The sequence below is a fragment of the Paenibacillus sp. P46E genome, from assembly GCF_001909095.1.
GTDB classification, from domain to species: domain Bacteria; phylum Bacillota; class Bacilli; order Paenibacillales; family Paenibacillaceae; genus Paenibacillus_AQ; species Paenibacillus_AQ helianthi.
Genome location: NZ_LVYZ01000044.1, coordinates 1 through 57,671 on the forward strand (window position 1 = coordinate 1; position 57,671 = coordinate 57,671).

49 protein-coding genes, 1 tRNA gene and 2 pseudogenes (1 of these 52 running past the window's edge) are annotated in these 57,671 nt (G+C 51.3%); 11 read left to right on the forward strand and 41 right to left on the reverse strand.

Translation table 11 applies throughout. The features are described from left to right. Positions 1-231: 231 nt before the first annotated feature. Both A3849_RS15840 and A3849_RS15845 read right to left on the reverse strand, forming a co-directional pair. Positions 232-579 (reverse strand): annotated as a pseudogene (locus tag A3849_RS15840) (sigma-70 family RNA polymerase sigma factor); the annotation flags it as partial. Between the two features lie 140 nt (positions 580-719). Further along, positions 720-3,137: a transglutaminase domain-containing protein gene (locus A3849_RS15845; RefSeq protein ID WP_074112292.1), complete on the reverse strand. Its 2,418-nt coding sequence runs from the start codon at positions 3,135-3,137 to the stop codon at positions 720-722. A gap of 293 nt (positions 3,138-3,430) precedes the next feature. Here A3849_RS15845 and A3849_RS15850 point away from each other — a divergent pair, with 293 nt between their 5' ends. Further along, on the forward strand, positions 3,431-7,261 hold the full coding sequence (locus A3849_RS15850; RefSeq protein WP_074112293.1) for an S-layer homology domain-containing protein: 3,831 nt from the start codon (positions 3,431-3,433) through the stop codon (positions 7,259-7,261). Between the two features lie 352 nt (positions 7,262-7,613). Here A3849_RS15850 and A3849_RS15855 read toward each other — a convergent pair whose 3' ends face one another. Together A3849_RS15855 and A3849_RS15860 are read right to left on the reverse strand one after the other, a co-directional pair. Next, positions 7,614-8,195: a hypothetical protein gene (locus A3849_RS15855; protein ID WP_143191831.1), complete on the reverse strand. Its 582-nt coding sequence runs from the start codon at positions 8,193-8,195 to the stop codon at positions 7,614-7,616. 137 nt (positions 8,196-8,332) lie between these two features. After that, the gene (locus A3849_RS15860; RefSeq protein ID WP_074085790.1) at positions 8,333-8,962 is read right to left on the reverse strand and encodes a YfbR-like 5'-deoxynucleotidase; all 630 of its coding nucleotides are present in this window, start codon (positions 8,960-8,962) and stop codon (positions 8,333-8,335) included. Positions 8,963-9,270: 308 nt separating this feature from the next. On the opposite strand from A3849_RS15860, the gene A3849_RS15865 reads away from it, so the two are divergent. Together A3849_RS15865 and A3849_RS15870 are read left to right on the forward strand one after the other, a co-directional pair. Then, complete coding sequence (locus tag A3849_RS15865; protein WP_074112295.1) at positions 9,271-9,489, forward strand: PspC domain-containing protein; 219 nt, start codon at positions 9,271-9,273, stop codon at positions 9,487-9,489. A gap of 53 nt (positions 9,490-9,542) precedes the next feature. Then, a complete protein-coding gene (locus A3849_RS15870) occupies positions 9,543-10,226 on the forward strand; it encodes a PspA/IM30 family protein (protein ID WP_074112296.1) in 684 nt (227 codons plus the stop codon). 82 nt (positions 10,227-10,308) lie between these two features. On the opposite strand, the gene A3849_RS15875 is transcribed toward A3849_RS15870, so the two are convergent. The 12 genes from A3849_RS15875 to A3849_RS15930 form a co-directional block, all read right to left on the reverse strand. Further along, on the reverse strand, positions 10,309-11,532 hold the full coding sequence (locus A3849_RS15875; RefSeq protein WP_074112297.1) for a M20 metallopeptidase family protein: 1,224 nt from the start codon (positions 11,530-11,532) through the stop codon (positions 10,309-10,311). A gap of 21 nt (positions 11,533-11,553) precedes the next feature. Beyond that, positions 11,554-12,891 (reverse strand): LLM class flavin-dependent oxidoreductase, encoded by a 1,338-nt coding sequence (locus A3849_RS15880; protein WP_074112298.1) that lies wholly within the window; start codon positions 12,889-12,891, stop codon positions 11,554-11,556. Between the two features lie 104 nt (positions 12,892-12,995). Beyond that, positions 12,996-13,466 (reverse strand): DinB family protein, encoded by a 471-nt coding sequence (locus tag A3849_RS15885; RefSeq protein ID WP_074112299.1) that lies wholly within the window; start codon positions 13,464-13,466, stop codon positions 12,996-12,998. Then, complete coding sequence (gene solA, locus A3849_RS15890) at positions 13,463-14,644, reverse strand: N-methyl-L-tryptophan oxidase (RefSeq protein ID WP_074112300.1); 1,182 nt, start codon at positions 14,642-14,644, stop codon at positions 13,463-13,465. Before solA ends, A3849_RS15885 begins: the two co-directional genes overlap by 4 nt. Further along, on the reverse strand, positions 14,641-15,822 hold the full coding sequence (locus tag A3849_RS15895) for an amidohydrolase (RefSeq protein ID WP_074112301.1): 1,182 nt from the start codon (positions 15,820-15,822) through the stop codon (positions 14,641-14,643). Before A3849_RS15895 ends, solA begins: the two co-directional genes overlap by 4 nt. 14 nt (positions 15,823-15,836) lie before the next feature. Next, complete coding sequence (locus A3849_RS15900; protein ID WP_074112302.1) at positions 15,837-16,853, reverse strand: LLM class flavin-dependent oxidoreductase; 1,017 nt, start codon at positions 16,851-16,853, stop codon at positions 15,837-15,839. Positions 16,854-16,864: 11 nt separating this feature from the next. After that, the gene (locus A3849_RS15905) at positions 16,865-17,617 is read right to left on the reverse strand and encodes an amino acid ABC transporter ATP-binding protein (RefSeq protein WP_074112303.1); all 753 of its coding nucleotides are present in this window, start codon (positions 17,615-17,617) and stop codon (positions 16,865-16,867) included. Continuing rightward, a complete protein-coding gene (locus A3849_RS15910) occupies positions 17,614-18,324 on the reverse strand; it encodes an amino acid ABC transporter permease (protein ID WP_074112304.1) in 711 nt (236 codons plus the stop codon). Before A3849_RS15910 ends, A3849_RS15905 begins: the two co-directional genes overlap by 4 nt. Beyond that, on the reverse strand, positions 18,321-19,106 hold the full coding sequence (locus A3849_RS15915; protein ID WP_074112305.1) for an amino acid ABC transporter permease: 786 nt from the start codon (positions 19,104-19,106) through the stop codon (positions 18,321-18,323). Before A3849_RS15915 ends, A3849_RS15910 begins: the two co-directional genes overlap by 4 nt. A gap of 33 nt (positions 19,107-19,139) precedes the next feature. Next, the gene (locus tag A3849_RS15920) at positions 19,140-20,027 is read right to left on the reverse strand and encodes a transporter substrate-binding domain-containing protein (protein ID WP_074112306.1); all 888 of its coding nucleotides are present in this window, start codon (positions 20,025-20,027) and stop codon (positions 19,140-19,142) included. Between the two features lie 14 nt (positions 20,028-20,041). After that, positions 20,042-20,548, reverse strand: coding sequence for a GNAT family N-acetyltransferase (locus tag A3849_RS15925; RefSeq protein WP_074112307.1), 507 nt, complete (start codon positions 20,546-20,548; stop codon positions 20,042-20,044). Positions 20,549-20,662: 114 nt separating this feature from the next. After that, positions 20,663-21,562 (reverse strand): LysR family transcriptional regulator, encoded by a 900-nt coding sequence (locus tag A3849_RS15930; RefSeq protein WP_074112308.1) that lies wholly within the window; start codon positions 21,560-21,562, stop codon positions 20,663-20,665. Between the two features lie 248 nt (positions 21,563-21,810). Here A3849_RS15930 and A3849_RS15935 point away from each other — a divergent pair, with 248 nt between their 5' ends. Next, positions 21,811-22,347, forward strand: a complete 537-nt coding sequence (locus tag A3849_RS15935; protein WP_074112309.1) for a GNAT family N-acetyltransferase — start codon at positions 21,811-21,813, stop codon at positions 22,345-22,347. Between the two features lie 223 nt (positions 22,348-22,570). On the opposite strand, the gene A3849_RS33590 is transcribed toward A3849_RS15935, so the two are convergent. Next, a complete protein-coding gene (locus A3849_RS33590) occupies positions 22,571-23,245 on the reverse strand; it encodes a vWA domain-containing protein (RefSeq protein WP_256700799.1) in 675 nt (224 codons plus the stop codon). A gap of 108 nt (positions 23,246-23,353) precedes the next feature. Then, positions 23,354-23,869: pseudogene (locus A3849_RS33595) on the reverse strand (TerD family protein); the annotation flags it as partial. 146 nt (positions 23,870-24,015) lie between these two features. Between A3849_RS33595 and A3849_RS15945 the strand changes: the two are divergent. Continuing rightward, a complete protein-coding gene (locus A3849_RS15945) occupies positions 24,016-24,735 on the forward strand; it encodes a 3'-5' exonuclease (protein WP_074112311.1) in 720 nt (239 codons plus the stop codon). Between the two features lie 318 nt (positions 24,736-25,053). On the opposite strand, the gene A3849_RS15950 is transcribed toward A3849_RS15945, so the two are convergent. The 16 genes from A3849_RS15950 to ggt form a co-directional block, all read right to left on the reverse strand. After that, positions 25,054-26,010 (reverse strand): 3'-5' exoribonuclease YhaM family protein, encoded by a 957-nt coding sequence (locus tag A3849_RS15950; RefSeq protein WP_074112312.1) that lies wholly within the window; start codon positions 26,008-26,010, stop codon positions 25,054-25,056. A gap of 223 nt (positions 26,011-26,233) precedes the next feature. Then, complete coding sequence (locus A3849_RS15955) at positions 26,234-28,537, reverse strand: FMN-binding protein (protein WP_074112313.1); 2,304 nt, start codon at positions 28,535-28,537, stop codon at positions 26,234-26,236. A 557-nt stretch (positions 28,538-29,094) separates the two neighbouring features. Further along, the gene (locus tag A3849_RS15960; RefSeq protein WP_074112471.1) at positions 29,095-29,547 is read right to left on the reverse strand and encodes an IDEAL domain-containing protein; all 453 of its coding nucleotides are present in this window, start codon (positions 29,545-29,547) and stop codon (positions 29,095-29,097) included. 317 nt (positions 29,548-29,864) lie between these two features. Beyond that, the gene (locus A3849_RS15965) at positions 29,865-31,670 is read right to left on the reverse strand and encodes an adenine deaminase (RefSeq protein WP_074112314.1); all 1,806 of its coding nucleotides are present in this window, start codon (positions 31,668-31,670) and stop codon (positions 29,865-29,867) included. Between the two features lie 56 nt (positions 31,671-31,726). Further along, positions 31,727-32,959 (reverse strand): pyridoxal-phosphate-dependent aminotransferase family protein, encoded by a 1,233-nt coding sequence (locus A3849_RS15970; RefSeq protein WP_074112315.1) that lies wholly within the window; start codon positions 32,957-32,959, stop codon positions 31,727-31,729. 22 nt (positions 32,960-32,981) lie between these two features. Continuing rightward, complete coding sequence (locus A3849_RS15975) at positions 32,982-34,265, reverse strand: Zn-dependent hydrolase (protein WP_074112316.1); 1,284 nt, start codon at positions 34,263-34,265, stop codon at positions 32,982-32,984. Further along, positions 34,262-35,656 carry an allantoinase gene (locus tag A3849_RS15980; protein ID WP_074112317.1) on the reverse strand — a complete coding sequence of 465 codons (1,395 nt, stop codon included), beginning with the start codon at positions 35,654-35,656 and terminating at the stop codon, positions 34,262-34,264. Before A3849_RS15980 ends, A3849_RS15975 begins: the two co-directional genes overlap by 4 nt. Before the next feature lie 36 nt (positions 35,657-35,692). Then, positions 35,693-36,043 (reverse strand): hydroxyisourate hydrolase, encoded by a 351-nt coding sequence (uraH, locus tag A3849_RS15985; protein ID WP_074112318.1) that lies wholly within the window; start codon positions 36,041-36,043, stop codon positions 35,693-35,695. Between the two features lie 218 nt (positions 36,044-36,261). Beyond that, the gene (gene uraD, locus A3849_RS15990) at positions 36,262-36,795 is read right to left on the reverse strand and encodes a 2-oxo-4-hydroxy-4-carboxy-5-ureidoimidazoline decarboxylase (protein ID WP_256700795.1); all 534 of its coding nucleotides are present in this window, start codon (positions 36,793-36,795) and stop codon (positions 36,262-36,264) included. A 99-nt stretch (positions 36,796-36,894) separates the two neighbouring features. Beyond that, positions 36,895-37,824, reverse strand: a complete 930-nt coding sequence (locus A3849_RS15995; RefSeq protein ID WP_074112319.1) for an ABC transporter permease — start codon at positions 37,822-37,824, stop codon at positions 36,895-36,897. Between the two features lie 30 nt (positions 37,825-37,854). Next, entirely contained in the window at positions 37,855-38,937 is a 1,083-nt protein-coding gene (locus tag A3849_RS16000; protein ID WP_372237773.1) for an ABC transporter permease, read from the reverse strand. Between the two features lie 29 nt (positions 38,938-38,966). Further along, entirely contained in the window at positions 38,967-40,499 is a 1,533-nt protein-coding gene (locus tag A3849_RS16005) for an ABC transporter ATP-binding protein (RefSeq protein WP_074112321.1), read from the reverse strand. Positions 40,500-40,605: 106 nt separating this feature from the next. Then, positions 40,606-41,778, reverse strand: coding sequence for a BMP family ABC transporter substrate-binding protein (locus A3849_RS16010; protein ID WP_074112322.1), 1,173 nt, complete (start codon positions 41,776-41,778; stop codon positions 40,606-40,608). Positions 41,779-42,058: 280 nt separating this feature from the next. Next, positions 42,059-43,633 (reverse strand): PucR family transcriptional regulator, encoded by a 1,575-nt coding sequence (locus A3849_RS16015; protein ID WP_074112323.1) that lies wholly within the window; start codon positions 43,631-43,633, stop codon positions 42,059-42,061. 378 nt (positions 43,634-44,011) lie between these two features. Continuing rightward, entirely contained in the window at positions 44,012-45,193 is a 1,182-nt protein-coding gene (locus A3849_RS16020) for an amidase (RefSeq protein WP_083613534.1), read from the reverse strand. 436 nt (positions 45,194-45,629) lie between these two features. Beyond that, positions 45,630-47,207, reverse strand: a complete 1,578-nt coding sequence (ggt, locus tag A3849_RS16025; RefSeq protein WP_074112324.1) for a gamma-glutamyltransferase — start codon at positions 47,205-47,207, stop codon at positions 45,630-45,632. Positions 47,208-47,558: 351 nt separating this feature from the next. On the opposite strand from ggt, the gene chrB reads away from it, so the two are divergent. Together chrB and chrA are read left to right on the forward strand one after the other, a co-directional pair. Continuing rightward, positions 47,559-48,137, forward strand: a complete 579-nt coding sequence (chrB, locus tag A3849_RS16030) for a chromate efflux transporter ChrB (protein ID WP_306010713.1) — start codon at positions 47,559-47,561, stop codon at positions 48,135-48,137. Next, entirely contained in the window at positions 48,138-48,677 is a 540-nt protein-coding gene (chrA, locus tag A3849_RS16035; RefSeq protein WP_074112325.1) for a chromate efflux transporter ChrA, read from the forward strand. It begins immediately after the preceding gene. A 19-nt stretch (positions 48,678-48,696) separates the two neighbouring features. Here the strand turns inward: chrA and A3849_RS16040 are convergent, their stop codons facing one another. Next, complete coding sequence (locus A3849_RS16040) at positions 48,697-49,074, reverse strand: PH domain-containing protein (protein ID WP_074112326.1); 378 nt, start codon at positions 49,072-49,074, stop codon at positions 48,697-48,699. Between the two features lie 168 nt (positions 49,075-49,242). Here A3849_RS16040 and A3849_RS32935 point away from each other — a divergent pair, with 168 nt between their 5' ends. The 3 genes from A3849_RS32935 to A3849_RS16050 all read left to right on the forward strand — a co-directional run bounded on the left by A3849_RS32935 (position 49,243) and on the right by A3849_RS16050 (position 51,951). After that, positions 49,243-49,410: an RAxF-45 family protein gene (locus tag A3849_RS32935; RefSeq protein ID WP_178382716.1), complete on the forward strand. Its 168-nt coding sequence runs from the start codon at positions 49,243-49,245 to the stop codon at positions 49,408-49,410. A gap of 101 nt (positions 49,411-49,511) precedes the next feature. Then, on the forward strand, positions 49,512-51,515 hold the full coding sequence (gene abc-f, locus A3849_RS16045) for a ribosomal protection-like ABC-F family protein (RefSeq protein ID WP_074112327.1): 2,004 nt from the start codon (positions 49,512-49,514) through the stop codon (positions 51,513-51,515). A gap of 25 nt (positions 51,516-51,540) precedes the next feature. Then, entirely contained in the window at positions 51,541-51,951 is a 411-nt protein-coding gene (locus tag A3849_RS16050; protein WP_074112475.1) for an ASCH domain-containing protein, read from the forward strand. Between the two features lie 146 nt (positions 51,952-52,097). On the opposite strand, the gene A3849_RS32940 is transcribed toward A3849_RS16050, so the two are convergent. The 4 genes from A3849_RS32940 to A3849_RS16065 form a co-directional block, all read right to left on the reverse strand. After that, positions 52,098-52,250: a hypothetical protein gene (locus A3849_RS32940; protein WP_178382714.1), complete on the reverse strand. Its 153-nt coding sequence runs from the start codon at positions 52,248-52,250 to the stop codon at positions 52,098-52,100. Between the two features lie 201 nt (positions 52,251-52,451). Beyond that, entirely contained in the window at positions 52,452-53,069 is a 618-nt protein-coding gene (locus A3849_RS16055; protein ID WP_074112476.1) for an NUDIX hydrolase, read from the reverse strand. A 41-nt stretch (positions 53,070-53,110) separates the two neighbouring features. Continuing rightward, positions 53,111-54,064 carry a TRM11 family SAM-dependent methyltransferase gene (locus A3849_RS16060; protein WP_074112328.1) on the reverse strand — a complete coding sequence of 318 codons (954 nt, stop codon included), beginning with the start codon at positions 54,062-54,064 and terminating at the stop codon, positions 53,111-53,113. A gap of 46 nt (positions 54,065-54,110) precedes the next feature. Further along, positions 54,111-54,539: a winged helix-turn-helix transcriptional regulator gene (locus A3849_RS16065; protein WP_083613535.1), complete on the reverse strand. Its 429-nt coding sequence runs from the start codon at positions 54,537-54,539 to the stop codon at positions 54,111-54,113. 532 nt (positions 54,540-55,071) lie between these two features. Here A3849_RS16065 and A3849_RS16075 point away from each other — a divergent pair. Then, the gene (locus A3849_RS16075; protein WP_074112330.1) at positions 55,072-56,427 is read left to right on the forward strand and encodes a dipeptidase; all 1,356 of its coding nucleotides are present in this window, start codon (positions 55,072-55,074) and stop codon (positions 56,425-56,427) included. Positions 56,428-56,602: 175 nt separating this feature from the next. On the opposite strand, the gene A3849_RS16080 is transcribed toward A3849_RS16075, so the two are convergent. After that, a tRNA-Gly gene (locus A3849_RS16080) sits at positions 56,603-56,676 on the reverse strand. 73 nt (positions 56,677-56,749) lie between these two features. Beyond that, positions 56,750-57,671 carry the end of a putative bifunctional diguanylate cyclase/phosphodiesterase gene (locus tag A3849_RS16085; RefSeq protein ID WP_074112331.1) on the reverse strand. It continues 1,202 nt past the right edge of the window, so only the last 922 of its 2,124 coding nucleotides appear in the window; the start codon falls outside the window, past its right edge; its stop codon occupies positions 56,750-56,752.

The window sequence follows — 57,671 nt, forward strand, 5'->3', positions numbered from 1 at the left end:
AGTTATTTATAGTTAGATGTCTCCAAGACATCTCTATATGAGCTTCTTTAGACACTTACTTTTTCCTATCATTCCACGCCCACCCTTTAAAATAATCAACTGTAACTCGATAGCCACACTGATTAATTCCTTTCAAACTTTGTTCTTCATCATTGTTAATTACACGAAAAAGCCACATGCTGAGATGTGGCTAAACGATTGAAAGGTTGAAATCATGATGCACACTTATGACATCAGGATCTCGTTTTCAATACAGCGGGCAGCAAAGGTCGCGAGCTTTGTGCCCTTGTTAGGGCGGTAGCTCTCGATGGCTTTGATCAGCCCGATGGTGCCGATGGAGATGAGATCCTCCATGTCTTCGCCGGTGTTGTCGAATTTTTTTACTATGTGGGCGACTAGGCGCAAGTTGTGTTCAATTAACAAGTTACGTGCCTTGGCATCTCCCTCGGCCATCATCCCTAAGTATTTGCTTTCATCCTGCTCCGAGAGAGGCTGGGGAAAAGCATTATTCCTTACGTAGGATACCAGCAGTGTCAGTTCTTTGATCAGCAGCGCTATCGTGCTTATTATTCCTGGCAACTTGGCGACACCTCCCGCACATGTACAATGAAACCGATCAGTAGTGAGAGCAACGGGTTCATGGTCTTTTTATTGTATGTGGGTAGATGCCCAGAAGTGCATGTACGGTGAAATAGGTACGGGCTGTGAAGTGCTTTCAACTATAGACTACGCCAGATCAGAAAATAGTTCTTGTACCCATAGCCATAGTCTGCAGTGTCTGAACTGTTCTTCAGGATTTGTGCAGTGAGTTGCCCCAGCTCCGCTTCGGCGATTTCCGGATTCACCCGAACAGAGATTACCGGTTCATCCTGCTTCAGCAGCTTTTGCAACACAGCTTTGAACTCTGCAGCTGAATGGATTTCCAGTCCGTTTTTGACATAATAGTCGTTGGCTTCGGTTACTCCCTCGAACGAGTCCACCTCTTTATCCAGCCAGAACAGGTCATCCTGGACGTACTCTAACCCTGCTGCGGTGTCATCGTTGGCATTATAGAGCAGATAAGGAATTCCCGCATTGGTCAAGCCGTTGGTTGGATCAATATTGAACCATTCTGAACCGATCTTGGCCTTAATCCACGCATGCGGAGTTCCTTCCAGTGTTCCAGTTACGACAATCGTCTCGAGACCAGCCAGATCGGCGAGCATTTTGTACGCTGACGCGTAGCTCATACATACCCCCTTCTTTTTGACCATAATACCGTAGGTAGTAAACGCGTCATTGATTTTGGCATCGAACGGGCCTTTGCTGTCTTCTACGGTTGTGGATGCAGCATCATCATAGATGGTATTGTCATTTAAGTATTCATAAATCGCCTTGTTTTTTTGTTCGGCGCTCATTCCTTTATGAAAGATGGCGTGGGCAATACGCTCTGCCTCAGCAGAAATTTCTTTTTGTTTACGTTTGAGTTCTTGGAGAGAATCTTTATATTTGATGTGCAGGGTGACATTATTATAGTCATAATAGTAAGTGTCCACACCCAGAATCTGTGGATTCTGATAGATCACCTTCGTTACGTAATCCACCAAGACATCCTTGTTCTGCAGTTCAGGAAAAGCTAATAGCGAAATCTCCTCCTTGCCTTCCACCATATTGCGGGCCAGATACTCTTCAACCGCCGAATTCACATTCAGTCCAATCTTCCTTAGAATCTCCGGTTCAGGAACGGGCTGTTCATCGCCTGCTGCCACCTGCTGTTTCGTGTTCAGTCTTTGTCGGCTAACCAGATCAAGTCCTGTGCCCGTAGAGTCTTTCGCCTGACCTCCACCAATAATAGTCGGGACATCCGGAGAGACTGCCAGGGAGCTGGAATTCTGTGGCTTGGCCAGTCCCGTATTGGGTTCCTTATAGGAATGCGTTTTTACGAACGACTGGTATTCAGCATCTGTCGCACCAAAAATCAGGAAGTCCCCTTTAAGCTCCGTGCCTTGAATCCGGTACTCCACGATGCTGTCTTTCATAAGCTTGTTCTTATCCATAATATAGATAATATCGCGATCCGCTAAAGAATCATCCAGAAATTGAATGGACATCTTCTTGGGCAGCTCAGACAATGTATCATAGCTTTCATAGGAACCCCCCAGTGCAAGAGGCAACTTATCAGCCAACTCCCCAATACTGATCATATTTCCAAAGTTGGATTCCTGCTCTCCTTTATAAGCCGTTACAAAATACCCAAAAGGGCTTAGGAGATTCTGGAGTGAACTCCCATCCTTCCCATTCACATGGGTCAGGTCATACTCCGTACCCTGGATGGTTGCATCCAGAAGAGGAAAAATACCTTCATATCCCTCTTCCGGACCATTAATTTTGGCAGACATACTATCAGAATACACACTATAGATTTTATATCCATCCGCCCCCTCTACCGGTTTCCAGGTCAATTTGAGATTGCCTGATTCATCAATGACATATTTCAGTTCAGGCGTAGAGACTTCCGATTTCACTGTAAACGGGGTAATAAGCGGCTTGGCCAGCTTTAGCGGGGTCGGGGATTCCATATCATAATTCACACGGATGTAATAAGCAGGCGCGTTGCCCCAAATGTGATCAAATACCTCATCGTGTTCTAATAGTTCTAAAAACGGCTTCACCACAACCACGTTGTTACCGGAATAATGAAAATATACCTTTGCCTCAATCCGGCTCTGCGGCAGCGCCTTAGGGTCCGTATGTACCGAGATGATATCTTCTGCGGGAATTCCCGTCATATCCGCTTTAAAACTGAAGGTAAACTTCTCGTCCTGTTTGACATTGTACAGTGGCATCAGCACTTCCGTAGATTCCTGCTCATATTTTTGCTTCAGGTCATGAACCGTCAATTTGCCGGTAGGCGGTCCGCTGAGCACACTTTTGATGATGATTTCCTGCCGAACCCCGGGGGCCTCTGTCAGTTCTGCCGGTTCCTCTTGTTCTGTTGGTTCTGTTGGTTCTGTTGGTTCTACCGATTCTAATGGTTCTGCTTGTGTGTCCTTAAGGGCTGTAGCCGCCTCATTGCCGGGTGCAGGGGAATTCCCATTATTGTAGCAACCCGTTAGTAACACAAGTATAGTCAGAATACTCGCCAAAGCTTTTAACAAGGTAACACCTCATGCTTTCTAGTAATTTACACAAAATCACATTATGTATTTGGTAGCTGGTAATACTTAACTTTTACTATACTATAATGTGGAAATTGGGCACAGTAAAAATATGAAAGAACGGCAATCTGAATCTATGTTTGTGCCATCACATCTTAATAGTTTACATAGTTAATTATTTAAATTAATCCTAGTAACAATGAGCATCTTTATAATTAACTTCACATAAGCAAGCCTTACATAAGATTACTGGATTATATAATGAATCTTTTAGAATAAGAGGAGAGAAAAACATGTTCAAGAAGAATACTCACCGAAGGTTGTCATTCATATCGAAAAGAGCAACGATGTTCCTGCTGCTCATCACTGTTATCATCAGCACCCTTCAACCCGCAGGCATTATTACCGCTGACGCGCCCCTCCCCCACTCCATCGTCATCGAAGATTTCGAGAATAACCTAAGTGATAATGTGCTGGTTCAAAAAAGAAATTTCTCAGGTGCCATGAGCCTGGAAGCGGATCCCCGGCATGTCCGTTCAGGGAATAATTCCGTACGTTTGGATTATGACTACATAGGTGTTAAGGAAAACCCTTCCTATGTGTATGTTGGACCTAAAGCTCCTTATGCTATTACCGGCCTTCCCCAAAAAATTGGGATGTGGGTGTACGGGAACAACGATGGACATCTTATTTTCAGCAAGTTCAGAGACGGCAACGGAAAGTCCTTTGAGGTTGAATATCTGGACGAGAATGTTGGCGTGAACTGGAAGGGCTGGAAATACATCGAGGGGGATATCCCGCAGGACAAAGTTGGACCGATTCAGCTGGAAATATACATGCGAATTGAGCAATCTATTTTCGACAAGAAAAATAAAGGCACTGTATGGGTAGACGATCTGCGCTTGGTCTATGAGCAGGACCCTGCTGAAGATATGGGCGTCCCGGTACTCGGCATGGTGTCCCCGGCGAATGAAGCTGTTATCGATACGCGTTCACCACATATCCAGCTTTCGGCCACCGATTCTCAATCGGGCATTGACCCCGGCTCTGTTGCCTTAAATCTGGACGGACATCCTGTGAAGAGCGAGTATGATGCGGCTACTGGCATGATTTCCTATCAGCCTTCTTCTCCTCTGGCAGGGGGATATCACACCGTTCAGTCAGCTGTATATGACAGATCAGGCAATCCCGCCGAGCTTGTCAGCTCCTTTTTCATTCAAGACGGCATTCAATATCATCTGGATGCCCCATCGGAAGTCATCAGCAATAAAACGTTCCAATTGAAGCTCCAGATCAACAATGCGGCTGACTTAACGGATGCCTATGCCCGGCTTAAATACGATCCGCAGACCCTGGAAATCACCACTGCTGAACCCAAAGTACAAGCATCGCTTGTTACGCAGAATGAGACTGACCCTGTAAAAGGCCAATACCAGCTGTCGCTTGCCGGACTTAGCAAACAATCGTTACCGGCTGACGGTACCGTTGCGCTATTGAATATAGCTGTAAAGCCCAGTGCCAAAATGGAGCGCGGCGAGGTATTCAAATCGATCGAGATGAGCGACGGAAGTTTTCGAATGACCGCAGGGGAGGCCGTCTATGCACTGGCTGCACCCCACAAGTATACGATCGGGTTCCCTTATATCCTCACTGTAAAAGGGAGCTCACTCCATACGAAAAGTACGCTTCGTGTCACGGATGATGCAGGCGTGCCGGTCGAAGGGGTCTCGATTATTCCGTCCGATCCGCTTCTTCCCCAATATTTTGCGGAAGTGACTTCTGTATCGTCTGATGTCTATGCGGATGCTGACCCGGGATCGGCCAAGCTCGCTTCCGCCGCTCCGGGTGAACAATTCTTCTCGACTGGAGTGACCCGTGGAGATTATACAGCCATCCGGCTACCGGACGGCAAAGCAACGGGCTGGATTTCAAGTGCAGCGGTTCAAGTGAAGCTCCTGAAGGATGGATGGGGCCTAACCAATGCGAAGGGTGAAGTCCAGACGTCTCTGACTACCTTGGCCTTAACGAATCTTAGTCTCCAGGCAGTAAATGGGGATAAAGTCAGCAAGGTGTTCTCACTTTCTGTTGTGCCACAGCTGGGATCAGAGGAGCCGGAATATGTGCGGACCTATGTTACTGAGGATTTGAAAACCACCCAAAGCATCGTCTGGAGAACCGCCCCGCGAGTGGAGAACGGTGTCATTCAATATGTAAAAGCCAGTGACTTCACAGGTTTTGATCAGGCGAATGTCAAGGAGCAGGCTGCTGTACCGCAGCTGCTTTTAGCTCCTGACCGTGTGGGAGAAACGTTGTTCCACAAAGGGATGCTGCAGAGCCTGTCACCGGGTACGAAATACATTTACCGCGTGGGAACTCCGGGGTTGTGGAGTGCTCAGCATACCTTTACGACAGAGTCAGCAAACCCGGAAGCCTTTTCCTTCTTGTTTGTAACTGATTCGCACACCAATACTGAAGAAGCCTATCATATTCATCAGAATCTGATGAGCAGTGCCTTTACCCATTACCCGGATACACGGTTTGTCATGCACGGAGGGGATATTGTCGATGATGGCGGGATTATGAACGAATGGGAACAGGATATGAAGGCTTCGCAGCTATACAGCAGCAGTATTCCTTCTGCCTACACCATGGGGAATCATGATGTGAAGAATGGCGGAAAGGACGTATTTATTAACGCTTTGGGTCAGCCGGGTAACGGAATGGACGGACAACAGCATTTGAATTATTCGTACGATTATGAGGATACACATTTTGTAGTGCTGAATTCGGAAGCCGATGAAATAGACATGCAGAAGCAAGCAGAATGGCTGCGGAAGAACATAAATGCCAGCTCCGCGAAATGGAAGATTGCTATGTTCCATCGGCCTGCCTATCATACGGAGGATGGGCGCGGACCGGAACTGGTCACCAAATATCTGGCCCCTGTCCTTGAGGAGCTTGGGGTAGACCTGGTGCTGGTGGGCCACGATCATGCACTCGCTTGGACCTATCCTATGAAGAATGCCCAGCCCAAGAAGGATGGCAGTCCAGGCACCGTGTATTTGTCTGGCGGTTCCTCCGGCTGGAAGTTCTACGATGCAGTCAAGTTTGATTACCTGGAGTATCTATATGATGATAATTTCCCGGTCTACTCTGCCATCTCAATCGACAAAGACCGGATTTTGATTGAAGCAAGAACGACCGATGGCCAAAAGCTGCAAAGCTTGACTATTGAAAAGGCAAAAACCGTTGACCCTAATCCCGAACCGGAACCGGAGCCAAGCACAACACCAAGCCCGAACCCAACTCCGGCTCCAAGCACAGACCCAAGTCCGGTACCAAGCGCGAACCCTAGCCCAACTCCTGGTACAGGGACAGGTCAGAACCCTGGCATGGTGCCAAGTGCAGTTCCTACAGCAACACCTGCAGTTGTTCCTTCAGATAAGCCTGCACCGGTTAAGACGCCGCCATCCGCTGTTTTTGCTGAGGGAGTAAGCGCTCAAGCGCTAAAAGAGACGCTGAAGAGCATTATTGCCGCGAAAGACGGGGACATCCCCGTACCAGCCCTTAAGGATATAGCTGACCTATGGAGCACCCGGACGATCACGGCTTTCCTTAAGTTGAACATCATCAAAGGGTATGACGATGGCTCTTTCAAACCGAACCAAACCATCACCAGAGGGGAATTTGCCACAATCCTTACCAAAGCCTTTGGCTTGGTGAAGTCGGATACCTCCCTTCCATTAAGTGACGTTAATACCCATTGGGCCCAGGAGGCCATTGCCGTGTTAGCCTCCAATGGTGTCATTGCCGGTTACCCGGATGGAACCTTTAGGCCCGACCGGGAAATCAGCCGTTCCGAGATCGTTACCATCCTGTCCAGGATTGTGAACTTCAATAGCATCACACCGGTAAAAGGGAGCATCGCCTTCAGTGATACGGCAGGTGCATGGAACAAGGAGCAGATTGCCAAAGCTGCCGAAATCGGTCTGATTAGTGGTAGAGGCGACGGCAAATTTGCCCCGGCTCAATCATCGACCAGAGCAGAGGCCTTGACCATTATCATGAATGCCCTGTGCCTGGACCCGGAAATCAAAACATTGATGGATCAGATCTCGAAATAAATCTGCGTAGAACCTGTATACATGATTAAAAGACCGTTATCTCCTGAAATCGGGAGATAACGGTCTTTATTTATTCAGACTTCGGTTACGGCCCATCTACAAATCCGCTATTCATCCGACTCTATTTCCCGGGGACGGCGAGTACTCCACCGTGACGGGTGACAGACTCGCTTTATCCTTTACTTTTTCCTGTGGAATATTAATGGGTGAATGTGCTTCCCCCTCGTAGGACCAATGTGCCTGATGAGCGCTAACCGGGGTCGACGGCTCCTGTGTGCTTGCTGCTTCACTATTCTGTGTGTTATGACCGCACTCATGCAGATCCTTCTTTCTAATCTTTTGTGGAAATCTATTATACTTCAACCTTGGCCTGGCGGCGCGCCTCATAGGCTTCCGAATACAATACATATACAGGTCTCATATATAGCTTGCCTATTACAAAATAAAGAATAGCCAGCACGGCAAGCAATCCATAGACTACGCCCCGTTCCTGCCCGTGCACAAAATACAAGATATCGAAATTATCCGTCATGTTGAGATTGAACGTTACCTTCAGCGAGTCCATCAGCATCATGCCGAACAGCCAGTAAAAACCCGTACAGAGCAGGATATGCACTGCCGTTCCCCACACGCGAAAAGCAAAAGAGAGCTTCAGGAATCCCGTGCTGAACAGGTAGCTGACGATACTTAATGCAAAGACCAGCAGCATCAGGACCGGACTCTTTTGAGGGTGGAGCGAATAGACAAGGACACTGGTAAGAATCAAAAAGATCAGGATATCAGCTGTAATTTTTTTCACAAATTCTCTCACGCCGTTTACTTGAAGACGGCCATTGGCGGGCATCCACAAGAACTCCAAAATATAAATAACAAGCATTAAGCCGCCGAACCAGGTCAATACACTGGAAACCGGCAATACATCCAAATATCCCACGGCTATTCCCACCCCAAATTTTTCCTATATTATAACATGTGTAGATTATCCTATACAGTATTATCCAATTCATGTAGCACGGAACCAGACTAGACAAGCAAAGTATCCACAAAAAAAAGAAGAGTACCCGCTCCTTCCTACAGAGCCAGTGCCTCTTCCGTAATCTGTCTGATATCAATTGAAGATATCGTTTCTTCGTTTACCATGTCCGGCAGAATCTCCGCCAGAAAGTATTCGACACATTTCAAATCGATGTTCTTGATCTTGATCAGGGCATTGCGGTACATCACCACAAATTCCTTCTCCGTGTTCCCTCTTTGCAGTTCGGCAAAAGCCTCATACACCTGGTCCATCTTGTCGGCCACCTCCAGAATCAGCCCTTCGAGCGACTCATCCTTGCCTTCACGCAATTGGTGGTAGAAGATGCTTTTGAACTCCTCCGGAATATGCTCCTTAATGAAATTATCGATCATCCCCTCCTCCACCTGCTGGATTAAGGACCGCAGCTGCAGAGATGAGTGTTTCACCGGGGTTTTGATATCGCCAATAAAAATCTCACCGTAATCATGGCTGCTCGTAATTTCATATAGCTTCTTCCAGTCAATGACTGCACCGTTTTTCTCCTCGATATCGGCCAGTGTTTTGGCGTACTGCACGACCTTCCAGGAATGGGCCGCTACGCTGTGCTCCTCGAATTTGAATTTGCCGGGGCAGCGGATAATACGTTCCAGTTCGTTCAGCGAGCGGAAATATTTATGAATTCCCATGCCAGTCCTCCCTTGTCTTGATGTTGATATGATCCGGTATTGTCTAGCTAGTATAAGCATTCAATGTTAATTCCAAATAAACAAGCTGACAGGTTATGTTAAAAAACGGGATAACTCTGGCCCTATCCTCTCACAGGACACCCCTTCCCCGCCTTACTGCCGATACCATCCCCGACTAAGGTCGAGACTAAAGAACAGTCTTCAGGCTGTTTTGCAGCATTATCAATAGCTATACAATAAACACATAGACAACGGCTAAGACGAACTGCTAACCCGGTTCAAACCATAGGAGAGGAAGAGATTATATTATGAAAAAATTGTATCGTTCCGAAAGTGACAAGAAGATCAGCGGCATCTGCGGAGGTTTGGCCCGTTCCCTGAACATTGACAGTACCATCATCCGGTTATTCGTTGTTGCCGCTGCCCTATTCAGCTTCGGCACTGTAGCGTTCCTGTACATTCTGGCCAGCATCGTGGTGCCTAAAGAGAACTATAACAGCTACCCTGAAGGTTATGAGTATTACTAATTCAGAGACATCACACAGCGCCACCCTATATGAACATAAAAGGAGAAATGAACATGAGTATTTTTCAGAGAATTACAACCCTGACCAAAGCAGCCATCCACGAAGGACTGAATAAATTGGAGGACCCGGTACTGCTGACCGGACAATATTTGCGGGATCTGGAGGAAAAAATAGCCGGTGCCGAAACCAGACAGCGTGAGTTCAAAGCCGCAGCAAGTGTTCTGGAGCGCCGCATTTACGAGAACCAGGTACTGGCCGATCGAAGCGAGGCGGAAGCCGTGCAGGCCATGAGCGAAGGGAATGAGCCTGCTGCCAGAGCAGCGGTCATGGCAAAACTGCGCTACACTGAAAGTATTCAGGAATGCACCGCAGGACTGGAAGAAACCCGCGAAGCCCTTGTAGTTCTGGAGAGCACTCTGCTGAATGCCAAGGAAGAGCATAAACGGCTAAAGGCCAAAAGAGCCGAGCTGGCTGCCCGTGCCCGTAAAGCGGCTGAGCTGAAGCGTTCCGCCGAAAGCAACAGTTATACTGCCCACGCAGGTAACCCTGGACAGATCCTGAATCCCGGTGCTGCCACCCGTGGCTTCGACCGCATGGAGGACAAAATCAGCGAATGGGAAGCATCTGCCGAAAGCTCCGGGCATTATTCCTCCGGCATCGCTGAATCCCCGCTGAACAGCGCCGTTGAAGCCGAGCTGGAACGCCTCCGTAGCCGCAAGGCCGGTGAGAGCAAGTAAGCTTGAGCTTGTACATGATATACAGCCAAAAAGGATGCTCTCCCATTGAATGGGGGCAGCATCCTTTTGGTATGACACCGAATTAGAGCCTCTCTATAGCTAGCCTCACTAAAAGGCGTGCACCATGTACCAGCATCTCTTCGTCGATATTGAAGTTTGGCTGGTGGATGGCATGTGTAATTCCTTGCTCCTCATTACCACAACCAATAAAAGCAAAGGCACCCGGAACACGGTCCAGATACCAGCCGAAATCCTCCCCAGCCAGACTAGGTTGATCCAACACAACCACCCGCTTCTCACCCACGACATTGCGCGCTGCCTTAAGGACCCGCTGCACGGCTTCTTTGTCATTCACTACGGAAATCCCTTCCCGCATCTCTAGCTTCCAGCATCCGCCTGAAGCAGCGGCAATTGCTGCCGCCTGGCGTTTCAACCCTTCGGTGATACCGGCAACGGTGGTTTTGGAGAATGCTCTGAACGTTCCCGTCAGCACACTCCGTTCAGCGATAACATTAACGGCAGTCCCGGCGTTCAGCGTACCAAATGCCAGTACTGCCGCTTCTTGCGGATCGATTCGGTTCGCCATCAAAGCATTGACTTCAGTGATGAATCGGGCGGCCATCTGGATGGCGTCTACTGCACGGTGCGGTTCACTGTGATGACCGGCTGTTCCCAGAAATTCCAGCCTAAAATGGCTGGAAGCCGCCATAGCATAATGCGGATGAATACCAACTGTACCCGCGGGTAGCTCCGGCATCACATGCAGCGCGTAGCAATAATCCACGCTCTCCATAATTCCATCCTCTATCATATCCCGCCCGCCCGAGAGCAGCCTTCCATCCAGAGGACTTGGGGCCGCCCCTTCCTCAGCGGGCTGAAAAATGAAGATCACCGTGCCGGATAGCTGATGCCGGTATTCAGCCAGTGTTTTTGCCGCACCCAGAAGCATCGCGGTATGGGCATCGTGGCCGCAGGCATGCATGACTCCTGACTTCAGTGACTGATACGTCACCTCGTTCTGCTCGGTAATCGGAAGTGCATCCATATCCGCCCGCAGCAGGATGACAGGTCCGGCACCCGCCGATCCGTGGAGGGTCCCAACGACCCCCATCCCGAAATGTTTGCCCACATTCCTCCGGACGTCAATTCCCCATGATTCCAGCAGCTCTGCGACCTTGCCGGAGGTACGGATAACATCATACAGCAGCTCGGGATGGCGGTGAAAATCACGGCGGATGGCGATCATTTCCGGCTCCAACAAGCCGATAAAGCTCATCATTCCTGCAATATCCGGTTCTGGGGTCATTTCAGCTCCACTGCTCTGCGCTCACACCAGCCGCGCAGGTTCCGAAGCTTTCGCATAGCGGTTCGCCGGAACAGGAAGACCCAGATTTCCCCGCAGGGTGTCACTTTCATATTCGGTACGGAACAATCCCCGTTCCTGAAGAATCGGAACCACATAATCCACGAATTCCTCCACCCCGCTTGGAACTGCAGCAGCGATCATAAATCCATCCGCCGCTCCGCCTTCGAACCAGGCTTGGATCTGATCGGCAACCTGCGCCGGCGTACCGATGAAGCTGCTGCGCGGAGTTGCAGCCTGCAGAGCGACCTCCCGCAGGGTCAGGCCTTTTTCCCTGGCATTTTTCTTGATTTTGTCCGTGCCGCTCTGGAAGCTGTTCCGTCCCAAATCTCCAAGCTCCGGAAATGGCTCATCCAGCGGATATTGCGAGAAATCATGATGCTCAAAAAATCTCCCCAGATAGTTCAGCGCGTTCTCAATCGTTACCAGTCCGGCAACCTCCTGATATTTGCGCTCCGCTTCCTCTGGCGTCTCGCCAAGAATGGGGCCAATCCCTGGAAAAATCAGCACCTCATCCGGATCTCGTCCAAAAGAAGCTACCCGCTCCTTCACATCCCGGTAGAATTCCTGCGCTTCCTCTAGCGTGTCATGCCCCGTAAAGACAGCGTCCGCCTCCTTCGAGGCGTAATTTTTACCAACCTCCGAAGACCCTGCCTGGAAAATAACCGGCTGCCCTTGTTTGGAGCGTGCGATATTCAGCGGCCCCTTAACGGAGAAGAATTCTCCTTCATGGTCCAGTGTATGCATTTTTTTCGGATCAAAAAAGACTCCGGTCTCCTTATTGCGGACAAATGCATCATCCTCCCACGAATCCCACAAGCCCCGCGCCACCTCCAAATATTCGGCAGCAATCCGGTATCGCTTGCCATGATCGGGATGCTCCTTTTTGCCATAGTTCAAGGCGGAGCCTTCCAGTGGAGAAGTCACCACATTCCACCCTGCGCGTCCGCCGCTGATCACATCCAGCGATCCGAACTGCCGGGCCACGGTAAATGGCTCACTATAGGAGGTGGACAAGGTGCCAACCAGGCCGATTCTGCTGCTGACACCCGCAAGTGCGCTAAGAATTGTCAGCGGTTCAAAACGGTTCAGGAAATGCGGAATGGATTTCTCATTAATATATAACCCGTCCGCTATGAAGATCAGATCCAGCTTGCCTTCCTCGGCCTTCTGCACCCACTGCTTATAAAGCTCAAAGTTTACACTGGCATCCGGCTTGGCGTCCTGATGGCGCCACATAGAAGTACTTCCCCCAACCCCGTGCAGCAGCGCACCCAGCTTTAATTGTTTTGGCCTCGTCATATTCATTCCTCCTAAAAGTTTTGTGGAGCATTACTTCATGAAATACTTCGCAATAAACTGGTATCGGAAGCATACGCTTCAGTTTTATGGAGCCAACTACCAGCTTAATGGAACACGGCAGCTCCCTGCTTGATCCGTTCAATCTGAGCAAGATGAGTCTGCACATGGGCTGTAAAGCTGCGGACAATATCCGTAACGCTGACAACCTCGCCTTTAAAATTAATCCCGCTTTTCTCCCATTCCCCGGCGCTTAGCCGGTTGAACAGCAGGCCATTGTAGTGAAGCAGACTGCGGAACAGCTCCAGACTGTCAGCAGCTTGGCCTGAATTGGAGTGCTGCCCGCTAACCCAGGCGTCCTGATGAAATGCAGGGAGCTGCACCTCAGTGCCGGCCAGAATGTCACGGATGCGGAAGGAAACGACAATGCTGTGATCGGCCAAATGTGCCAGCACCTCGGTGACACTCCAGCTGGCCGGTGCGGCTTTCCACTGTAGCTGTTCCTCCGTCAGACCTTCCAGTGCTTGTGCCAACTGGTCATACGTATTCAGATAATCCCGGATTTGCTCACTGCTCATTCAATCCCCTCCAAAGTAAGTCCAGACTGAGGCTGGACCGGTGATGAGTCAAAACGGGACAAGGAAAATGGCTTGATATTCACTGTTGAAGATCCGCCCGTCGCCAGGTCCGCCAATATTTCTCCTACAACGCTGGAAAATTTAAAGCCATGCCCCGAGAATCCCCCGGCCAGCAGCACATTGTCATGAGCCGGATGACGGTCGATGATGAAATCCTCATCGGGTGTATGCTCATATTTGCAGACTGCCCCTTTGAGCAGCCGTCCGGCTGCGCCGGGCATATAAGTCTCCAGCACCTGCCGGAGATCCTTTTCATCACTTTCCTCACTGCCAAAAGGTGCAAGCGTCTCTCCCGGTTTCCACTCCCGGCCTGTATCATGGCGGCCAATTTTCAGCCCGGCCCCGCCTATGCCGGGAAAGCCGTAATAACCGCCTTCCCTGGTACCTAGCGTAAAGCCCGGAAAGTTCTCGGCATCAAAGGCCGGAGTGTTCTGAAACCAGCCGACCACCTTGCGGATCGCTTTGATCGGTAAGGCAGCAAACGCCGACAAGGACCCAAACCAGGCTCCGGCGCTGAGAATAGCTGCTGCTCCATGATAATCACCGCTGCGGGTGTGCACGGTGACGCTACCTTCACGTGCCGTCACATTCAGCACGGGAGTGTTTGTCAGAAGCTGTGCTCCGTGAGCCAATGCCAGCTTCCGGTAAGCGGCGATAGATTTCTCGCTGTAGAGATATCCGGCATCCGGCTCAAACATCGCCTCGAAATGTTCGGGAAGATTCAGAGCGGGCCAGCGGCGGCGGATTTCATCAGCACCCAGCTGTTCCACCCGCACCTTTCGCTTCTCCGCTTCCTCAAGCCGGCCTGCGAAGGAATATAGATTGCTGTCTGCCAGATTCAATACCCCTGAGGGTACAAGCAGCTCTGTACCACTCTCTTCCCCGGCTTCTTTCCACAGCACATGTGCCCGCAAAGCCATGTCAATATAAGTCGGATCACCACTGTATGCATGTCTGATCAGCCGGGTCTCCCCGTGATGGCTTCCCTCTGTATGCGGCGGATCAAAAGCATCGATCAGCAGCGTTTTTACGCCCCGTCTAGCCAGATGATATCCTGCACTCATGCCCATCGAGCCGGCACCAACGATAATAACGTCATAACTGCGGGAACTAGCTATGATGTTTCCCCCTCTTCTGCAGAGAATCGTTCCAACACCCTAACAGCCAGATCAGCAAAGAATGCGGCTCCCACTGGCAGTGCCGATTCATCCAGATTAAAGGAGGGATGATGCCACTCCCGGCTCCCGGCAGTACCCACGAAGACGAACAATCCGGGAACCAATCGCTGATAAAAAGCAAAATCCTCCCCCGCCGGCGAAGGCTGAGGCTTCACACGGTGAAAGCCGAGTGCATCGGCTGTATCTTCTCCGAGCCTGGCCAGCACGGGATCGTTATTCACTGGCGGAGGGCCGCCTAACCACCGTACCGTCGCTTCCGCCCCTAAAGCAGCGGCCACTCCGGCCGCCACCTGCTCAAACCGTTCAAGCACCCTACTCCGCACAGCTTCATCAAAAGTGCGTATCGTTCCCTCCAGCACCGCTGTCTCAGGAATAATGTTCCATGAATTGCCGCTGTGTACTTTCGTAACACTGACCACCGCACTTTGCAGCGCGCTGACATTGCGGCTGACAATGCTCTGCAGCGCGGTAATGATATGCGAAGCAGCTACTATAGGGTCGGTCCCTGCCTCCGGTACCGCCGCGTGTGATCCGGCTCCCCGTATCTCCACCACAAAACCATCTGCTGCAGCCATTAAGGGACCACCGGTAATTCCAATCGTTCCTACCGGCAAGTCCGGCTTATTATGCATACCGATGACTGCACGGACGTTTTCCAGCGCTCCGCTGTCTATGATCTGCTGTGCACCTTTCGCCTTTTCCTCGGCCGGCTGAAACAGAAACCGTACCGTACCTTTTAGCTGACTTTCCTGCCGCTTCAAGTGTTGGACCGCTCCAATCAATGCCGCCGTATGAAAGTCATGACCACAGGCATGCATTTTGCCGGGATACAGCGAAGCATAGGGCAGACCGGTTTCTTCCTGAATCGGTAACGCATCAATGTCGGCCCGCAGAGCTATCACCGGCCCCCCCTGCTGTCCGCCCACTTCTGCGATAACTCCTGTTTTCAGCCCGTAGTCCGTAATGGTCGCTCCGGCCTGTTCCAGCAGCTCTGTGATATATGCTGTCGTATGATATTCTTCATTCGAAAGCTCTGGGTGCCGGTGCAAATGCCGGCGGATTCCAATCAATGCCTCCGTAAACGCCTCCGGACTGAACTCCACCGTTTGATTCGTCATACCGGACTCCCTCCTCAAAGTGTTGTAAGGACCTCAGCAAATGCTTCCCTTAACAATTCAAAGGAACGGACCCGTTTGTCAAAAGGCTGCACATTGGTTGTGACAATAAACTCTTCGACACCGGAAGCCTTAGCTAACGCCAGCAGCTGCTCGCGGACGGATTCCTTTGTGCCTTTGGTAATCTCCGGCTCCCGCTCTTCCAGCGTATAAGCTTCCTCGCTCTGCCGGGTGAACTCCTCGGCCTGCTCGCGGGTTGCAACCGTCAGCGTCTTGCCGCTGGCCAGATGAATCCGGATCATCTTGTGCGCTCCAGCCAGCTCCCGGGCCTCCTCTTCCGATTCTGCGACCAGTACGGCAAGTGCAAGTATCGCTTGCGGTTCCTTGCCTTGCGAGGTGTCAAATCTGCTCTGGTAGACACGAATGGCTTCCACAGCCACTGCCTGATCCCCGCCTATGAACAAAGAGAACACATATGGCAGCCCCAGCTCAGCAGCGATCTCGGCACTCGCTACACTGGCACCTAACACATAAAGCTCAGGCGGAGTACCTGGAATCGGACCCGCCTTCAGCCCAAACAGCGGATGATCCGCCTCCAGCCGGTTATGCACATATTTCTCAAGCTCAATAATTTTGTCCGTCAAGGAAGCCGCTTCTTCGCCTCCCTGCCGCAGCGCTTGCGTGCTTCGGGGTAAACCTCCGGGTGCCCGCCCGACCCCCAGATCCACCCGGCCCGGAGCAAGCGTTGCCAGCACGTTGAAATTCTCCGCTACCTTATATGGACTATAGTGCTGCAGCATGATGCCGCCAGAGCCGATTCGGATGCGCTCTGTCTTGGCCAGCAGATGCGAGATCAGCACCTCCGGGGAGGAACCCGCCACCTGTTCGGAGTCATGATGCTCCGAAACCCAGAATCGGCGGAAGCCTAGACGCTCGGATAACTGCGCCAGCTTGACCGTATGCTGAAAGGCTTCTTCCGGCGTTTCACCGGGATAAATTGGACTTTGATCCAGTACGCTTATTGTAATAGCCATAGGGTTGCCTCCTAAATGGAATAGTTCAGCTCCGGCGTGATCCGCTTCAGAAACTGCTTGGTTCGTTCTTCCCGTGGATGGTTGAACACCTCCGTAGGTGTCCCCTCTTCGACAATAACTCCTCCATCCATAAACACCACGTGATTCGCCACATCACGGGCAAAGCCCATTTCATGCGTTACCACAATCATCGTAATGCCTTCCTTGGCAATTTTACGGATGACGGCCAGTACCTCGCCTACCAGTTCCGGGTCCAGCGCGGACGTAGGCTCGTCGAACAGAATCACTTCCGGCTCCAGCGCCAGCGCACGGGCAATGCCGACCCGCTGCTGCTGGCCCCCGGAGAGCTGGCTCGGATACGCATCCAGTTTGGCACCGAGACCGACCTTTTCCAGCAGCGCTATGCTTCGGTTACGCGCTTCCTCCTTCGGAAGCTTTTTTACAACCAACAGCCCTTCCATCACGTTCTCAAGCGCTGTTTTATGCCGGAACAGATTGTACTGCTGGAACACCATCGCTGTTTTTTGCCGCAGCTGGTGAATCTCCTTTTTGCGGGCATGCTTGCAGTTCAACCGGAAATCACCAATCGAGATCTCTCCGTCGCCGGGCTTTTCCAGATAATTCACACAACGCAGCAGGGTGGTTTTGCCGGAGCCGCTGGGTCCGAGGATAACGACCACCTCGCCTTTGGTAACGGTTAGATCAATATTGTTCAGCACCTGATGGCGGCCGAAGGACTTGGATAGATGCTCAATCTTAATCATACGACTCCCCCCCGGTTGTATAGGTTGATCCGTTTCTCGATCAGGGCAGTGGCCCGTTCAATCAGGAGCGTAAGCCCCCAGAAGATAAGCGCAGCCGCCAGATAGGCCTCAAAAAACTTCCAGTTCGTCGAAGCCACAATCTGGGCCTTGGCGTTGATGTCCACAACCGATACGGTAAAAGCAAGGGTTGATCCGTGCAGCATCCCAATGACGGAATTGGACAGATTCGGCAGACTAGCCGCCAGTGCCTGGGGGAAGACAATCCGCCGCAGCGCCTGGGGTGTGGTCATGCCCACGGAGTAGGCAGCTTCGATCTGGCCACGGTCGACAGCAAGCAGACCGGAGCGTACCACCTCAGACATATAAGCTCCTGCCGTTATCGAAAAAGAAATATAGGCAAAACCGATCATTGGGATCGATACCGACCGGAAGGCCCAGCCAAAATGGACAGCCAGCCCGTCAATCATCACCGGCAGCCCGAAATAGATCAGCAGCAAATGGGTAAGCATCGGAGTTCCGCGGATAAAAGTGACATACCCTACCGCCAGGGGATACAGAAGCGGGACTTTGTAAATCCGGATTAGAGCCACGGCCACCCCGATCACGAACCCGGCCACAACAGAGACCAATGTAATGTACAGCGTGGTAGGGATTGCACTCAGCATTTGTACGAACGCCGTCCATATAAACGAAGGGTCCAGCTTCACAATCCGCCACCTCCTTTACCCGGTCCCAGTTCTGCAATGATCCGCCGGTAAGAACCGCTTTTTTGCAGTCTGAACATTCTTTTCACGGGACTGCTCCGTTCCTCATGACGCAAGAGGCGGCGCTCCGCCACGAGCAGCAGCTTCTCAATCGTAAAGCTGATCACCAGATAGATAAGGGCGAGCGCAATATAGGTCTCAATAAAATGCTGGCTGATGCTGCCGAGTGTCTGTGCCTTTCCCGTCATCTCCATCACCCCTAGGGTAAAAGCAAGTGAGGTATCTTTCAGCAGCGCGATGACCAGATTGGAGAATACAGGAATGGCAATTCCTAATGCCTGAGGCAGCACAATTCGTGAGAAAGCCTGAAAGGATGTCATTCCTGTCGCATATGCCGCTTCTACCTGCCCTCTGTCCACAGCCGTTACAGAAGCGCGGATCATCTCGGACATGAAGGCACCCGTATGCAGCCCGTAGGTCAGAATCACAAAGAACAGTACAGGCGTCCGCGTCACATCTACAGAAACAAGCTTCAAAATTTCCGGCAGGCCGTAATAGAACAAGAACAGCTGGATTAAAATCGGGGTCCCCCGGAAAAATGAGATATAGATCTCCGCGCAGGTCTTCAGGACCGGCACCTTGTACAGGCGGGGGAGGGCAATAAGGAATCCGACAAGGACACCCGCGAGCAAAGAACAGGCGACAATCAAAAGCGTGGTACCCAGCGTAGTCAACAGCTTGGGCAAAAATGAGAATACATAGCTGATATCAAACGGTGCGCCCATACAGCACCCCCTTCCCCCGATCTATAGTTCTGTTCACTTCACCGATGCATCGGTAACATCCGCTCCCAGCCATTCTGTGCTCAGCTTGCCAAGCGTGCCGTCTGCCTTCAATTCCTTGATAGCTCCGTCAATGGCATCTGAGAGCTTTTGCGATTCAGCTTCATTTTTGCGGAAGACATACAGAATGTCTGCGGAGGAGAGTTCATCGCCTACGGCCTTCAGCTTGCCTTGCGGATCAATGATTGGCAGTACAAAATCTGCAGCGAGCGTTGCATTCACCCGTCCTGAACTGATTTGGCTTACCGTATCATTGGCGGCTCCGTTCTGATAGACGATCGTAATCGCATTGTCATGCTCTTTGTTGTAGTTCTCCAGAATGGTGGACTGCGCACTGGTCGCACTGGTCAACACCTTTTTACCTTTCAGATCATCCAGCGACTGAATCGGATCGTTATTGTCCTTGGCAACAATAATGCGGTTTCTCCAATGGGCGTAGGCTTCTTTGTTAAAGGAGTACTTTTGCTCCCTCTCCGGGTTTTTCTCCATGACGTGAGCAACCAGATCAATTTTTTTGGTGTCCAGACTCAGCAGCAGATTGCTGAAATCCATCGTCTGCAGTTCAAATTCGTACTCCGGCAGACGGTTGTCAACTTCCTTGATCAGTTCCACATCAAAGCCTGTCAGCTTGCCGTTCTCATCGATGTAGCATACCTTGGGAAAACCAGTTCCTGTACCGACGACGATCTTGGTCACTTGGGCTGGCTTTTCTGTTGCAGCAGATGTTTCTGCCTTATTTTGTGGTGCTGCTTCAGCTACATTGTTGCCCTTATTGCTGCTCGCACTATTATTACCGCAGCCCGCAATCGCAAGTGTCAAAATCAATGCATAGGCTAGTGAGATCGTCTTCTTCGTCTTCTTCATCTTTTATATCCCCTTTAAATGGAAGTTGTTGGGTCTGCAAGCTTCTTTCTCATTAGAACCATAATCCCGTCGCCATTGCGGGGGTCCAGCTCCACAAATTTTTCGTACCCCCGCCGTTCATACATAGAAACCAGCCAGGGATGTTTTTGTGCTGTTGCCAAAGTTACAGCAGATGCTCCCAGCTTGCCGAGGATGATATTCTCCTCCACCCAATCCAGCAGCTTGCCGCCATACCCTTTTCCGCGGGCGTCTGGATTGACCGCAAACCACTTCACAAAAGGAAGCTCAGTAAGTGCCTTGATCTCCTCACCCTTCGAGAGTGTAATCGTCGCCTGTACGGTATTATCAACTTCAAGTACATAACACTCGTTAGTGGCTATATTATCTTCGATCAGGGCCACGTCGGCTGTAGCAGCCGGCCAATGCAGCCCGAGTTCACGAATCATGGCATAGGCGCGATATGTAATATCCTGCAATCGCTGCGCATCTTTAAGCTCTGCAAGCCGGTAGACCTCCCCCATCTCCTATCCCTCCAGCAAATGATATTATATAATCCCTATAGAATTAGTGGTGATTATATGCAATTAACTTTATCACTGCATGCAACCATGCGCTAATAGAGTTTTTTAATCCATTTATACAATAAGTCGATTAGGCGTTCTGCCCGGCACGATCTCCAGCAGGCTTTCAATAAATCCGGCATGCTCCCCATTTAGAGAGATCAGGCTGGTCCGTAATGAGATACCCTCCGTCTCGGCAATATCCACCCGTATCAAGGTACCGGCTTTCACTTCATCCTGAACACTCAGGGCCGGGAGAAAGCAAATACCCGCTTTTCTGATCACCAGCTTCTTGGCTGTCTCCAGATTATCTACCTGATAGACAATATTCGGCGGCTGCTCCATGCTCTCGAATACGCGGTGGAGCCGTAACCAATCCAGAGAACCGCATTCAAAGAAAACAAGCGTCTCCTCGCGAATACTCTGAATAGAAGTGCGGCCCGGCCCGGACTGGGCCAGAGGATGTCCCTCGTACACATATAATGAGATGGGGTCTTCACAGAATGGATAGGCCTGGATCGCAGGATTCACTACTTTACGGATAAAGGCAAGATCAATATCCTTCGCTTTCAGCTTATCAATCAAAGCTTCGGTGGGCGCAGTTGTCAGTTTGAGCGTCAGGTTTGGATAAGCGCTCTTCAAATGCAGCAGAAGATGCGGCATCAGATAATTGGAGACCGATACCGTACTCCCGATTCTCAGCTCATCCGGAACAAGTCCTTTCGATTGGATTTGATGTTTGCCTGATTGGTAGACCTGCAGAATTTGCTGAGCGTAGGGGAGGAACTGCCTGCCTTTTTCTGTGAGATGAATCTGCTTGCCGAGCCGGTCAAACACTCTGCAATCCAGCTCCCGTTCGAGCGACTGAATGCGGGCAGTCACTGTAGGCTGAGAAATATACAGGACATCTGCAGCCTTATTGAAGCTCCCATAGTGGTTGATATATACAAAGGCCTCAATATTTTCGATGTTCAATTGACTTCCCCCTCCGTCTCACTCGTTTAATATTTTACTTTTCCAATCGATTAACAAGGAATTAGAGCAGGACTTACCTATAGATTTAGTTAATATCTTATTCACAGCTCCTTTTCTTGTCAACTAACCACTCTTATAGATAGAACTTTTCTATCCTTTTATCAGAAATGTTAAATTCCTCTTATATTCATCGGATTTGTCGATTATAATTAAGGTCATTCATTTGGATTAGGAACAGGAGGCATACGATGTCCAGCTTCAAAGAGATCCATATCCGCAACGCAGCGGATTCAGACCGTGATGCCATTGCCGAACTGCTGCTGGAGGCCTATGGTCAATATGCTGCCGAACTGCCTGAGCCCTTTTGGGCCGATTACCGTCACTCCATTCTTGATTCTGTAGACGGAACTGCGCCATATGCGCGGATCATCGCTGAAATGGACAACCGGATTGTCGGAAGTGTGCTGCTCTTCCTCTCCTCTGAGACAGCGTACGGGAGACCGGAGCTGGGTATCCATTCCCCGATTATCCGTCTGCTGGCCGTCTCACCGGGTGCCCGGGGCCGCGGGATTGCAGCACTACTCATCCGCGAAGCAGCCAGAATATCCAAGGAGCTTGGAGCCGCTACCCTGAATCTCCACACCTCGGATATGATGGCTTCAGCGATCAGGCTCTACGACAGACTAGGTTTCCAGCGGGCTTATGACACCGATATTATGAACGGAAATACCCTGGTCAAGGGCTATTGCCTTGATCTGGAAACCTTCACCGTTCTCCAAGCTTAAAATTTTCATATTAGGTCCTGGTCGTAACTGCGGGGAATGTTTGGACTTCCGGCCGCTGTTGTCTACAGATTTCTTGATTTAAACCGCTGTTCGCGGTGGAAATTCGCAGACTGCCTATGCTTCCGTTGTGAGCTTTCCTGCGGAAAGCTTTCAGGCGGTCGCTATCGCTCTTACAGTTCCAAACTTCCCCTCCACACTCCTACCTTTTTTATGTTTTTTAAGTTCAACTAATATAGATAATCCGTTTAGACTTTGCCGCCTGAAGCCATTGGGGAAATTCATTCAACAGCTGATCATACAGGTGCTCATCGGAAACATCCTCAATGCGGTCCACGTGAATAAAGTTTGCATTATCTACGAGTCGTCCGGTCATGCTATCGATCTGCTTCAGTACTTCAAAGTCGGAATCGCCTATCCCCACAAACTGCCAGAAGATTGGCAGTACTGAAGCTTTAATAATCACTTGTTTGGTCTGCCTTACTACGCCTCCATCATTAATGAAAATAATGAATACCGGTGTTGTGTCTTTTTCCTCTTGGGTATATTTGCGAATCACATCCTCCATGACTGGCGGTTCATTATTTCTTCCGAATTTGTGGATATTAGCGTTGTTCAGAATATGTGTAAATACATAACTCCCCAGTTCTCTCTCCGTGGCTGGCGGCAGCCGGCTGAACTCTGTATCGTATATCCAGACATCCAGCGAACCATTATCATCAAATTTACTGGCCACTGCGAGAATGCGTTCAACAACCTCCTGCACAACACCCCTGGAATACAGATTTCTCATAGAGCCTGTAATATCAAGCACGATTCCTACCCGGGCGGTTACTCCTGTTAATTGTTTTTTCACCAAAGTAAGCTCTACAATCTTCTTACGGAGATCTATTGTAGACATAATAGGTGTAGCTGATGTGTTTACTCCCCTCTCGTCTTTTACCATCTCGGCAGTAGCGGCCACTTCAGCCGCAACATCCTGTTCAACTTCAAGCCCGTAGTTGGCGCATAATGCAGCCAATCCCCCATTAAACCCGCTACCAATGGCACTCCATTTCCAGTCCCCGATATGGCGGTACAGTTCTCCTACCACCACTGCCGTCTCCTCTGACAGATCAGAACCATACTGAAAGCGGTATAGCTCCGTATCATTGATGCGATCCCTAAGACTTAATTGGAGTCCGGATAAATCCTTCATCCGATGATTTCGCTGCTCACCTTCATAGATTGTCAGTGTTAACGCAATACGGTCATATTTCTCAGGTAGGCGAGTGAGCGAGATAGATATACTCTCTCCCCCGTATTGTTCAGCAGTTGAATGTATTACAGCTCCTTCTGATGAAGCCGGATTTCCATAGAAAATAAAATCCTCGTCCCGTTCACACCGGCTTTGAGCCGACAGTAAAAAAGCCGCTGCATCGACGCCAATCTCAGCATTTTTATTTGTCCAGCCAAAAGAGACTATCAGCTCGCTTACATTCTTCCCTTTGGTTAGGTCTACTTTCTGCCCTTTTAACAGATCCATAGTTTCATCTCCTTATCTTTGCTGCATATTTCCAACTCTTATAGATAAGAGATACCATATTAACTAACCTTTGTAAATTGAATGGATTGTAATTGATCATCCACTCCTTTAAAATTAGCTTATATGATGAATAAGGGGCTTTACCTATGAATTTTACAGCGATTGACTTTGAAACTGCCAACTCCAGCCGCTCCAGTGCCTGCGCATTGGGGCTTGTTCAAGTGAGAGAAGGCGCAGTAAGCGCCGAGCATGTATGGCTGATTGATCCGCAGCAGCGGTTCGATGGCATGAATATTGCAATTCACGGGATCACGCCCTCGATGGTTGAGGGTAAGCCTACGTTTGATGAACTGTGGCCAACGCTTGAACCGCTGCTGCAGGGAGAGGTTGTGGTAGCGCATAACGCTGCTTTTGATATGAGTGTCCTGCGTTATTGTCTGGACCGCTCGGCCTTCAGCTATCCGGATTTCCAATACATGTGCACCTACCTGCTTGGCAAAAAGATGCTGAAGGAGCTGCCCTCCCATAAACTGAATGTGATATCCCAGTATTTCGGGATCAGCTTGAAGCATCACGATGCACTGGATGATGCCAGGGCGGCAGCGGCCATTCTGCTCAAGCTGATGGAACGCGGGCAGCACACGGATCCCTTACATCTTGCAGGGAGTCAAGGCTATAAGGCCGGAACGATGTATGCCGGCGGCTATACCCCTTTCAAGTCTCCGCCTAAGAAAGCTGCCAAGAAACCTGCTGCCAAAAAATCTGCCACCAACAAGCCTTCGGGTGCTCCGGGTCTTTCTTCCTCTTCGCCTGCCCTGGGCCAGAAAGATTTCGGCGGTTCATCTAGCTTTTGCAGTTTCTCTTAATTCCGCCCTGACCGCCAGCGCGTCCCCAGTACGAAGAACCCCCGATCCATGTAGCGGATCGGGGGTTCTTCTTGCTTCTTCTTACTACACAACCCTATCTATATCCATTGAACTTGAAAACCTACTAAAAGGGTAAGTGACGGAGGAGAAGTTTGGAACTGGAGGAGCGGCAGCGGCCGCCTTTATATTTGGATTTCTACCGCATCCAGCGGTTTCAATCAGGAAATCCAAATATAACAGCGGCCGGAAGTCCAAACATTCTCTGCAGTTACGTCCAACCCCTAAATAGGAAGCTTTCACTTCACTGAATATTGAACTTCAAATCTTCAACCGATACACAGCCTTATTCTCCAGCCCCCGGATGAACGGCGTCCACTCTTCTGTCTCCGGTGTCGTATCCAGCGCGTCTTCCACCATCTGCAGCTTGGCATCCATCGCATCAATATGGTGAAGAGCCACGGCTTCTGCCGTCTGCGGCTGAACCGGGCTTCCCCACTCACCCAGGTTATGGTGGGATAATACGAGATGCTGTAAGCCGAGCACTTTTTCCGATTCCAAATCAATATCTGAACGGATCGCTGCCTCGGTGATCCAATTGGACGCCATAGAGATATGGCCGATCAGCTTACCCTGCACACTGTAGTCAGACACAATCCCGAACTGCGAGATCATTTCCTCAGGCTTGGCGATATCATGCAGAATAATCCCCGCCTTCATCAGGTCGGGATTCAGGAACGGCCGCTGCTTGCAGAGGAATTCCCCAATTTCCAGCATCCGCACCATATGATAAGCAAGACCGGCAAAATACGCGTGATGATGGGTTTTGGCCGCCGGATAATGCATTAATTTCTCTTCTACTTTGCCCACACAAAACGATACAATGGCCGCAATCTCCGGGTCGGTGATGCTATTCATCACTCCCTTGATGGTATGAATCAGATCCACCGGACGGATGGGTGCGGATCTGATAAAATCAGTGAGTGATACATTATCCGAATCACTTGCCAGTCTGATCTTGGTAACCTTCACCTGAAGCTTTTCACGGTAAGTATGCGCAACCCCACGTACCTTCACAAGCGCCATCGGGAAAAAAGTCTCTTTATCCGTTGTACTTACATCCCAAAATTTGGCCGAGATTTGACCGCTGGAATCACCCAGAACAATATCAAAATAATCCTTTGGAGGAGTACCGTTTGTTTGTTTGATTGCCAGCTCCCGTAATAGATAAAAGCCGACAAATTCATCCTGTGGAGATAGCTGTTTAATAAGTGTCATTTTGGAGCCTCCCATTACTAACAGGACCTAAGCCTGTTGTGTATATTAAACTTTAGACATTCACCTCCGAAATCCCTCTAATTACTATACGATTCCTAATTGGAATTATGCTCTCGTCCCATTCTCATCCTATCATAACCCGTTCTTCATCGATAAAAAAAGGGGTTATCCCAGGCCAATTGCAAATGACCAAGGACAACCCCTTCAATGCTTATTAGGAAAATTACTTGCCTGCGGTTTCCAGAGCGGCTTTGATCGCTTCTACCACATCAGCAGAGACTGCTTTCTCTGCATCATTATTGCCGAATGCCGCTGCGCGGTATCCGTACTTGTGAAGGCCACTGCCAGTTGAAGTATTTTCGATTTCCGCTTTCACAGCTATTTCAGCTGCGGTCAGTTGATCGTATGGTTTTACTTTGCCTGCATAGTCCAGGAAGTAGAGAACCATGTTCACAGGAACACCGTTTTTGACAACAACCATAACATTTACCGACTTGTCAGTACTTACTCCGATAAAAGTCCCGTCAAAGTAAGCAGCTTTGTTAGCTTCTACCACTTCGGCTTTGCCGTAGGCTCTGTCCACAGCGGCCTTTAGGGCCTTGCTGCTGCTGGTTGCGCCAGATACTGCATCTACTTGCTGAACGCCTTCTCTGGTGCCTGCAGCAAGGAAGCTGGCTGTCAGCTGAGGAAGGGCTTTTTGTACTTCAACATAAGCGGCTTTACCCAGGTCAACCATATTCATGCCTACACGGGTAAGCGTTACATTTACGATTTTACCATTACGCAGGGTAACATCCGCTTTGTTCGTTCCTTTGTCATAAGCGTCACCATAGGCGGTGAATGTACCGTCTTTATAAGTGCCTTGGACTTTGGAAGCATTGGTCAATGCGTCAACCAGAGCTGCCTTTGCTGCTGCAGACAAGGTTTCCTGACCGTTTACATAATCCATTTCTACGCCTTTATCCAGCATATTTGCTGTAAGCTGGTTCACCAGCGTTTTTTGTTCTGGAGTCAGCTTGTCGTCAGCAATCAGCTTGCCGTCGGCTCCAAACAAGCTCATTTTAATACCAGTCACCTGATCTGCTGCTACATCAACAAGCAACAGGACTTTGGAAGCATTGTCTACACCGGCAAATTTACCGTCAAAATACTGGCCGGCTGTTGGAACTTTCAGCGCCTTTTCAAATGCTCTTTCTACAGCCTGATTCCAGCCGTGGCTGCTTTCGGTAGCGCCGGAAATGCCGTCTACTTTCTCATCATAATTAGCGATATAAGAACCGTTAGCAAGCAATTTTGCAGTCATTGGTGCATTGGCTTTTACCACTTCGGCATAGGCAGATGCGCCTCTGTCGATCAGGTTGGTGCCCAGTCTGTACAGTTTTACATCTACCAGCTTGCCGTTGCGGATAATAACATCTGCTCTTTCTACGCCTACGCTTCTTGCAGTACCGTAGGAAGAATAGAATCCGTCAACGTAAGCGGATGTGTTATTGATGGTAGCGTTTTGTTCAGCATCCCAGAAAGCCTTGATAGCAGCCTTGGATTCTGCTTCGTAGCCGGCAACTGGCTGAGCGGAAGAACCGTTAGCGAGCAGTACAGGTGAGATTGCCGCAATCGCAGCAGTCTGTTCTGCAGTGTATGTCTTCTCATCCACGAAACTTCCATTGGCATTCAGCGGATACAGCTTAACAGCGGTAAGCTTGTTCGCATCGTAGCTGGCGAATACTGCGTATTTGCCTTCTGGATCTACACCCATATGGTCTCCGGCAAAATAAGTAGCATCAGCAGGCTTTACTTTAAGTGATCTTTCAAACGCTCTGTCTACCGCCAGCTTCCAGCCGTTGCTGGAGCGTGTTGCGCCGGAAACGGCATCCACTGCTGCTGCACTGTCTCTGGTTTGGCCAAGCAGTCTTTCTTTCATCAATCCGTAAGCCACCCATACGCCGCTGTAATTGTCGCGTGCATTGACATCGATGATTTTCGGATTGGTTCTCATAAGCTCGATAGCCGTAATTTTTCCATCTTTGATGGTTATTTTAGCGCCTTCAGTGCCTTTGGAGTAAGCGTTACCATAAGCAACGTACACTCCATCCTGATACACAGCTTGTTTTACTGTTACAGGTTTAGCAGTTGCTACCGGTTTTGCTGTGGCAACTGGCTTTGCTGTCGCAACTGGCTTGGCCGTGGCAGCAGGTTTGGCTGTAGCAACTGGTTTCGCTGTGGCAGCTGGTTTGGCTGTCACTTTTGGCGTTACAGCCGGTTTAGCTGTAGCAACTGGCTTAGCTGTCGCTTTTGGCGTTGGTTTCACTGTTGGCTTTGGTTTTGCCGTTGGCTTTGCTGTTGGTTTCGGTGTTGGCTTAGCCGTTGGCTTTGGTGCAGCGGCTGGTTTGGCTGTAGCTGCCGGTGCTTCTTCTGATGCTGCTGAAACCGCATCCACCTTCAGGTTCAGAGCAGGTGCATTAATCGTGTACGCAAGTGGCGCGAGCAGCAAAGCTGCGGCGACTGTCAAAGAAATTAGCTTTTTCAATGAGTATTCTCCTTTACCATATCCCCAGTAGTATGTAGCATTTCAAATACAAGCTTTACCATGCTTATCGTCTCTTCTGTTCTTATGAAGTTCCTGCTTTGTCTTCATAAAACATAAGAGCTCATCCCCCCTCTCCAGTTCGTGCGCGACCCATCCCGTGTACGAAAGAATGCATCCATTTTATATGGTCTATACAAAAGGTGAATTAATTCACATAAAAGGATTCAAGCCTGCCGGCGGTAATTTCTGGCTTGATGGTATCAAATTCACCCTTTCATTCTCTGTATACAAAATCACATACCCTATAAGAAACATCACTATTTCGCAATTAATTCAAAATAGATACTTTTATTACCTTCCGTTTTCTCCCATTTACTCCGGCTTATGATAATCATGTGATTCTTTATACTGTATTCTCAATAATGGATGTGATAGTTTAGAACGATGTCTATTGAATAGAAAGAAAAATAATACAAGCCGCCCATCCGCATCAAAACATGCGATTAGAGCGGCTTGTCAGCCTGATTCCGTAAGGACTCTATGAATGAAAGTTAGACTCATGCAGTCAACTGTTTGTATTTGGAAGTCAATTCCTCGAACCATTGCTTATCCTGTAACGACAGTGCAAAATCGATTAATTCGGCAATTTCTCCCGGCTGCAATTCAGGTGAATCATTGAAACTCACCTCTGCCCACGCCACAGCCTCTCCGTCAGCACCTTCTGCAAAATCATAAGAAAAACGAAGCTTGATATCACTCTCCAAAAATTCGTTCCTCAGGAAGTACAGCACCTCACACATCAGAACCGGCCGGGTATGGTTATCGAAGACACACTCCATAACCTTGGCCCAGTAGTGCTGGTTGCTGAGATGCAGCTTGTCATTGGTTAACAGATACTGTTCCCCTTGAAAATCATTGACGAACCTCAGTTCAAGCGGCTCCATTTTAAAAATCGCCGCGATTTGCTTTCTGGTGATATTCACGATGTCCTGCGTATCCAATCTCATCATTTCATACACCCCGTTCCTCATATTTGGGCTTTCCGTACCTTGTCATCATCACAATAAGGCAATAATTTTAACTAATTTAAAAGTATTATCGTCTATTTCCTGCTGTTTGTTAATCTTTTTCATAAAATTTTTAAAAAAATATGTTTCTTAATGTGATGAAATGGTTAATTTATATGTTTTGATTACAATATCGTTACTTTTCACGGCCCGAGGAGTCTAAAAGTACTACGTCAGCGATTATTTCCATAGTAAAAATGGGGTATCCCGGTCAAATGAATGACTGTAGACACCCCATCGTTTGAATTGGCTATTTTGAACTATACAAACAAGGAAACGAGTTGAATTCCCTCTTCCGGGGAGATGCGGACCAAGCCTTTATCGGAGATGCGCAGGGTCGGGATCACCGCCAGCGCAAGCAAGGACAAGGTCATAAACGCATAATTCAACGTACACCCCGAATCATAAAGCGCCTTGCTGATCGCCGCAGATTGTGCCGCTGCAATTTCGAACGGCTCTACGGACATCAGTCCGGCAATAGCCAGCGGAAAAAGCGTGGTTCCGGCGGCTGTGATTACAGCTACACCGCCCTGAGCTTCCGCTACCGCCCCCGCCGCTGTCGCCATCAGCTGATCATCATTGCCAATCACCAGCACATTATGGCTGTCATGGGCCACGGTCATAGCTATGGCCGCAGGCTCATGGAAGCCGATTCCTGCCACAATACCAACCGATTTGTTGCCGGTTCCTTTGTGGCGCTCAAAGACAGCTATTTTGCAAAGACCGTTATCCACTTGCAGTCTCCCTGCTTCTACGGGCAGCTGCAGAATAAGCTCCTCTGTCTCCACATGGTTCTCAATAACACGGATGACCCGTGTTGATTGACTACCCGTTTCAATGGGGGTACGGATCACAAAATCCTCAGCCACTGGGAGCTGCGGCAAATGAACCGAGGTCAGCACCTCATCAGGATACGTATATGTCTCAAGGGGAGCAGTCATGAACCCATTCTCGGCCACCACAACACCTGCCGCTATAGTCATCACTACATGAACATCCGCCAGATTGCCGTCCAGCAAAATCATATCGGCACAGGATCCCGGTGTAATCGAGCCGATATCACGGGCAACCCCAAAGCGTTCAGCAGTGTTGATCGTCGCCATTTGAAAGGCTGTCACCGGCTTCACCCCTTGCGAGATGGCATGGCGCACCACAAAATCCATATGGCCTTCGTCGCGCAAGGATTCCGAACTGCGGTCATCGGTCACGAGCAGCATCCGGCGCGGGTCCAGCCCATGCTCCGTGTGTGCGGTAATCGTCTTCGCCACATCATGCCAGGCGGAACCGCGCCGCATTTTGGCATACATGCCCAGACGGACGCGTTCGATTACATCCTCAGCCGTAACACACTCATGGTCGCCGGTTACGCCAGCGGCCGCATACACAGGCAGCCTCCAATCATTCGAAGGCCAGGTGAAATGCCCGTCCACCACCCGGCCTGCGCGCAATGTCGCCTGAATTTCCCCGAGCATTTTTGCATCGCCGTAAACCACACCGGGGAAGTTCATCACTTCGCCCAGCGCAATAACGTCATCGCCCCAGGTATAGGCTTCCGCTACCTCGTCAGGTCCTATGGAAGCGCCGGTCGTTTCAAATTCCGCACCCGCCGATGGTACGCAGGAGGCTACCTGCATATATGCAGCGAGCGGTGTTCCTCGCATCTCCTCCAGCATCAGCTGAATACCCTTCAGGCCGAACACGTTGGCAATCTCGTGCGCGTCGAAGAACCCGCCTGTAGTACCAAGCGGCAGCACAGCGCGGGCAAATTCCGTCACGGTCAGCTGCGTGCTCTCAATATGGCAGTGTCCGTCCAGCAGGCCCGGAGCCATATATCTGCCGGCGGCCTCAATGACCCGGGTGCTTTTTCCGATCATGTGTGAGACGTCCTTGCCCACATATGCGATACGTCCGCCCTGAACGGCGACAGACATTCCCTCTAGAATTTCACCAGAGCATACATTGACGAGTTTGCCGCCGGTAATAACCAGGGTAGCCGGCAGATCGCCTCGCGCGGTGGCCACAAGATCAGGGACACAATCGGCAAGCGGTTTTCTTTCAAATAACATGTACTTCTCTCCTCCCATGGGCATATATAAACAGCATTATACCGGATAGGATCGCTTTAATCCGCATTTGCCTCATATACATCTAATGCCGCCTGAACGCCAAGCCCGCAAGGAACCGCATAGCCGTGCCGCAGCAGGGCAGCCTCCAGCGCACCCAGCACACGCAGTACATTGTTCTCACGGCAGCTGAAGCCCATGGTGCCAATGCGCCAAATTAGCCCTTTTAATGGACCGAAAGAGCTGGCAATCTCAATGCCAAAGCGGCTAAGCAGTATCTCCCGCACCGACTCTCCGTCCACCCCTTCCGGAATGAGTACACAGGTCACAACCGTCAGCTTGCTCTCCGGGTCCCCATACAGTTCTAGGCCCATTGCCGTAAGTCCAGCGACCAGCGCCCGTTCGTGCAGAGCATGCCGGGTATGCCGCTCCCGAAGCCCTTCTTCCAGCACGAGCCTCACCCCCTCCCGCAGTGCATAGAGCATGGAGGTCATTTCAGTGTGGTGATTCAGCCTCTGTTCGCTCCAGTAATCCTGCAGCATGCCCAGATCAAAATAATTGCTGCGAACCACTGGCAGCTCACTGCTCTGAACTCCGCCTGTGCGCAATCCGCGTTCTACCTGTTTACGCTTCATAAGTTTGGCTTCGGCTCGCTCATTATAGGTTACCGGCGCCATGCCTGAAGGAATGGACAGGCATTTCTGAGTGCCGCCGATAACGGCATCCAGCATCCAGGCATCTGTCTCCACCGGCACCCCGCCAATAGTCGCCACAGCATCCACAATCAGCAGTGCATCATACTCACGGCAGGCCCGCCCAATCCCGGCCAGCGGCTGTACCCGGCCAGTCGAGGTCTCGCCATGAACCATGGCAACCACGTCAGGTTGGAAGCTCTTGATCGCGGTGATGACCTCCTCCGGCGTAAATACACTGCCCCAGGCTTTCTCGATCGTGAATACCTCGGCACCGCAGCGTTCGGCGATCTCATGGAGCAGATGGCCGAACCGTCCATAGATCGGAATCAGCACACGGTCACCCGGAGCGATCAGGCTGACCATTACCGCTTCAATACCGGAGCGTGAGGTACCGTCCACGGGATAAGCCCATTTATTCTCCGTTGCGAACAGCTCGCGCAGCATGCCCATCGTCTCATTCATAATGTCTGTAAATTCAGGATCGAATTGTCCGAGTACCGGAAAAGACATCGCCCGCAGCACGCGCGGATCGACCTCTACCGGTCCGGGGGTCATAATGCACCGCAGGGACGGAGACAAATCTTCGTACCGCTTCATGATCATCTCTCCCTCTATAGGTTCAGCTTTCCTCATAGGCAAGCTTATATAATAATGCTGTCAGAACATCCAGCCCAGCCGCCAGCTCGTCCGGTGAGGAGTATTCTTCCGGAGAATGGCTGATCCCTGCCCGGCTGGGCACAAAAATCATCGCCGCCGGACACCCTGGTGCGAACAGCTGGGCATCATGCCCCGCTCCGCTCACCATACTGCGGAAGCTTCTCCCCTGCTCCTGGCAGATGTGTTCAAGGGCTTCACAGAGCGCCTGGTTCATCGGTGCGGGAGACGTAGCCAGTGTCTGCTCCAGCTCAAGTGTAAGCCCGCGCCGGGCCGCAATCTCTCCAAACTTTGTCATGACCCGGGAACAGAAGCTCTCCAGCTGCTCTGCCTCACTGTGGCGGATATCCAGCGTGAACTGCACTTCGCCTGGGATCACATTCGAGGTTCCCGGAAAGACTTCCAGCCTGCCGGTGGTGGCTACCAGCGGCTCTCCCGCTTCAATAGCCAACTGCTCAAGCGCAGACAGCATCTCCGCTGTACCGGCAAGCGCATCCTGGCGCAGCCCCATCGGCGTTGTTCCGGCATGATTCGCGGTTCCAATGACTCTGGCAGTGAATCGTCTTTGGCCAACAATCGCCTGCACCACCCCAATTTGCTGAGCGGACTGCTCCAGAATGATTCCCTGCTCGATATGCAGTTCGACATACATCCCGATGTCGTCTCTCCGGGCAGAATTCATGAGGCGGTCACCATGATCATCATGATCAGGCTTGCTCCCCTGGTTAGGCAGGTCGCAGGACTCCATCGCCGCCATAAGTGTAATTCCCTCCAGATCAGAGACACACTCTGCCACGCTTTCGTTATATAGGCCCGTCACATTCCCGGAACCCCAGAACGTCAGCGGAAAGCGGCTCCCCTCCTCCTCACAGAACGCAGCCACCTCCAGTGTCCGCAGTGGCGGCCCAAAGGTCTCTGCCAAATAATGCATCGCGGTGACAGCAGCCGCTACTCCATAAGCTCCGTCATATTTACCGCCGTTCACCACGGTGTCGATATGGGATCCGGTAAGAATGACTTTATCGGAATCCTGTGATCCGCTCAGCCGTCCAAAGACATTACCTACTGGATCCGTATGAACCTCAAGCCCGAGCACAGCCATTTTTTCCTGCAAAAAATGCTGTGCCCCGCTCCACTCCGGCGTATATAGCAGACGGGTAACACCCGGCCCAGGGGTGCTGAACGCTGCCAATTCCTCGAGCAGCTTCAGCATATCTGCAGCCGGGGCGTGCAGGAACGGCCTCTTCATAGAGCCGGCTGCCCATAATTAATTTGCAGCCATTCCCCTTTGTCCGGCGACACTACCCCTTGTTCAGCGGTATATACCACATTCCCCCGGCAGATCGTGGCTGTAACCTTGCAGGATAAAGTCATTCCGGTATAGGGGCTGTGCTTGTGCCGATAGAACAGATCCTCTGCAGCCAGTGTGTAATCGGCCCTTGGGTCCAGCAGCACCAGATCTGCATCCAGTCCAACCGCGATGGAGCCTTTGCGGTGGTTAAGTCCGAATCGCCGCGCAGGTTTCTCCGACAATAAAGCCGAGACTTGGGTGACCGGTAGTCCGCGCACATGAACTCCTTCATGGAACATCAGCTCCAGGCTGCTCTGGGCCCCCGAGATCCCGCCCCAGGCTTCAAAGAACGTTAAATCAGGATTTAGCTTAAGCTCAGGCGGACAAGGCGAATGATCGGAGGCGATCAGATCGATTTTGCCGGCAGCCAGCACCTCCCACAGCTTTTCCTGCTCTTCTGGGCTTCGGAGCGGCGGAGCACATTTGGCTACTGGCCCCAGCTGTTCCATGCTGTCTTCACTCAGCATCAGATAATGCGGACAGGTTTCTGCCGTCACATCCAGTCCGCGCTGCTTCGCAGCATGGATCATCTCCATCGCGGCAGCCGTGCTGATATGTACGAAATGCAGCCGGCAGCCGGTACGTTCACTGTACAGCAGCGCCCGTGATACCGCCTCAAGCTCCGCTATCGCAGGACGGGAAGCAGCGAAGTCCCGCGCCCCGGTCTTACCGCTGCGAATAGCATCCGCCGACAGCACGGCCGTAATATCTTCACTCTCCGCATGCAGGGCAAGAATACCGCCGAGTGCGGCGATTTTTTGCATTCCCAAATAGAGTGTCTCATCATCCACCTCACGGAAACGCCCTTCTCCTTCACCGCCAGGATTAGAGATAAAGGCCTTGAAGCCAGTTACACCAGCCTTCGCCAGATCCTCTAAATCCTCCAGATTCCCTGGAACAAGACCGCCCCACAATACATAATCCACTGCAGAATTCCCGGAGGCAGCTTCAGTCTTGAGCTGAAGTGCAGCCTGATTTATCGTAGGCGGATTCCCGTTCAACGGCATATCCGCATAACAGGTACACCCTCCTGCCGCCAATGCTGCCGAACCGGAACGAAATCCTTCCCAGTGGCCAAACGCCGGTTCATTAAAGTGCACATGCATATCGATCATTCCCGGCAGTACATAGTGCCCCTCCGCATCAATGACCGTGGTTTCAGCCGCCGCCCGAAGTCCCTGGCCCAGTGCAGCGATCTTTCCGTCCTTAACCCCAACATCCAGCTTCCGCACTTCTCCGGGCAGCACGACATCTCCATTTCTGATAATAAGCTCGTATGATTCCTCCATGAATGGGTCACCTCCGGTCATTTACTCTTGCTCTATTTAGCTCCCCCGGTATGTACTGTAGCCACCAGGAGCAACAAGCAGCGGAACGTGGTAATGGTCTGCCGTATTTGTGATATTGAACCGGATCGGAACCTGTTCCAGGAAAAAAAGCCCTTCCAGTCCACTAGCTCGAAAGTAATCTCCAGCCATGAACAGCAGCTCATAGCAGCCCGGGACTAGTTCCACACCTTCCAGCAGCGGAGCATCCAGCCTGCCGTCATGGTTTGTAGTTGCCTCACGCAACAGCTTGCCTGAGCCTTCCGCAAGGCTCCAAAGTTGCAGTTTCATCCCCGCGGCCGGCAATCCACGTGACAGATCCAGTACATGTGTTGTCAGACGCCCGCTCATGCTCCTGGCCCTCTTTTCCAGCTATGTCTATCTATCAAGCGGATGCTCACAGACTGCTGAACCGTTCCCGCATTCATTTCCAAGTCATCAGCAGCCCCAAGTCTGCTTCCTGCATTCCCCAACTCACTTGCTATACCTACTATCCCCGCTCCAGTCATGGTAGAGCACCTCCGCTGGTTCTATTGGTCCTATATCTTCTGTTCCAATTCACTCTCGCTTTATAGCTCTGGAGCCTTCTCCTGGATCAGATCATTCAGCCGGAAAGCGGTGATTTTGCCGATCTCGGCAAACGCCTGCTCCCGCTCTTCCTCCAGTGTCCGGTTCACACGTGCTTCAATAGACTGAATGATATCATCCTTATTCTTGCCGCGCACAGCCAGGATAAAGGGGAAGCGAAATTTATCCGTATATGCAGCATTCAGCGCTGTAAGCTTGGTGAATTCCTCCGGAGTCAGGCGGTCCAATCCAGCCCCCTGCTGCTCCGCTGCCGATAACGGACTGACCTGCAGCCGTGTCGCCAGATCCGGATGTGCACGCAAAAGTTCCTCTACCTGTCCTTGCTCCGCATTCCGCGCCGTATGCACCATAACCTTGTGCAATTCTGCGGTGGAGTGAAACGGAATATGCGCATAAGTACCCTCCGCTACCCAAGGCGAATGTTCGAAGATTCCTCCAAGATTCACTACAAATTCCGCTTTGCTCATACGGTTTATATCTTCCAGTGTCAGAAATATAGGCGGTGTCGTCGTCACAGGCTTTCCTTCTTTCTCTAGTTAACTCATTCCCGATTGTTTTTAATTTTAACTTCTTCAAGGTACGTTTCATAGCTTAATCGCCGCATATTTATACATTCAGAAACGCTGCTCCCGAACGTACGGTGTTCCCAGTGATTCCGGTGTGCCGGAGGGCTTGTTGCGGTTGCGGTATCCGAGGTACATAAGCACCAGAATCGTTACAACGTATGGAATCATCTTGAGGAAATAGGGTGGAATCGTACTGCCGAGCAACTGCATGCGAAATCCGAGTGAATCAAGCGCTCCGAATAAATAGGCACAGAACAATGCGCGAAGCGGATTCCATCTGGCGAAAATCACCAGACCGACGGCGATCCAGCCCCGGCCTGCCGTAAGCCCTTCATTCCATGTAGGTGCGTAGGACAGCACCATGTCGGCACCCGCAAGGCCAATCAGCACCGTCCCGGCAGTGACATAGCTGTAACGGATCAGCTGTACGCGGATGCCCATAACGTCAGCTGTCGCCGGGCTGTCTCCAACAGCCCGCAAATGCAGCCCCCAGGAGGTGTGGTGAATCAGCAGATGCAGCGCAAGCACCAGCAGCAGGCTGAACCAGGTCAGAACATCCATCCGGCCGAAGATATCACCGACCACCGGAATCGGCTTGACCCAGCTCAGATCCAGCTTGGGCGAAGGACCCGGCAGCGGAATCCCACTGATGGACTTGCCCAGATAAGCACTTAGGCCACTGCCGAACAGGGTCATCGCCAGGCCGGACATGGTCTGGTTGGCGCGCAGTGTAACACACAGGAAGGAATGCACGATGCCAAGTACAGCAGTGATAGCCATGGCCGCTAGGAGAGCCAGCAGCAAATTTTCTGTGCGGATATAGACGATACAAGTAGTGACCGCCCCCATCAGCATCAATCCCTCCGCCCCAAGCTGGATAATACCTGCCCGTTCATTCAGGATACCTCCAAGTGTAGCCAGCAGCAGTGGTGTTCCGGCCGATATGGCAGCTATTAGTAACTGTGTAGTGAAATCCATGGATAAACTCCCTTCTCTAAGAGGATGCTGCTATGCGCTCCGGCGGATGCGGAAACGGTGGATCATATCACCGGCGATCAGGAAAAACAGGATTGCACCCTGCAGCATTTCCGAAATGGACGAAGGCAGTCCAATGGTTTGCACGCTGTAGCCGCCGACTATAAGGCCGCCGAACAGGATCGAAGTGACGATCAGACCAAGCGGATTCAACTTGGCAAGCCAGGCGACAATAATTGCGGTATAGCCGTAACCCGGTGAGATTCCCTGCATTAGCTTATGTGTGACCCCGGACACCTCCGCCATGCCTGCAATACCGGCCAGACCGCCGCTGATCAGCATGACAATAATAATATGCTTCTTGATGTGAATTCCTGCATAACGCGCAGCGGTCGGATTGGCACCGATCAGCCGCAGCTCATAACCCCAGCGGGTGAATTTGATCATCAGGTAATAGATGGCTACCGCCACCAGACCAAAGATCAGCCCGATATGCAGTCTCGTGGTTCCCAGCACCGGAAGCGACTGGGCAGCAGTGAACATCGGTGAACCCGGGAAGTTGAAGCCCTTAGGGTCTTTCCATGGACCAAACACTACATAATCCAGCGCAAGCAGTGCGACATAATTCAGCATCAGAGAGGTAATCAGCTCATTGACACCGAAATGGGTCCGCGGAATCGCAGTCATGAGTCCCCAGAGAGCTCCGGCGGCTGTTCCGAATACCAGCATCAGTGTAATAGACCAGAAGGAAGGCAAATCGGGAAAATAGATGGTTACCGCAGTAGCGGCCATTGCCCCGACGGTAAGCTGTCCCTCTGCGCCGATATTCCATACTGAAATGCGGTATGCAACAGCAATCCCGAGTCCGCACAGCAGTAACGGTATCGCTTTAACCATGGTTTCCGTGAAGCCATAGGAGGTGCCGAAGGCTCCGCGGAACATTTTTTCGTATACAGTAACCGGGCTCATGTCGTTGGCTGCGATGAACACCGCACAGAGCAGAAGCGCCAGAATAATAGACAGAACCGGTGACCACCAGGGGGAGCGCGTACGGCTTGCGTCATACTCCAGACGCATGGGGAACCATTTGCCGGGTTTGGCCGGAACGGAGTTCATCAGTACGGTGTCAATTGTATTTTTGGGACTCATATGGCGCTTGCCTCCTTGTTCCGGATTCCGGCCATGAGCAGGCCAATGTTCTCCCGGTCCGCATGCTCATGATCACTCTCACCTATGATCGAACCGTTGTACATCACCAGAATCCGGTCAGACAACTGAAGCAGTTCATCCAGATCCTCGGATATCAGCAGCACTCCGCTGCCCGTACTGCGCAGCTCCATCAATAAATCATGCACTCCGGCAGTAGCGCCTACATCCAGCCCCTGCGTAGGATGGACCGCAACCATCAGCTTCGGCTGGTGGCTCACCTCACGGGCGAATAACAGCTTCTGCTGGTTGCCGCCTGACAACTGCTGTACCGGGGTATCCAGCTCTGGCGTTTTGACATTGAAGCGTTCGACCAGTGCCTGCGACCAGGAACGGTTTTTAGCCGCCTTCAGGAATCCGAATTTGGAGTGTTCGTCACTGCGGTAAGACTTGAACAGCAGATTATCTACAGAGCCTAGACGTCCGGCCAGGCCGCTCTTCATCCGGTTCTCCGGCACATGGGAGATGCCCGAATCAATAGCGCCGCGAACCGAAGCCGATTTTACCGTCTTGCCATCAAACTCGATGTCGCCGTTCTTCCAGGTACGTAGCCCCGTCAGTACTTCTGCCAGTTCTTTCTGTCCATTGCCGGCAACCCCCGCAACCCCTACAATCTCACCTTCGCATACCTTGAGGGACAAGCCGTCCAGCGCCTTGCGGCCGTGATCGGCAATGACCTCCAGATTATCGACCACCAGCAGAGGTTCCCCAACGGAGGCTTCGCGCTCCTGGCGGGTAATTTCAACCTCACGTCCAACCATCAGACGGGCCAGCTCCAGTTCATCCGTCTCTGCTGTGGCCAGTGTTGCAATCATTTTCCCTTTGCGCATGACAGAGATACGGTCAGAGGAGGCCATAACCTCCTTCATTTTATGTGTAGTCATGATGACCGTCTTGCCAGCCTGCTTCATGACCTGCAGGGTCGCAAACAGCTGCTCCGCCTCACCGGGAGTCAGCACCGAGGTGGGTTCATCCAGAATGATGATATCTGCGCCTCGGTAGAGCGTCTTGACGATCTCCACACGCTGCTGCTCGCCGACGGACAGCTGCCAGATTGGACGGTCCACCGGGAATTTAAGCCCGAACCGCTCCGCCAGACCTTCAATTTCCCTGTGTTTATTCTTAACCCATTGGCTGCCACGCCAGAAAGACGACTTTTCGCCAAGCACGATATTCTCCGCTGCCGTGAGACTTTGCACCAGTCTGAAGTTTTGAAATACCATGCCGACACCAAGGAGTGCAGCATCTTTGGGGGAACGGATTCTGGCCGGCTGGCCGTGAACGAGAATCTCGCCTTCATCCGCTCTGTATACCCCTGAGAGCATACTCATGACCGTGCTTTTACCTGCTCCGTTCTCACCAAGCAGCGCGTGAATCTCACCCGCATTTGCCGAAAAATCGACTTGATCGCTTGCCGTTACAGAACCGAATTTCTTCACAATCCCGCGCATCTCAACCGAAGGGTCCTGCATGATGGGACGCTCCTTTCCTTATAGTTGTAGTACGGGTGGAGAAGGCTCCGCTGTTCGGAACCCGCCCCACCCATAAGGCCTTGCATTATTCACTTGGTTGCAGCGCTTATTTCGGGATGGTGCCTTCAATGCCTTTGGCCAGCCAATTCATGGACAGAACTTCTTCAAGGGTCAGCTTTTGGCCTTCCTGTACCTGAATCTTGCCTTGGTTGTCAGTGATAGGGCCGGTGAATACATCCAGCTCTCCGCTGATGATTTTGGCCTTGGCATCTTCTACAAGCTTCTTCACATCATCCGGAACTTTGCTGCCGAATGGCGCAATGTCGATCATACCGTCAGCCATATCCCCGGAATACTGTTCGTTCTTCCAGGTACCGTCCATTACGGACTGAACAGCCTTCACATAATAAGGTCCCCAGTTCCATACAGGGTTGGTCAGATAATTATCCGGAGCATATTTTCCCATGTCGGAGTCATTCCCCCCGGCAAAAGCACCGCGTTCTGCTGCAGCCTGCAGGGTTGCAGGGGAGTCCTGGTAAGCGAGCAGTACATCTGCGCCTTTATCCAAAAGACTGATTGCCGCCTGGCGTTCCGTTGCAGGATCATACCAGGTATTCGTCCAAACCACATCCACCTTGATATCCGGGTTGACACTCTGTGCGCCCAGTGTAAAGGCGTTGAGGTTATAGATAACCTCACTGATCGGGAAGGCTCCTACATATCCAAGGTGATTTTTCTTGGTCATTTTGCCGGCTGCAATGCCCGCCAGGTAGCTGCCTTGATAGTTTTTGCCGAAATAGGTTCCCATGTTAGCGGCTGTTTTGTAGCCGGAAGCATGCATGAATTTCACGTTTGGAAATTTATTGGCTACGTTAAGGGTATAGTCCATATATCCGAAGCTCGTTGTAAATACGATGTCATGACTCTGGGCAAGCTCGGTGATGATGCGTTCGGCATCGGCGCTCTCCGGAACATTTTCTACAGTGTCCGCTTTAATGCCGAGCTCCTTCTCCATATATTGACGGCCCTGATCATGCTGGTAGGTATATCCGCCGTCACCCGGAGGTCCAATGTAGACAAAGGCAACCGTCGGCTTCTTCGCTGCCGGCTCTGTTGTTGCCGCCGCCTCTGTTGTTGTGCCCGCATTCGATGCTGTCGGCGCTTCCGTGCTGCTGGCTTTGTTGCCGGAGTTATTGTTGCTTCCACACCCTGCCAAAACCACCGCCAACAGGAACATTAATACGAAGCTGAAAGTAACCGCTTGACCCCTTTTTTTCATAATTCTCCTCCTCCAGTAAATCTCTCATAATAGCTCAAGCCATTAATGTATCTCTACTATACTGAGACACAGCGTCCGCGTAAATTTATATAACATACGTTTGTGCCGTTTTATAAGAACTGATGTTTTTTTTGTGCCAAACGCACTATAATTCCTCGACCAACTTTAAAATATGTGATATTTCATAACACAAAAATTAAAATCAGTGATTTTCATGTCATTTCTTGATGTATCAGGTCGGTATATGTATCACCTGTTTGAAATCTCCTCGGGGAATCCTTCAATCTTGCTCTAACATGCTGCGGAAAAGAAACACAAGCTTGAGGCGCATGAGATCATTGATCTTTTTGAAATCAACATCCAGCAGTTCGCTAAGCTTCTCAATCCGGTAGGTGGCAGTGTTGCGGTGAATAAACAGCTTTTTTGCGGTCTCATTCACATGTCCGTCATTCTCCAGATAGACCTCCAGGGTATGCAGCATTTCCCTCACATACTCGGGTTCCCGGCTCTGAAGGTTGCGCAGACTGCTGCCGCAGTATTTCTCCATGGTTTCAGCCGGTATCTGGCGCAGCAGCAGGTTCAGTTCAAGCTGACGGTAATGCACAACATTTCCGTACCCTCCCCAGTGCCGGGACATCCCCATACATTCCTTGATCTCAGCAAATGCTTCCTTCAGCCCTTCCGGCTTCACCTTGGAGCTGCTGAGTGCAGCACGGGGATAGAAGCCTTTGTCGAATTTCAAATTATCGAAACAGGCGTTGACCCATTCCCGAAATTGTTCCGGGCTGTGCGGACCCGCCGGATACAGCGATAACAAGCCGTCATCTATCATCACATGGATGCCATTCAGCTCATGCAGCTCCGGCTGCTCCAGATATTCTTCCTTTAAGCGAAGCAGTTCTCCGAGGCGCGCTTCTCCTGAAACGGCAGTATCGGTAAGCATCAATTGAAACGGAGCCTGCAGCAGTTCCACCTCCAGTTTGGCAGCAGCCTTGGCCATTTCACCGCCGGACATTCCGCCGCTTAGGAAGCGCCGTAAGAGTCCACTGAACTCCCTGTGCTCAGCATGCTCGAAATAATCTTCATAACCGGAATGGATATGGTAGGATATCAGCTCGCCCCCCTGAACAAACAAGCTTTCTTCCACAGGCAGCAATAAAGGGTCAATGGAGCAGTATAAAAGATAACCGGAGCACTTGTCGCCCTGCAGCAAGGGGATCCGGAACCCGGTTTTGTCACCGATGCGGAAGCGCTGGTTCCGGCTCTGCCAAGGCCAGCCTTCCAGCAGCTGCGGCGCTGCGTTGTCCGAATTATTGAACACCACATCTCCACGGGCGCTGATGACAGCCAGCGGAGTCTCAATTACTTCCGATACCGATTCGAACAGCGGGCGGCTGCGCCCGGACCGCAGGGCGAAACGCATTAGCTTACGCTGCTTATCCATGATGCTCTGAAGCACACTGGTGCTGCGCGTAAGCTCAGCACGGAACAGTCCGTTCATCTGGTCGGAGAAGGTAAACTGGAACGGCAGCTCAATCAGCGGAAAATTCAGCGTCTCCGCTTCAGCAATCAGCTTCTCCGGGACTGCGTCCCAGAATCGGCCCAGCTTGATGCCAAGACCCGCAGAGCCGCGACGGTTCAAGGTCTGAAGTAACGCCGATGCATCCTCCAGACTGTCCTTAATTAGATAAGCTGTCGTAAGCAGCATTTCCCCTTCTTTGATCCAATCGGAAATATCCGGGGCATCCATCACATTGATTGATTTGATAATCCGGTGTTTGCCCTTCGAGCCAGCAATCAGCCTCGCTTCGGACAAAGGATAAATGGACAACGCTTCTTCGACCGTAAGTTGCATGGCCACCCCTCCTTATTTTAAAATCATGCATTGGAAATCCCCTCGCTCTAAATGTTATGTTATGTAACATTATAGATAAAGAGACCTATGATGGAAAGAGGAAAATGCAGATATTCGATTATTATGTAAGATAATATAACACATATCACACAATTTTAACGATCAGACTCATAACAGAAAGCCTAAATAACACAGAAAAAACCTCCCTTAAGTAAGGAAGGCATCCATTTCTGATTATTCATAGGAAACCAAGGGAATGCCCATACTTGTTCACCGAACATCCCCCTCCTTGTCTCATCCGCTAAACTCCTGACAATAAGAAAACTCCCGATTCGCAGGGTATGCGAACCAGGAGTTCTGCCATCTTCAAAGAACTGTTCATTTCCACATACGCCGGACCCATGAGAGCAGCTGCAGATCCTGACCATGACCGCCTATCACGGATAAGCCCAGCGGCGGGCTGCCGGGTCCCGGCACCGGCAGCGTCACTTGCGGCAATCCGGCTAAGCCGGCGATACAGCTGAGCATCATCGCACCGCTGCGGTTCTGCTCCAGCTGCGCCAGATCCCCGCCGCGCAGCGGTGCGGGGCCGGGCACGGTCGGGAGGACGATACAACCGTCCTCTCCAAGCAATTGCCGCAGCCGGGCTGCTATCTCCGCGCGCATCGCCTGTGCGCGGCTGTGATCCTGCCCGGCCAGGCCTGCCGCCCACGCGAAGCGGGCGGCAACATCCGGGCCGAAGAGCGGCTGCGCATGCTCTATCCATGCCCCGTGGGTCGCCCATATCTCGGCGCCCTGCAGTTCCCTGAAGATATTCATCCATGTCTTCAGTCCCTCCGGCGCGATCTCCGTCACGCCGGACCGTCCCGCACCGGCCTGCAGCTGGCGCAGGCCTTGCTTCAGGCTGGCTGCGCTGTCCGCACCGGCCAGTGCCCAAGCCTCCGGCACGATGTGGAGCATGTCCATCTTGCCTTCCCCGCTGCCCGGAGCCGCTGCTCCGAGCAGGACCTCACCCGCCCGCTGAAGCAACTCCGGGCTGTCGGCGATCCAGCCTACGGTGTCGAAGCCCGGCGCGAGCGGAATCACGCCTTCCATCTCCACCGCACCATGCGTCGGGCGGAAGCCGTACACGCCGCAGTACGCCGAAGGCACGCGAATGGAACCGCCCGTATCTGTTCCCAGGGCAAAATCCGCATAACCTGAGGCTACCGCCACCGCCGAACCACTGGAAGAGCCGCCAGGGATACGGCCTTCGGCACGCGGATTGACCGGTGTTCCATAGTGGTAATTCTCTCCGCCGAGGCTGTACATCAGCTCATCGGTATGCGTGGCCCCCCGTAGGCTAGCCCCAGACTGCAGCAGCCTGCGGACGGCTGACGCATGGGCAGCTGACGGCGGATGGCTCCGCAGCCAATCCGGATTGCCGGCAGAAGAACGATGCCCAGCCACTGCAAATACATCTTTTACAGCAAAGCTAAGTCCAGACAGCTTGCCGCTTACCGAACCCGTTACCTCAAGCTCCGGGTCTATAAATGCTCCATTCTGATTATCCAGGCCCATCAGTTCCTCTCCTCTCCTCCCGGACAACCCGGGCTATATCTATCTGACATGTAAGCCTCTCGCTTCAAACCTCTAACGTTTAGTCCCTAGCCTCTACAGATTGAACTTGGAAACCTTGATGAAGGGGGCGTTATCCTTAGTGGAAAAAGGATCACTAATCCAACTCCTTCGGCTAATTGAAGATCCTATGTGAGAAAAAGAAAGGATAACTAATTCTCCTGACAGCGGCCGTTTGGGGTGAACATCCTTGAATTAGGTGTACAAAATCCCATTAACTCCTTCTGTAGCCCGGGTTACAGCCAATTTAGTTCACCTTTCTTTTTCCACTTCGCTTAAGTTTCAAGGAGCTTCACTACGTTCATCAAGCTTCAAGTCTACGTTACTGTACAAAGTGCAACAGGCTCTACTTTGAACAGAAATCCATCCTACCCCCGGCCTACCAGCCAATAGCGGACCCATCGCAGCGAGGATCTGTTCCTCCGCTGCGATAGCCGTTGTCATCGATAGCAATCGCATGGGCATGCCCCACAATTCCATCATAGCCCCCCACGGTGCGCACCAGATGGCCGGCTTCGGATAGCTGGCTTAGCACTGCGGGTGCCACTCTACCCTCCACCTTCAGCTCCTGGGTGGGCTCACCCCAGGTTCTGCCCCACACAAAACGCGGTGCGTTCACAGCCGCCTGGGGGTCCATCCCGTAATGCAGCATACGGGTCAGAAGCAGACTCTGCGTCTGCGGCTGGCCTTCCCCGCCCTGGGTGCCATAGAGATAGGCCGGCTTGCCGTCACGGCAGGCCATCGCCGGCATCAGCGTGTGAAACGTTCGCTTATGCGGCTCCAGCGTATTGATGTGCCCGGGGTCCAGCGAGAAAAATGAGCCCCTGTTCTGCAGCAGAATCCCCGTGTCGCCAGCAACGACGCCTGAGCCAAACTCAAAGTACAGACTTTGGATAAAGGAAACCGCGTTTCCTTCATCATCTACTACCGCCGCAAAGGCGGTATCCCGGCCCACCGGCTCACTGCCAAGCGCTGCTGCCTTCGCAGGTGAAATCGAAGCCGCCAATTGCTCTGCATACCGCTTATCCAGCAGCTGCTCCAGTGGAATCCGGCTGAATGCCGGATCCGTGAGTACCCGGTCCCGGTCGCGGAAGCTCAGCTTCAAGGCCTCTACCAGAAAGTGGTAATATTCATAGGAGCCATGCGGGATGTCTCCAAAATTGTAGTGTTCTAGGATATTCAGCGCCATCAGCGCTGTGAACCCTTGAGAGTTTGGCGGAACCTGATAGACTGTGTGGCCACGATAATCCGTAGATATAGGCTCGTCCCAGTTCCCCTCATGAGCGGCAAAATCCTCCCGGGTGAGATACCCGCCGGAAGCCCGCATATATTGACTTATATCATCGGCAATCTTTCCCTTATAAAACGCGTCCCTGCCCCCCTCTGCCAGGACCCGCAGCGTCGCAGCCAGCTGCTTCTGCACAAACCTGCTTCCGGCTGCCTGAACCGTACCGCCGGGAAGATAGATCGCGGACGCCGCCGGGGACAACGCCGCTCCTGCCAGCATGCTGTTGCCGTACTGGTCCGGCGACATCGGAAAACCGCCCGCGGCGTAGCCGATCGCCGGCTCCAGCACCTCCCCCAGGGTCAGGCGTCCATACTCACGCTGGACGGCTGACCAGCTGTCCGCCATTCCGGGTACCGTAATGGCACTGCGCACCCCGCGTCTCGGAATCGCATTCGCGCCGGCGTAACAGTCTCTGCGGACGCCGTAGCCGGAACGTCCGCTGCCGTTGTAAGCCCGGACGCGCCCTTCACCGGCGCTGTAAGTGAGCCAAAAAGCATCGCCGCCCAGTCCCGTCATATGCGGATAGACCACAGCAAGCGTTGCGCTGACCGCTACCGCCGCATCAAAGGCGTTGCCGCCGTTTTGTAGAATTCGCGCTCCGGCGGCAGAAGCCAGATAATGGGGGCTGACCACCATCGTTTTTGTGCCGATTACAGGACCTGTCGTCATGCTACCCATCTCCCATTCCTGTCGTTCAAGTTAGTGTCATTTAACAGCACCGCAAAAACCTTTGTCAATCCGGGCAAAAGAAAACGCACGGGCCGCTCCTGTTTTTTGTGAGCTGTGCACAAAGTTTCGTGGAACCGCCTTCCTTCAGGTAGCTGGGAACCGATCAATTGTATAGAATAAGCTCAAAATAAACCCAAAAAACAGACTATCGCTTCCGAGGTGAGTATGGGGCAAATGCAATCAACGCAGCTGCCAACCCAGCCAACTGATTCGTCTGCACTTGTGTTACCCGCTATGTATAAAATGAAGCCAACTTTGGGAACGCTCGCCAAATGTACTAGGAGGTGTCACGTGAACAACAAAGACAACCCATATATACAGCTCGCTGTAGCTATGTGCAGGACGGGCATACTCGGTTACGGCGGCGGGCCCTCCGTGATTCCCTTAATCCGCCATGATGCCGTGACCCGTTACGGGTGGCTGACAGATGATGAATTCGGAGAAACGCTGGCTATCGCGAATGCGCTGCCGGGCCCTATCGCCACCAAGATGGCCGCCTATCTGGGCTATAAACTGATGGGAGTCAGAGGTGCATTCCTCTCTGTGCTGGCGCATATTCTCCCGAGCGGGATCGCCATGATCGCCCTCCTCTCCGCAGTCAACTATTTGAGCGGTTCCAAGATAGTAGGCGGAATGATCGCCGCCGTTTCGCCTGTCATCGCGGTGATGCTGGGACTCATGGCTTACGAATTTGCCCAAAAAGCCTTTAAAGGCCTGGGCAAGCGGATCGGCGCCGCTTTTCTGCTGCTCGCCCTGGTGCTGCTTGAAGTGCTGCATATCCATCCGGCGATTGTGATCGTGTTGTTCCTCGGATATGGAACCATTCACTACCGGGTACTTGCAAAAAAACAAAAAGGAGGGACCGCCTAAATGGAATGGCTAAAACTGATTTACGGCTTTTTTATGGCTAATCTGCTAGGGTATGGCGGCGGACCCTCCTCCATCCCGCTGATGTATGAGGAAATTGTGCCGCACTATGGCTGGCTTACCGATCAGGAGTTCTCAAATATGCTGGCACTTGGCAATGCGCTGCCCGGTCCGATCGCCACCAAAATCGCTGTTTTCGTTGGTTATGATGTCTACGGGTGGCTCGGGATGACTGCAGCGCTAATCGCTACTGTAGTTCCTTCGGCGGCGTCACTGATCATTCTGCTGGGCGTTATGCAAAAATACAAGCAGTCGCCCGTAGTGAAAGGCATGACCCTGCTTGTACAGCCAGTAATTGCTATTATGATGATTATGCTTACCTTGAAAATGGCCAAGGGACCCGCCGAATCTATCGGCATCTGGCAGACGCTGATCATTGCCGCAATCGCCTTTTGGGCGATACAGAAGCTTAAACTGCATCCCGCGCTGGTGATCCTGGCTGCATTTGCCTATGGCGGACTGGTGCTCCGTTATACGGTTTAGCAGCCTTGCCACCCTGAGCTTACTTTAAAATATACTGGGACAGCACCGCCTGAACCTCATAAATATTCACCGATTTGTTGAAGGTCTTCTTCAGCGGTACTGCGCTTCCCGAGACATACAAGCATAGCTCCGCATCCAGATCAAAGTGACCGGCCGTCTCCACCGAGTAATGCGATATGCTTTTGTAAGGGATCGAATGATATTCTGTCTTTTTGCCGGTTACCCCCTGCTTATCCACGAGAATCAGCCGTTTATCCGTAAATATGAACATATCTCTGACTAATTTATAGGCCCGCTCAATGTTTTCCTGAGGTGCAAGAATCTGCGCGTATTCCCGCTGAACATCCGTCAGCGCCACCTGGGTGGCATTGCCCAGCAATCCGTTAAAAATCGCCATCGCCAAGTCCCCGTTTCCTAGTTTGATTTGGCAAATCTCCCTCTGCCATATACTCATACTACTTAAGAATTCCATCAGATATGCACAGGCGCTCTACTTTTGCTCTTGCATATTCAGCCGATATTGGTTACACTATTCCTAAATTTGTATGAAGGAGGTGTAGGAGGAATGGATCACAATCGGACCAATGGTGTTATTAGCCGGCTAGATTATATTATGGCTGGCATCGTTCATGTAAATGCCGACAACGGGAGAAGTCTGTCCATTTACAAGAATTCAATAACACTACAACATTGTGAAATGCCTTTCCTGCCTACGCTTCAACGGACGCTATAAAACCGGAGAACGATCAAGGCCGCGGGGAAATTTCCCTGCGGTCTTTTTTTGAAGATGGGACCAGAGCAGCGATAGGGCATTCCTATAAAAGGAGAATACCTATGATCATCTCAAGTCAAAATGTCCAAAAATACCACGGTGCCCAGCTTGTGCTGAGCGATGTTACCTTTGATATACGCCAAGGCGAAAAAATCGGCTTGATCGGCCGCAACGGCTGCGGCAAAACCACACTTTTCCATCTGCTCAGCGGCGAGGAACGTCCCGATCAGGGGCAAATATCCATTCGTAAAGGCAGTATCGTTGGATTACTGGCCCAAATTCAGGAAGTGAATGACGAAGAAACTGTATATGCAGTCCTTCAGCGGAGCTTTGCTGAACCACTGAAGTGGCAGGCACGCCTAAGGGAGCTCGAGCTGGAAATGTCTGTACCGGATGCTGCCGCAAGCGAGCAGAGCTGGAATCGGCTGCTTAAGGAATACGGTACGCTTCAGGAGAAATTCGAAGCCGCTGGAGGCTATGATATTGAATCCTCTATCCAGCGTGTAGCCACAGGCCTCGGCATCAGTGCCGGACAGTATGACCGCCGCTTCTCTTCCCTCTCCGGCGGCGAGAAGACCAAAGTCGGCCTGGCGGAGCTGCTGCTGCGCCGTCCGGATATTCTGCTGCTGGATGAGCCGACGAACCATCTGGATATGGAAGCCATCGAATGGCTGGAGCAGTTCCTGCAGGATTACGACGGAACAGTAGTAGCTATCTCCCATGACCGCTACTTCCTCGATGCTGTAGTGAAAAAAGTGATTGAGCTCGAAGACGGTGAAGCCTACACATTCCATACCAATTACAGCGGCTACCAGATCGAAAAGGAAGCCCGGCTGCTGCGGCAATTCGCCGACTACCAGGAGCAGCAAAAGAAAATCAAGCAGATGCAGGAGAGCATCAAACGGCTGATTGAATGGGGCAACCGCTCTAACCCGCCGAATCCTTCCTTCCACCGCCGGGCTGCTTCAATGCAGAAGGCACTAGACCGGATGGTAAAGGTCAAACGTCCAATTCTGGACCGCAAAGCTATGGATTTGCAGCTCCAGCAAGAGGACCGTACCGGTAATCAGGTTGTCATTCTTGACCGGATTGGCAAAAGCTACGGAGACCGCACCCTCTTCTCCAAAGCCAGTGAAGTTCTGCGGTATGGTGAGACCACTGCACTCATCGGCGGCAACGGCGCAGGCAAAAGTACGCTGCTTCGGATCATTCTGGGCCAGGAACTGCCAGACGAGGGAAGCTGCACATTAGCCTCCAGAGCGGTTGTCGGCTATCTGGCACAGGAAGCTGTTCCCGAAGACGGAACACTGTCAGTGCTGCGGTACTTCCGCGAGGAGGCAGGTCTCGAGGAGGGCGAAGCCCGTGGACAGCTGGCGCGGTTTCTCTTTTACGGGAGTGATGTGTTCAAGAGTATCGCAAGTCTCTCCGGGGGCGAATGGACACGGCTGCGGTTCGCAGTGCTGATGCACCGCCGTCCGAATCTGCTGATTCTGGATGAACCCACCAATCATCTGGATATCGATTCCCGCGAGGCGCTGGAAGAGGCACTCGAGGAATATCCCGGCACCGTGCTGGCGGTATCCCATGACCGTTATTTCATCAACCGCTGCTTCGGAAAGCTCTGGTCCATCGCGGAAGGAAGATTCAGCGCTTTCTCCGGGAACTACGAGTATTTCAAGGAAAAGCAGGCAGAGAAGGCTGCACGCTTGCTATCTTCGAACAGCAGTAGTAAAGGGGAGCTACAACCGTATCCTGCCCTAAGGTCAAGCAGCAACCCATCTGACGCTAAAACTATCGCTTCAGAGGCGAGGCCAATGGAGAAGGGCGAGGCCAGACGCAGCAGTTCTTCCTCTGCAGCAGCCTCCGGAAAGTCACGCCCTCCAGGATACTGGGAGCAGATGATTGCCGAAACGGAGGTGCAGATTGGCTCTATCGATACTGAAATGCTTGCCCCGCTGATCTCCAGCGATGCACACAAGCTCACAGAGCTCCAGCTCATCCGGGACGCCGTACAGGAGAAACTGGATGAATTGTATGCCTGCTGGATGAGCGAAACCGAGCAATAATTATAGAAAGGAACTGGTGAAGATCATGCTGGAAAGCCCGGCAATCAATGAATACTGGAATGCTTATCTGGAGTTGTATCCTGAAGCGGCAGCGTTGTACGACAGTGCCTGGTCATTTGGAGACAATGCCCGGCTGGCCGATGAGCTGAATGAAGCACGCGGATTGCCCCTGCCTTTTGTCGGGGGGCATTCCATCCTGCTGGACAGCCAAGGTGCCCCGCGCGGAATAATCACAACCACAAAATGTGATATTATCCCCTTTCACGAAGTGACTGCAGAATTTGCCTATTCCGAGGGGGAAGATGACCGAACCCTGGAATCATGGCGGTTTCATCATGAAGCGTATTTCTCTAGAGAGATGAAGGCTTATGGTATGACCTTTAATCCAAATATGCGGATAGTCTGCGAGAATTTTGAACTGGTCTTCAGCCATTGAACACAATCAGCCAATCCAGTGGAAACGGATTATTTATAGTGTGAAACAGATAGATTATATTTCAAAAAGGCTGCTTCTTCTTCACGAAGAGGCAGCCTTCATTGTATAGTTGCAATTGGTTGGAAGTAGTAGCCCTGCTGTAAGCTCTAGTGCAAAAAACCCATAACCCAGCCTAAAACTGAAATCCATAAAGGAATGCTGATGAGGACGCCCCATACCAAGCCATTGGCAATGTTGCCTTCTGCAGGACGTGTCATGCTCTCCTGCGCAAGCGGAAGTCTCAATTCTTCTTGTTCCATGCGATCCCCTCCTAAAATATCTATCGTCACAGTAGAGGAAAAAATGTAGACCGCCTGGCCCAAAAAGTAAAATTATCGGTGATTTTTTAGATATAAAGGCTCAGCGGATTTTTTTTGCAAAGGCTTACATAATTATCATTAACCAGTTTTTTACTCCATTAAAACTTATATTTTAATTATTCATATATCATATGCATAGTTCTAGTCCAAAATGACCGGTTTTTCGGGATTCTGCAAAAATTGAAACATCGTTCGCAGCTGTTCCTTTGTATTCCGTTCTTCCGACAGCTCCGGCAGCTCGTCCTCGCCAAAAAAGGCTACACCGCTCGTCTCCACGCCTTCAGACGCTTCACCGCCCGTAATCCGGCAGAGGATAAACATTTTGTAGACGTGATACGGCTCAGGAGGATGATGATGGAACTTCTTGTCCAGCACTGCCAGCAGACGTACTGCCTCAGCCTTAAAGCCTGACTCCTCAGCAATTTCCTTGACCACGACTTCACTTGGTGAAAGTCCGATATCAGCCCAGCCGCCGGGAAGTGCCCAGTTGCCATCCAGCTTTTCACGAACCATCAGAATCTTATCCGCACGGAAGATCACGCCGCGCACATCAACTTTAGGTGTAGTATAGCCCTCTTCACTGGCAAAAGCGAGCCTAATCTTCTCTTTGCCCTCATAGGTGTAGTTGGCGAGAATATCCACGCTCAGTTCCCGCAAGGCCTGGTAACGTTCAATATCATAGACATCCTTGGCATATGTAAGTCCAGTCTGGGCAATCGCCTGTATCTCCTTGGCCCAGATCAGCCATTTCTGTTCCATAACAGCACCGCCTTCCTCAGATATCGGCATAAAATCGCCTTTTACTCACAAAGCATCAAATGCCGGGAGAACGCACCTTTCTTCGCTATACAACGGTCGATAATAGTGAAGCCTGCATCAGCTATCATCTCGTCCACCGCTTCAATGGCGACAATGACGACCCGATCAGCAATGCGGCGGGTATGGACCAGGATCGCAAGCTGCTCTTCTGGTGTAATCCGCGAATATAAATTGTAGGGCATATCTACAATCGCTACATCATAATGATCTTCAATGTCCGCGATGTCTCCCAGCGTAACGGTGCTGTTGAACCCAAAATGGGCGATATTCGTGCGTGCACCGGCAACAATCTGAGGATTAATGTCACGGCCAACGATATCAATACCCATTGACAGCGCCTCTACCATTACCGTACCAATGCCACAGCAAGGGTCTATAGCACGTACACCGGCAGGATGAGGAATTGCCATATTGACAGCCGCCCGCGCTACACGGGTGCTTAGGGCAATCGAGTAGCTGCGCGGTTTTTTCATCTGACGGAACCACGTTGCCTTATTCTTATGATAAGCTCCGAAGTACCAGCGTCCGCCCAGCGTGACAATACCATACACCAGCTGCGGGTGATTAACATCCGCTTCCCCCTCGATGCGCAGGCCGATTTCCCGCTCGATCACTCTGCGTTCGTCATACTCTATTTTTTCCGCCGGGGACAAATCATTTGTCTTCACAAAAATCACCTTGAATGACTGCCCTTCCACTTCTACCTGCTCGGTCTGGCTATAGATCTCCTCCAGGCTGTCCCCGGCATACATGACGTCAATCCGTTCCTTGATAAACGGGCTGCGGCTGACATCAACCCGAGTCCCGCTCTCAAAAATCGCTGCCGGAATCTCCCTTCCAAATAGACACCGCAGCTCCATACCGCATAAGGATTCCTCATCCCCGGTGCAGGCATATGTATAGATGTAAGTTGTTGTATTTGAATTCTGTGGCACTCTCTTATTCCGCTCCTATCGTTTCCGCGTCATGCGCAGGTTCTGCCTATTCTACAGCGGGATAACCCGCCAATTCCGTATCTTGATGTCTACTGTCGTAGCCGCTGCGTGCTTTGGCTATTTCTCCACGATTCCCGTTCACCCATTCCACCAAAGAGGCTAGTGGCTGCAGCAGGGATTCCCCAAGCTTCGTAAGCCCGTATTCAACGGTTATAGGTACCGTAGGGGTTGCTTTGCGCCAGACCAGTCCATCCCGCTCCAAATGGCGGAGCGTCTGCGTCAGCATGCGCTGGGAAATACCGCCGGATCGCCGCTGAAGCTCTTTGAACCGCAAGGATTCAACCCCCAGATTGACAATAATCAGCACACTCCATTTATCCCCAACCCGGTCTAGAATCTGCCGTGTAATCGTGCACTCTTCCAGCATTGGCAGCTGCCGGATACCCTCCAGCCGATGACTCATTGTATGGTCCAAAATGGTTACCTCCATGTAACTTAAGCAAGTAATAGTGCTTTCTTGCCGCTTAAGCTCATTCAGTCTATCATGGTTACCGAAAGTAATCAACAACCGGAAGGGAACTGATAAAGAATGCCCAAAACAATAGCGATCGTAGGTGCAGGGCCAGGACTCGGCCTGTCTATTGCCAAAAAATTTGGTACAAACGGTTTTTAAGTCGCTTTGCTCCAAAGGGAATCTATGTAGCGCACCTGGCCATAGGCGCATTTATCAAGCCCGGCACCGCTTCCGATCCGGGTTTTATTGCCGATGCCTGGTATGACTTATACACAAACAAGACTCAAGCCGAAGAAACTTTTCCTCAAGGTGTTACTCCCGCAACCATCCTCTGGTAGGGATTTCCGATTCCTTTGATCCATCGCGAGTTCTCCAGTATAATGGAGGCATTACACTGCCAAAAAAAGACTGCGGCGCGTTGCCCTGAGCTTCAAGCTCAGGGCTTGCACCGCCTGCTTTGCGCAGCGAAACTCCAAGGAGGTACATATACACTATGTCTTACGAAGCTTATTTTCAGACTGAGCGTGAAGCTCAGCTTGACGAATTGAAAGAATGGCTGACAATCCCCAGCATTTCCGCCCTCTCTACCCACAAGGATGATGTATTGTCCGCAGCACACTGGCTTCTGGACACACTAAAACGCGCAGGGCTGGAGAATATTGAGCTTCATCCCACTGCGGGCCACCCTGTAATCTATGCTGATTATCTTCATGCCCCCGGCAAACCAACCATTCTGGTCTACGGCCACTATGATGTGCAGCCAGTCGATCCGCTTAACCTATGGACAACACCGCCATTTGAACCGGAAATCCGTGACGGCAAGCTGTACGCGCGCGGAGCAACCGATGATAAAGGCCAGGTATTCATGCATATCAAAGCCATTGAAGCCATCCTGAAGCAGGAAGGCACCCTGCCGGTCAATATTAAGCTGTGCATTGAAGGTGAAGAAGAAATCGGCAGCGTCAATCTCCCGCCTTTCCTGGAAGCCAGTAAGGACAAGCTGGCAGCGGATGCCGTACTGGTCTCTGATACCTCCCTGCTGGAACGCGGACGCCCTGCCATCTGCACAGGCCTTCGCGGCCTCTGCTCGCTGGAAGTCACCGTAAATACAGCATTGACCGATCTTCACTCTGGTTCATACGGCGGTGGTGTACCGAATGCGCTCCATGCGCTGGTCTCTTTATTAAGCTCGCTCCATGATGACAAGGGCCGTGTCGCCGTTGAGGGCTTCTATGAGGGTGTTCCTGAGCTATCTCCGCTGCTGCGTGAAGAATTCGCCAAGCAAGGCGTAGATGAAGACAAAATCAGAGCAAGTCTTGGCCTCGAGCAGTTGTATGGCGAAGAGGGCTTCAGCTTCGTAGAGCGGGTTGGTGCCCGGCCAACGCTTGAACTGAATGGTATCTACGGCGGATTCCAGGGTGAAGGCAGCAAGACCGTTATCCCTAAAGAAGCCCATGCCAAAATCACCTGCCGCCTTGTCGGCGACCAGGACCCCCAGCATATTCTGGATGCTGTCGAAGCTCACCTTACTGCCAATATCCAGGCAGGTGCGAAGGTCAAGGTGAAGCAGATGGAGAAAGCCCGTGCATTCAACATTGACCCTTCCCATCCAATCCTGCAGACGGCGGCTGATGCCTATGGCAAAGTATACGGCACCCGCGCTCTCTTCACTAAAGACGGCGGGTCCATACCGATCATGGAAAGCTTCTCACGCATTCTAAAAGCACCGGTGGTGCTGATGGGTTTTGGTCTGGATGACGAGAACCTCCACGCTCCGGATGAGCACTTCAATCTCGAGAACTTCGATAAAGGCCTGCTGACCATTGTCGAGTTCCTGAAGACCGTCTAAGCGCGCCCAGCCGGGTATGCTAAAAGCCAGGGTTTCCAGCATTTCGCGGAGACCCTGGCTTTTTTATTTTGATATGCCCTATTTTCTGCTCTACCGGTATGAAGCAGACAAACGTTTACCGAAAAATACACAAATAAAAAACCCTTGCGTAACAAGGATTTCGAAATTTAAAAGTTGGAGCGGGTGATGGGAATCGAACCCACGCTATCAGCTTGGAAGGCTGAAGTTCTACCATTGAACTACACCCGCATTGGGTTGTGAAGACAAAAGATATTGTATCATTCCCAAGAATAAAATGCAACCCTTCGGATTCGCCTACTTGTTAAGAGGGCATTCCCAGCGAGGACTTCAGAAAAAATAATTCGAATTCGGCAGCCTTAATCGGTTTGCTGAACAGGTAACCTTGCGCCTCATGGCAATGCTGCTGGCGTAAGAATTGCAGCTGCTCCTTATTCTCCACACCTTCCGCTGTTACTTTCAGCTTTAAGTGATGGGCCATAGACGTTATAGTCGATACGATAGCTGCGTTATTGCTGTCCTCCATAACTTCTGACACGAAGGATCGGTCGATCTTCAGCCGGTCAATCGGCATATCCTTCAGATAATGTAAGGAGCTGTATCCGGTCCCGAAATCATCAATACTGATAAATACTCCGAGTCTCTTCAAACGGTTCAATTGATCGAATGCAGTTTCTTTGTCCAGCGTCATACTCTCTGTAATCTCCAGATCAACATAACACGGGTCGAGCCCGATTTCCTTCAGAATGGCATCGATTTTACCTGCCAGATTCGGCTGCAAAAATTGACGCATGGACAGGTTAATCGAGACGCAAATCGGCCGGTATCCGGCGTTCTGCCAGCTTTTATTCTGCAGGCATGCTGTTTTTAGAACCCATTCCCCGATTGGAACAATTAGTCCACTCTCTTCGGCAATAGGAATGAAATCCACGGGAGATACCAGTCCCCGCTTCGGATGATTCCATCGCAGCAGTGCTTCCATGCCCACAATTTCCTCCGAATCGAGCTGAACTTGCGGTTGATAAACCAAATAGAACTCGTCCCGCTCCAGTGCCCGGCGCAGATCATTCTCCAGCTTCAGACGTTCCTTCGCTTTCATCTGCATAGCAGGTATGTACCGGCGGATTTCAACCCCCTGGTCCTTGGCATTGTGCACAGCAGTATCTGCATTCTGAATCAGCTGTTCTGCCGTATCTCCGTCACCAGGGTATATACTCATGCCCAGA

Bases quoted from the DNA above. Each gene is read 5' to 3' on its own strand.
- A3849_RS15850 (WP_074112293.1), top strand. From the start codon at position 3,431: ATGTTCAAGAAGAATACTCACCGAAGGTTGTCATTCATATCGAAAAGA.
- A3849_RS15860 (WP_074085790.1), bottom strand. From the start codon at position 8,962: ATGGGAATTCATAAATATTTCCGCTCGCTGAACGAACTGGAACGTATT.
- A3849_RS15865 (WP_074112295.1), top strand. From the start codon at position 9,271: ATGAAAAAATTGTATCGTTCCGAAAGTGACAAGAAGATCAGCGGCATC.
- A3849_RS15870 (WP_074112296.1), top strand. From the start codon at position 9,543: ATGAGTATTTTTCAGAGAATTACAACCCTGACCAAAGCAGCCATCCAC.
- A3849_RS15875 (WP_074112297.1), bottom strand. From the start codon at position 11,532: ATGACCCCAGAACCGGATATTGCAGGAATGATGAGCTTTATCGGCTTG.
- A3849_RS15880 (WP_074112298.1), bottom strand. From the start codon at position 12,891: ATGACGAGGCCAAAACAATTAAAGCTGGGTGCGCTGCTGCACGGGGTT.
- A3849_RS15885 (WP_074112299.1), bottom strand. From the start codon at position 13,466: ATGAGCAGTGAGCAAATCCGGGATTATCTGAATACGTATGACCAGTTG.
- A3849_RS15895 (WP_074112301.1), bottom strand. From the start codon at position 15,822: ATGACGAATCAAACGGTGGAGTTCAGTCCGGAGGCGTTTACGGAGGCA.
- A3849_RS15900 (WP_074112302.1), bottom strand. From the start codon at position 16,853: ATGGCTATTACAATAAGCGTACTGGATCAAAGTCCAATTTATCCCGGT.
- A3849_RS15905 (WP_074112303.1), bottom strand. From the start codon at position 17,617: ATGATTAAGATTGAGCATCTATCCAAGTCCTTCGGCCGCCATCAGGTG.
- A3849_RS15915 (WP_074112305.1), bottom strand. From the start codon at position 19,106: ATGGGCGCACCGTTTGATATCAGCTATGTATTCTCATTTTTGCCCAAG.
- A3849_RS15920 (WP_074112306.1), bottom strand. From the start codon at position 20,027: ATGAAGAAGACGAAGAAGACGATCTCACTAGCCTATGCATTGATTTTG.
- A3849_RS15925 (WP_074112307.1), bottom strand. From the start codon at position 20,548: ATGGGGGAGGTCTACCGGCTTGCAGAGCTTAAAGATGCGCAGCGATTG.
- A3849_RS15935 (WP_074112309.1), top strand. From the start codon at position 21,811: ATGTCCAGCTTCAAAGAGATCCATATCCGCAACGCAGCGGATTCAGAC.
- A3849_RS33590 (WP_256700799.1), bottom strand. From the start codon at position 23,245: ATGTCTACAATAGATCTCCGTAAGAAGATTGTAGAGCTTACTTTGGTG.
- A3849_RS15945 (WP_074112311.1), top strand. From the start codon at position 24,016: ATGAATTTTACAGCGATTGACTTTGAAACTGCCAACTCCAGCCGCTCC.
- A3849_RS15950 (WP_074112312.1), bottom strand. From the start codon at position 26,010: ATGACACTTATTAAACAGCTATCTCCACAGGATGAATTTGTCGGCTTT.
- A3849_RS15960 (WP_074112471.1), bottom strand. From the start codon at position 29,547: ATGATGAGATTGGATACGCAGGACATCGTGAATATCACCAGAAAGCAA.
- A3849_RS15965 (WP_074112314.1), bottom strand. From the start codon at position 31,670: ATGTTATTTGAAAGAAAACCGCTTGCCGATTGTGTCCCTGATCTTGTG.
- A3849_RS15970 (WP_074112315.1), bottom strand. From the start codon at position 32,959: ATGAAGCGGTACGAAGATTTGTCTCCGTCCCTGCGGTGCATTATGACC.
- A3849_RS15975 (WP_074112316.1), bottom strand. From the start codon at position 34,265: ATGAAGAGGCCGTTCCTGCACGCCCCGGCTGCAGATATGCTGAAGCTG.
- A3849_RS15980 (WP_074112317.1), bottom strand. From the start codon at position 35,656: ATGGAGGAATCATACGAGCTTATTATCAGAAATGGAGATGTCGTGCTG.
- uraH (WP_074112318.1), bottom strand. From the start codon at position 36,043: ATGAGCGGGCGTCTGACAACACATGTACTGGATCTGTCACGTGGATTG.
- A3849_RS15995 (WP_074112319.1), bottom strand. From the start codon at position 37,824: ATGGATTTCACTACACAGTTACTAATAGCTGCCATATCGGCCGGAACA.
- A3849_RS16000 (WP_372237773.1), bottom strand. From the start codon at position 38,937: ATGAACTCCGTTCCGGCCAAACCCGGCAAATGGTTCCCCATGCGTCTG.
- A3849_RS16005 (WP_074112321.1), bottom strand. From the start codon at position 40,499: ATGCAGGACCCTTCGGTTGAGATGCGCGGGATTGTGAAGAAATTCGGT.
- A3849_RS16010 (WP_074112322.1), bottom strand. From the start codon at position 41,778: ATGAAAAAAAGGGGTCAAGCGGTTACTTTCAGCTTCGTATTAATGTTC.
- A3849_RS16015 (WP_074112323.1), bottom strand. From the start codon at position 43,633: ATGCAACTTACGGTCGAAGAAGCGTTGTCCATTTATCCTTTGTCCGAA.
- A3849_RS16020 (WP_083613534.1), bottom strand. From the start codon at position 45,193: ATGGGCCTGGATAATCAGAATGGAGCATTTATAGACCCGGAGCTTGAG.
- ggt (WP_074112324.1), bottom strand. From the start codon at position 47,207: ATGACGACAGGTCCTGTAATCGGCACAAAAACGATGGTGGTCAGCCCC.
- chrA (WP_074112325.1), top strand. From the start codon at position 48,138: ATGGAATGGCTAAAACTGATTTACGGCTTTTTTATGGCTAATCTGCTA.
- A3849_RS16040 (WP_074112326.1), bottom strand. From the start codon at position 49,074: ATGGCGATTTTTAACGGATTGCTGGGCAATGCCACCCAGGTGGCGCTG.
- A3849_RS32935 (WP_178382716.1), top strand. From the start codon at position 49,243: ATGGATCACAATCGGACCAATGGTGTTATTAGCCGGCTAGATTATATT.
- abc-f (WP_074112327.1), top strand. From the start codon at position 49,512: ATGATCATCTCAAGTCAAAATGTCCAAAAATACCACGGTGCCCAGCTT.
- A3849_RS16050 (WP_074112475.1), top strand. From the start codon at position 51,541: ATGCTGGAAAGCCCGGCAATCAATGAATACTGGAATGCTTATCTGGAG.
- A3849_RS32940 (WP_178382714.1), bottom strand. From the start codon at position 52,250: ATGGAACAAGAAGAATTGAGACTTCCGCTTGCGCAGGAGAGCATGACA.
- A3849_RS16055 (WP_074112476.1), bottom strand. From the start codon at position 53,069: ATGGAACAGAAATGGCTGATCTGGGCCAAGGAGATACAGGCGATTGCC.
- A3849_RS16075 (WP_074112330.1), top strand. From the start codon at position 55,072: ATGTCTTACGAAGCTTATTTTCAGACTGAGCGTGAAGCTCAGCTTGAC.